Here is a 57671-nt window from a genome sequence, read left to right as displayed (position 1 = left end):
CCTGACGCCGATAGTCGGGATGCACCATCCCGCTTATCTCTACTTCTGAGGCACAGAACTGATAGATGCCGAGAAATCCGACAATTTCACCATCTACAATATACACATAGTCGTTAGCGACATCACCCGTGCGTGCACGAAGTGAATCCCAGTTCAACTTCAAAATGATTTGATCGTGTTCATTGCAAATGTCTTCCAATCTGTGCAGTGCTTCAAGCTGGTCAGCATCCAATTGTGTATAGGTTCGCAAGCCTGTATTATTCATGCTACTCATCTCCTTCGCTTTCAAATGCGAATTCATGAGATTGTATTCTACACCTTCGCTATTATTTCCTTTTCAATCAGTTCAGCAAGTTGTTGAATTGGCTGCGTTCCCAGATCGCCCTCGCCCCGCTTGCGGACGGACACGCTTCCGCTCGCCTGCTCCTGCTCTCCTACAATGAGCATGTAAGGAACTTTGCTCTGCTGCGCTTCGCGTATTTTGAAGCCTAGACGCTCATTGCGCGCATCCACTTGTACCCGAATACCCGCCTGTTCCAGCGATTCCTTCACTTCATACGCGTAGTCGGCGAAGAGATCCGATACAGGCAGTACCGCCACCTGAACGGGCGCAAGCCATGTCGGGAATGCTCCTGCATAGTGCTCTGTCAATATGCCAATGAACCGATCAATCGAACCGTACACCGCACGGTGAATAACAACAGGCCGATGCTTCAGGCTATCTTCTCCGATATAGGACAGGTCGAATTTCTCCGGCATCTGGAAGTCCAGCTGAATCGTGCCGCACTGCCAGCTCCGCTTGAGTGCATCCAGGATGTGGAAGTCGATCTTCGGCCCATAGAAGGCCCCGTCCCCTTCATTAACACGATATTCGACGCCGCGCTTATCCAACACGTGCTGCAATGCCTGCTCCGCCTCATTCCACAGCTCCTCTGAGCCCATCGAATCCTCCGGCCGCGTAGATAACTCGATCTTATACTCGAAGCCGAACACCTTATAGATGTGATCGATTAAGGCCATAACCTTGCCGATCTCCTCTTCGATCTGATCCGGACGGACGAACAGATGAGCATCATCCTGACAGAACGTACGAACCCGAAGCATACCGTTCAAGGCGCCGGACATTTCATGCCGATGTACTTGACCGAACTCGCCAAGTCGAATTGGAAGCTCACGATAGGAGTGCTGCCCATTTTTGTAAATGAGCATATGCCCCGGGCAGTTCATCGGCTTCAGTGCAAACGTCGTATCATCTACTTTCGTAAAATACATATTGTCCTTGTAGTGATCCCAGTGACCCGACTGCTCCCACAATCGGTTGTTCATCATAAGCGGTGTGCGCACCTCGTCATAGCCGCGTCTTCGTTGAAGTCCTCGCGCGAAATCCTCAAGCTCTGTGCGAATCGTCATCCCGTTCGGCAAGTAGAAAGGCATACCAGGCGCTTCCTCGGAGAACATGAACAGTCCAAGCTCTGTTCCAAGCCTGCGATGATCGCGCTTCTTCGCTTCTTCAAGCATATGCAAATATTCTTCCAGTTGATCCTTCTTCGCAAAGGCAGTTCCGTATACGCGCTGCAACATTTTGTTATTCGAATCCCCACGCCAATACGCGCCGGATACCTTCATCAGCTTGAAGGCCTTAATGCGGCCTGTGGACGGAACATGTGGGCCTCGGCATAAATCCACGAATTCACCCTGCTTGTAAATGCTGATAACTGCGTCCTTCGGCAGGTCATGAATCAACTCCAGCTTCAATGGCTCATCCCGCTTGGTAAATAAGCGAATAGCCTCTTCCCGGCTGACAACCTCGCGCTTAATCGGCAGATTTTCTTGGATGACACGCGACATCTCTTGTTCAATCGCTGTCAGATCCTCTGTCGACAATGGCTTCGCGATATCAATGTCGTAATAGAATCCATCTTCAATGACTGGGCCGATTCCCAGCTTGACTGCATCGGCTCCATATATGCGTTGAATGGCTTGCGCCATTACATGTGCTGTACTGTGGCGAATGATGGCCAGACCATCCTTGCTGTCTGCCGTGACGATCTCGACGAGGCTGTCATGCTCGATCGCAGTGTCGACATCCACGAGCGTACCGTCCATTTTTCCGGCCAGTGCTTGCTTCTTCAAGCTTGTGCTAATCGATGCTGCAACTTCTTCGATGGTCGTGCCTTGCAAATACCCCCTGTTCGATTCGTCTGGAAATGTTACCTTGATCTCCATGCTTCAGCCTCCCTTTCCTCATATTCATACCTGAAATGATGAACGCCCCTGGAGAACGCAAAAAAACGCATCTCTCCCGAAAGGGACGAGTGCGTTCTGTCTCGTGGTTCCACCCTAATTCAATCCTGCATTGCATGTTGGAACGGGATAAGCCGCCATTCGCTGCAATTGCAAGATCCTTCATTGGACATCCGGTAACGAGGATGGGTCGGTGATGCTTACTGCTGAGAAGCGGATTGCAATGGTACCAGTACCATTTCCAAATGCTCACCCTCAGGTTCAACATCACGGCTGCAAAGGGGTAATTCCACAACCGTAACTGAAGAAGCTTGCACCAATCGCTTCTCTCTCTGGACAGCTCGTGCTGGAAATCATGTCTTTGGTCATCGCCTGATGAATATGGGAATAATGTTACACACATTCAGGAAGAAAAGTCAAGTTCAATTTTTCCAAAAATAAATTTCCCCTGCTTCGCTACAGGAACCATATTGATCTGCATATAGGGCTGTGCTAGCATGACGTCATAGGTAATTTTTTCATGTTTTTACACTTTAAGAAGAGGAGGCATCCCGCCTTCATGAACTACGTACAGAAGGGAATACACGCCTTATTTTCCATCCTGATTGCAGCTCTTTTTACCCACACGATTACCCCCGCATCTTCCGCTCAAGCCTCTTTTCAATCCCTTGCGGTACTCTATGCAGCCACTACGATATTGTCGTTATCGGCAGCGAAATTCAAGGCGTTCTGCTTGCCAAGGCAGCCCATGATCTTGGCTTGAATGTACTCATCCTGGATCCCCGCAGCAAGCCAGGCGGAGAGCTCATCGAAGGGGAAATGTGGTTCCTCGACGAACCCTTCGACAAGCATGGTCACAGCCTTGTACAAGGCAGCATTAAGCCTCTCTTCGACGGGTACGATAAGGGCACGATTCGCAAGCCCGTGGAGTTCGAGAATTATTACGAACACCTCATTCAAGGCATCCCTCTCCGAAGCAGCATTGCGATTCAATCTGTACAATTTGAGCTAGAAAAAAAGGAAAAATCAATCCACTCCCTCACCTATACTGCTGCAGACGGAAAAATCTATACGGTTCAGTCTAAATATTGGGTGGAGAACACCGACTTCAGTGCCCTCACCAGCAAGCTTGGCGAGAAGCGAATTCCAGGCATGGAGAGCCTGTACGACGGCAAGAACAATAAGCCAGACTACATGGCCGCTACGCTGATGCTCAAGTTCAAGCACGTGAATTGGAGTATGCTTCACCAAGCCGTCCTTGCCAGTTACCCTCTCCAGAACCTCATCAAAAAGTACGGTCCAAACACCTATGTGGATGGGAGCGAAGCTACCGGATTCAGCAATATTATGCGTACCTACAAGCCGCACGACAATGGACTTATGCTCCGTGGGATGAACACGGTCTATCAGCGTAATGGCGAGGCCATTATGAACGCGCTGCTCGTATATAACGTTGATCCTGCCAATCCGGCATCTGTGCAAGCCGCCTTATACAGGGCGAAGACCGAAGCACCGTATATTTTGAATTTTCTGCGTCAACATATCTGGGGTTTCTCGAAGGCAGAGCTGAACGGCTTCCCTGATTATTTATACATTCGGGATTACAACCGATTCGAGACTAAATATGTGCTGAATGAACACGACGTCTTGAATGGCAGCATGTTCTGGGACAATGTGAGCATCGGCGGGTACTCGCTTGACTTGCAAGGTACAACGCGCATTCGGGAAGGAATCGGATTCGGCCAACCTGATCGCTATGGCATCCCGCTTCGTTCCTTTCTGCTCAAGTCCTACGACAACGTCATCGTCGCGGGCAAAAATATTGGAGCCACCATCAAAGCCTATGGCAGCGCCCGCATCATGCCCAACACCGCCCTTGCAGCTGAAACGATTGGCATCATATTGGGCAAGGAACGGAGTAAATCACTGGCTGAGCTAACGCCTGATGATTTCAAGCGAATCCACTATTATTTACAGACAAAATATCACATTGTACTCTTTAAATGAACCGGCTGAATATATGTAGATACTACGTTATGAGTTAACAAGAGTCTATCGCTTCTATGTGAACGGAAGGGCGAGCTACTAAAGGGATCTTACCTACAGGTTCGTCCTTCTTCGATTTGCTTGTTAATACACACTTGACAAATAAACCCTCATACATTAATTTATTGATTAATAAATAACAAAAAAATTCTGACAAGGTGTTGAACCAACATGTCACCAAAAGACCCATCTCTATCTCGCAAGGATCAAATCATTGATGCTGCTGTCGCCTCCTTTGCGGAACATGGCTTTTACAAGACGACAACCGCCAAAATAGCCAAATCAGCTGGTGTAACGCAGCCATACGTGTTTCACTTTTTTAAATCCAAAGAGGAATTGTTCATCGCAGTTCTCGACCGCGCCACAGAGAAGATTGAAGAGGCCTTCTCCAGCGTGGATGCTCCTCCCGAACAGTTTGTAGAGACAATGGGACGCGCCTTCGGGAAGCTCATTGAGACCCATCGCGATGAGATGCTCGTGACGATGCAGGCATTTACAACTTCAGAGCCAGCAATCCGCGATTCGGTGCGCGACCATTTCACTGCGATACACCAGACGGTCATACGGCGCTTTGAACAAGCCGGGATTCCGAATGCCAAATTCGCAGCCAGTATGTTCATCGGCTCAGGTCTAATTATTACGATGTCAGAAGTGCTTGAAGCGCCTAATTTATCTCCGTGGCCATCTAAATAAAACATAGTGAAATCACTTTCTTCTGCTGCCTTTTTGAGGTCGCACTTTTTTTGGCATCGTATTTATTGATTAATAAATAAATATTAATAATGAGGTGTGTTAATTCATGAACAAAATGTCTGTAAAATCCACTTTTCTTCACCTATTCAGTCGCCGTCAGTCATTATCGGCCTTATTACTGCGCTTACTTTTCAAGTACTGTTCAGCCTGATCTGGCTAACCGGGTACGATCATTTGACAGACAATGTGAATCGGTTAGCCATTGCCGTAGTGAATGAGGATCAAGTGGTTGGCAAGCAAGCGGTGCAATCGATTATGGGGAAGCTGCCATTTCACATGAAAGAGGAGGCGAGTCTTGATCAGGCTATGACACAGCTTGAAGAACGCAAGGTGCAAATGGTTATGCATATTTCAGGGAATTTCTCTAAGCAGCTAACGGATCCGACACAGAAAGCTGTCATCACGTATGCTGTGAACGAATCCAATCCAAGCATGGTCAAAAGTGTAATGCAATCTGTCTCCAGCCAAATTACGACTTCAATCAATGAACATGCGGTTCGTACGGGCATGACTCAAGTACTGGAGCAGGTACATGTTCCACAGTCGCAGGCAAGCAGCCTATCCGAATCCATGTCTGCACGCGTCGTAGCCGAAATGAATAACGTTCATCCCATCTCGAACTTCTCGTGGACGATGGTTCCCATGATGCTGCTGCTGGCTTCCTTCGTTGGCTGCATGCAGTTCACCATGGAAATGAATAAGGCTGCCAAAGCTATCAGACAAAAATGTGGCCAATGGACACTCCTGACAGCTCGCTCCCTGCTCAATATTGTAGCCTCCCTGATCATTACAACGGTTGGCACGGGAATGGTGGCGCTGATGGGGGTTCATTCCCAACAAGGCTTCGGTATGATGTGGCTGTTCCAACTCGCTTACGTCATTACGTTTCTATTTGTCGCTCAGCTGTCCTTTTACATCTTTAGCGATGCCGGTGCATGGGTCAATATTGCGTTGCTATCGATCCAGTTGATCACCTCGGGAGCACTGCTGCCGCGCGAGCTGCTGCCATCTTTCTATCAGAAAATCAGTGAATTCTCCCCTGGCACCTATGCCGTAACTGGCATTATGAACTTAGTGAACGGGGGTCCAGCTATATCAGATTCAATCCATGCGCTCTTGCTTATCTTGACTGCGGTCATCCTACTGACGACTGTTATTGTTGGAGGGGTAAAGTTATTGCAGCGCAAACCGAAAGAACATGGACAGCTAGCTTCGTAAGCAAACTTATATATGATGCGTAGACACAACGAGATACCGCGAAACACGCATTACATGACAATAAAGCGCCATCCGCCGCATTTTTACGGACAGATGGCGCTTTATTCCTTCCTCACGATACAATTTGCTCCAGCTTCACGATTGCCTCATATACCTCGTCCGAGGTTACGCCTTCCGGCCTCATCAACTGTATGGATTCCTGTGGGAGAGTCGTTTGCCGCGCAATGCTCTCCAACGTTGGACGGTCTTCCACAGATAATACAAGGTCACCTAATCGATAAGGTAAGCCCAAATCTTCGTAGAACGGCAGCAAATTCTTCACTTCCGCAACATTATCCTCCAGCACCAATTGAACGAGGATGCCGTACGCGACCTTGTCGCCGTGCAGCAAATGATGTGTCGCTGGCGCAGCAGTGAGACCATTATGAACCGAGTGTGCTCCAGCTATTCGACCAAGATGATCGCCGAAGCCGCCAACAAGGCCGCCTGTCATAATGATCGTCTCCGCTACCTCTACGAACGCATCGGATAGCTGCTTCTGCTCTGCGTCGTGAATGCTCTGCCGTCCATGTTCCAGAAGTGCAGTCTGGCATAGACGAGCCGTAAGATGCGCAACCTGCACAGCGGCTGAACGATGCTTCAAACCACGAATGAGTACATCCGCCTCATACCATTTCGCTAATGTATCGGCAATCCCTGCGCGCAGATAATCAACAGGTGCATGCAAGGCTATGCGTGGTTCAAGCAGCACCATAAGTGTGCTTTTCGGAAATACGGTATAGCGTGTGAATTGTCCTTCTTCGTTATAGAACACGCTGAGCGGCGTCCATGCTGCGCAATTCGAGGCGAGCGTCGGCACGAGAATCGTATCCAGCCCCGATGTATTGCCTGCTGCCTTGACCAAGTCCATTACCTTGCCTCCGCCGAGTCCAAGAATGGCATCCGCTCGTTCAGCCTGGGCATAGCATGCAATCCGATGCGCTTCCTGCAATGTGCATTCCCCTTGATAACGGAGATATAACAGTGTTGTGTTCGTCTCCTTCGGCCAATAGGGCTGCGCCGCCTCCAAGGAGCGATCACCATGCACGACGATCACTCGCTTGCATTGATACGGTGCCAATAATGTATCTAGCTTGTCCAAAATGCCCGCTTCACAATGATAGACTGCCGGCGTACCTCTAACGACGATAGCTTGCTCTTCCTTCGTCATCGATGTCACTTCCTTTTCAGCATCCACTCTGGTTTGCCGAAGCCTTTGAACTGTTCATCTATTGTTTTCTCGAATTCGGCGGATTCAACAGCTTCCTTCAAGTCCTTCGCGAATTGCTTGTCCAAATCAGCTGTATTCACAACGACACGATTGCGGTAATCATCCGGCATATTTTCGAGCTTCAGAGCATCGAGCAGGTTCATTTTCGCAGCAAGTGCGAAGTTGCCCGGAACAAGAGACAGGTCAGCGCTGTCTACTGCGCGCGGAAGCTGAGCAGCCTCGATTGGCTGTAGAACAAGATGCTTCGGATTGTCCTTCACGTCCTTCTCCGATACACGCAGTGGATCGATGTCCTTATTCACTGTAATGAGTCCTGCATCTTGCAACAATCCCAATGTACGCGCCAGGTTCGTCGGATCGTTCGCAATCGCTACTGTACTCCCGTCAGCAACTTCATCCAAAGATTTGAACTTGGACGAGTAAATGCCCATTGGAGCCGTCGGTACGGAAATAAGCTCGGACAACTCAATTTTATTTTCTTTCGCGAAGTTCTCCATGTAGATTTTGTGCTGGAACAGGTTCGCATTCAAATCTCCATTCGACAATGCCAAGTTCGGCTGCACATAATCTCCGAATTCAACCAACTCAATGGAATAGCCTTTCTTCTCCAATATCGGCTTAATCGCCTTCGTTATCATATCGCTATAAGGGCCTGCTGTTGCGCCGATCTTGATTGCTTTGCTTTCTTCCTGCTTTGCGTCTCCTGAACCCGTTGATGCGTCTTTGCTGCCGCATCCGGCCAGCAAGCCAATTGCTAGAATAAGAGAAAGAATGAGAGCTGTTTTCTTCATGTTGATGACCTCCGTATATGTTTTTAGTAAAGGTTTGGTACCTTATGTCCCTTTTTCAGCACCAAGAAGGTGGCGTGATCTCGGAGCATATTCTTCTGTCGCTTCCTAAGGGATGACTTCAATGATTAACAGCGAATGCATTATCGCTTGTCTACTTTCTTCGCTATAAAGTCTCCGCCGTACTGAATGAGCTGCACAAGGCAGATCAGGACAATCACGGTTGTGAACATGACCGTATTGTCGTAACGGTAATAACCGAACCGAATCGCCAAATCACCGATTCCGCCTCCACCGACTGTACCGGCCATTGCCGAATAAGCGACGAGGCTGATTGCCGTAATGTTCACGCCTTGCATGATGCCTGGCTTCGCTTCAGGGAGAAGTACATCCCTAATGATCATCCACGGTGTTGCACCAATGGAGATTGCCGCTTCGATGACACCTTTGTCAATCTCGCGCAGCGCCGTCTCTACCAAGCGGGCGAAGAACGGAATTGCCGCAATCGAGAGCGATACAGAAGCAGCCGTCGGTCCTATCGTTGAGCCAACAATGAGCTTCGTCAAAGGCAGCAGTGTCACCAGCAAGATGATGAACGGAATTGAGCGAATCATGTTGACGATGAAGCCTAATACATTTTTCGTAAATGCATTTTCGAGGAATAGCCCCTTATCGGTTACAAATAACAGAATTCCAATGGGAAGACCCAGAATTATGGCAGCAAACAGCGAAATTCCAACCATATAGAGCGTCTGGACAAATGCCTTGCCCAAGTCCGGCAGCAGTTGGATGATCGAATCACTCAGCATGATGGATGACCTCCAATCGATAGGTTCGTTCTTCGATGTAGTCGAGTGCTTGCCGCAGCTCTGATACTTCTCCATTCAGCTCCAAGATCAGAATGCCTAGCGGGTTGTCATGGATGTATTCAATTTTGCCATGCAAAATATTTGCTCTAACCTTGAAGTTCGTCATTACATCAGTAATGATTGCTTCCTCCGCTTGCGGCGCCACGAAGTGAATCTTCACGATCGTTCCTTTGCAATGCTGAATCAATCGTTCTGGAAGATTGAATTGGAACAGACTGCTGATGAACGAGCGCGTCATCGGATGCTGTGGATCAGAGAAAATGTTATATACCGGCCCCTCTTCTACCACATTGCCGTTCTGCATCACCGCCATCCGGTCACAGACGTCCTTCACCACTTCCATTTCGTGCGTAATCAATACAATCGTCAGGTTAAGCTCGCGATTGATTTTCTTCAGCAGCTCCAAGATTGACTGTGTCGTCTCAGGATCCAGCGCAGACGTTGCTTCATCGCACAGCAGCACATGCGGTTCATTCGCCAGCGCTCTGGCAATGCCTACTCTCTGCTTCTGACCACCGCTGAGCTGAGCAGGATATACATCTCGCTTGTCAGCCAAGCCGACCATTTCAAGCAATTCAAGGACACGCGGTTCAATCTCTGCCTTCGACTTGTTGTTGGCCTTCAGAGCAAATGCAATATTCTCAAATACCGTCTTGGAGCGGATAAGATGAAAGTGCTGAAAGATCATGCCGATCTTCAGTCTTGCCTGTCGCAAGCTCTCTCCTTGCAGCTTCGTCAAATCAACGCCATCGACGAGGATACTCCCAGATGTAGGTTCCTCCAACAGGTTGATGCAGCGCAGCAACGAGCTTTTCCCAGCACCGCTTCGTCCGATAATCCCGTAAATTTCTCCCCTATTGATTCGAAGAGAGACGTTATTTACGCCGATGACGGTCGATGTCTTGCTTCGATACTCCTTAACCAAACTCCGAATTTCAATCATTTCACACACCCCGCCATTCTGTTGCTATCACCTGGATGAAAACTAAAAAGCCTCTTTCCCTAAGAGAGAAAGAGGCTGAATTGGCAGTATCGCCACACTTATCTCTCAGAATGGAATCATTCCGTAGGATTTAGCACCGTTTACTCACAGGTAAGGTTGCCGGACGTCATAGGGCCTAGTCCCTCAGTCGCTCTTGATAAGGTAGTATGAAGTTGTCATTTGTTGTTGAAAATATTACATCTGAAAATATGAGTTGTCAACAATATTTTCATTTCACTTTCAGAAACAGTACTTCAACAAACAGAAATAGACCGCCCTAGGTTAAAGGATGCGGTCTATTTTTGCTCCAAAAAGCCTTCCGCCCTTAAAAGCGGCTATTGTGTAGGGTGTAGGAGTCGGTTGCAGCCGACTCTTTATTTATTCTTATTATAGCACTGGGAATATATACATGATCACAAACAGAATACCTTACATCACATCATTTACTTTGGTATCCTAACACATCAACACATTCTCTGAATAATCGTTAATGTCTTCGTGATCATGATGATAGCTGGAGAGATGGATTGAATTCCCCTTTTCAATTAGCACGATCGTCTGCTGGCTGACATGGACGGCGTTGGCTAATTCCTGCTATGTCATGTTTTTATCCACACTTACTATATAGATACATAATTTCCGCCACTAAGAATCACTCTAAAAGAGACAGCATACCCCTGAGCCGAGATACAGCGCTTACAATTTCCACTTTACAGATAGGCAAGAAGACAGTAAGATAAGATCACACTAAGTTGTATACAAGTATACTTGTTGTACTTTACAGCATGATCACAGGAGTGAATACAGCATGAAATTAGGCATGATTGGCCTTGGAAAAATGGGTTTCAACCTCGTAGATAACATATTGCAGCACAAGCATCAGGTAGTCGCTTTTGATGTAAATGCTGAACAACGTCAAAAAGCAGCTGACCTAGGAGCAATTCCTGCAGATACAATTGAAGAACTCGTATCGAAGCTGGATGCTCCCAAGATCATCTGGATGATGGTTCCGGCTGGAGAAATCGTGGATCAAGTGGTAGACACACTGCTTCCTCTTCTCTCTCCAGGTGACATTGTCATTGACGGAGGAAATTCACATTATAAACAATCCATCGCTAGAGGCGAGAAAGTGCATGCACTGGGTGCTCATTACTTCGATATCGGAACATCCGGCGGAGTATCTGGCGCAGCTGAAGGCGGCTGCTTCATGATTGGCGGCAACCAAGAAGTATTCGCTACACTTGAGCCACTGTTCAAGGACATTGCGGTAGATCAAGGATATTTGTATGCAGGCAAGAGCGGAAGTGGACATTTCCTGAAAATGGTTCACAACGGTATTGAATATGGAATGATGCAGGCGATCGCGGAAGGCTTCGAAGTATTGGACAAGAGCGACTTCGATTTCGATTACGAACAAGTTGCACGCGTATGGTCTAACGGATCGGTTATCCGCAGCTGGTTGATGGATCTGACGCAAAATGCTTTCTCCAAAGATCCGAAGCTGGACAGCATTCGCGGCGTTATGCAAAGCTCTGGCGAAGGCAAATGGACAGTGGAAACTGCACTGGAGCTGCAAGCAAGCGCACCAGTTATCGCGATGTCCCTCTTCATGAGATATCGTTCGCTTGAGTCCGATTCCTTCCACGGTAAGGTAGTTGCTGCACTGCGCAATGAGTTCGGCGGACATCAAGTGGTAACGAAGGAATAGTCATTTCCTATTTCGATAGCGAAGATAGAATCACCACAAGCCCGATGCTCGCGCCATGCAGCACTGTGGTACAATCAGAACCAAATCTGTTAAGTGAGATATGGGTTCAGGAAACCAATCATGAGGAGAGTTCACGCATGATACACTATCCGAAACAGTGGCTGCAGGGCGCATCCCTTGGGGAATCCATCGCCTGTGAGCTGCGATTGCAAATTATTAACGGCTCCATCAAGCCGGGCGAAATTATATCAGAGAATCGAGTGGCTGCCGACTTCGGCACCAGCCGCTCTCCCGTTCGCGAAGCATTGAAAACGCTCTCTAACGAAGGGCTTATTCGCTTGGAGCGCATGGGGGCTGTTGTCTTAGGGCTTAGTCTTATCGATGTCGAAGAGCTGTACGATGTTCGCTATCTCATTGAGAGCTTTGTCCAGCAGCGGCTCGCCATCGTGAACACAGATGGTCTGATTCTGACGCTTCTGCAGATTATCGACAAGATGGAACTCGCGGTTAAGTACAATGATGCCGTTGAATTCGCATATCAGGATTTATCGTTCCATGAAGCGATCATTGCTGCAGCGGAGCATAAACGGATCATGCATCTGTGGACGAGCATTCGACTGATCGTAAAGACCGTCATGCTGATGACAACGGAAGAAATATTCTCTGAGGGAGAAGCGAAGCTGTTCACTGTAATTGAGAAGCACCGTACGATCGTAAGAGGACTCCAGTCGAAGGATACTCATACGATCCAGCAGGTTGTCTCAGCCTACTTCGCCGACTCGAACCGTACCTTGCATGTCAGCTTGCCGCATTCGTAACGGCAAGCTGCAAGGATACAAAGTTTTTTTAATTCAAGTTGTCGACAAGTATTCAAGTTTGTTTTGGAAACGCTATATTTGGAATCATTCATAACAATCGGCACTCTTCAAAAGGAGGCTCGTACATCATGAGCACACTATTCGGAATGAGTCACAATGTTACATTACTATTTTGGACACTTCTTACCATCGTATTTCTCATTGTGTTCATTGCCAAGCTGAAATGGAATCCTTTCGTGACGTTGCTTATATCAGCATTAATGCTCGGTCTGTTAACAGGCATGAAACCGCAAGATGTTGTGCAATCGGTTACACAAGGCCTTGGCGGCACACTTGGCACGATAGCCATCGTCATTGCGCTCGGTACCATGCTGGGCAAGATGATGGCGGAATCAGGCGGTGCAGAGCAAATCGCCACTACCCTTATTGATAAATTCGGAGAATCACGCGTTCACTGGGCTATGCTTCTTGTTGGTTTTATTGTAGGTATCCCAGTATTTTTTGAAGTTGGCGTTATTTTATTAATTCCAATTGTGTTCACTGTAGCACGCAAAACAAACAAATCATTGCTGCAGATCGGTATTCCAATCTTGGCGGGGCTATCTACCGTACATGGACTCGTACCGCCGCATCCGGCACCGATGATTGCCATCGACGCTTATCAAGCGGATCTCGGTCGTACGATTCTCTACTCTCTGCTCGTCGGAATACCAACAGCAATTATCGCAGGGCCGCTATTCGGCAAATTCATTGGTAAACGCATTCAATTACAGCCGCCAGCGAAGCTCGCTGAGCAATTCGCGCAGAAGAGTGATCGACCGCTCCCAAGCTTCGGCATTACGCTGTTCACCATTTTGCTGCCTGTCATTCTTATGCTGATTGGCTCCGTCGCAGACATCGTCGATCCTGAAGGCATTAGCAGCTTAGCCGTACTGTGCAAATTCATCGGCCATGAAATTATCGCGCTTCTGATTGCAGTCGTCTTCTCCTTCTTCTCGCTCGGTTATGTGCGCGGCTTCAAGAAGGAAGAGATATCCCGCTTCACCAGCGAATGTCTCGCTCCTACCGCAACGATCATTCTTATCATTGGCGGCGGCGGTGCGTTCAAGCAAGTACTCATTAACAGTGGTGTTGGCGGTGCGATCGCAGAGCTTGCCACACAAGCGAACATTAACGTCATACTATTCGCTTGGTTCGTCGCAGCATTGATTCGTGTCGCAACTGGCTCTGCAACCGTTGCCATGACGACCGCTGCTGGTATTGTTGCTCCAGTACTGGCGATGACTCCAGGTGTTCCTGTAGAATTGGTTGTACTGGCAACCGGCGCAGGCTCGATCGTTCTGTCCCACGTCAATGATGCAGGGTTCTGGATGGTGAAGGAATTTTTCAACATGTCCGTCCCAGAGACACTTAAGTCATGGACAGTGATGGAGACGATTCTATCTGTCGTCGGATTAGCATTGATTCTGCTGTTGAGCACAGTAGTGTAACATATATGGCAATGAAAGAAAGAAGGTTATTCCTATGAATCATCCCAACTACATGATCGGAATCGATATGGGAACGACGAGCACGAAGGCAGTCGTATTCGAAGAGAATGGCAAAGTCGTATCCACCGGCAGCCAAGGCTATCCACTGCATACACCGAACGCAACGATAGCCGAGCAGGATCCGGAACGGATATTCCAAGCCGTTGTCTCTTCTGTCAAGCAAGCGATTAGCGCTGCGCAAGCCCGGCCTGAGGATATACTGTTCCTGTCCTTCAGTTCGGCGATGCATAGCCTCATCGCTGTCGATGCAGAAGGCCATCCGCTCACCCCTTGCATCACGTGGGCAGACAATCGGAGCAGCAAGTATGCAGCCCAGCTCAAGAAGGATCCGCAGGGACATGCCTTATATTTGCGGACAGGCACTCCCATCCATCCGATGTCCCCGCTTACGAAGTTGATGTGGATGCGGCATGAAGCTCCGGAATTGTTAAATAAGGCGGCTAAATTCATTTCCATTAAGGAATACGTACTCTTCAAGCTGTTCCATACGTATGTTGTCGATTACTCGATCGCGTCTGCTACCGGGATGATGAATTTGCAGCAGCTCGCTTGGGATGAAGATGCGCTTGAACTTGCGGGCATATCGACTGACAAGCTATCCGAGCTCGTTCCTACTACGCATCAGCTAACAGGAATGGATGAAGTCTACGCGCGGGAGATGGGACTCTCCCCTGCTACCCCAACGATTGTGGGAGCCAGTGATGGTGTGCTCTCCAATCTTGGTGTAAATGCGATCGAGCCTGGTGTTGTTGCAGCAACGATTGGAACGAGCGGCGCGATCCGTACCGTTGTGGATCAACCGCTTACCGATCCGAAGGGCAGAATCTTCTGCTATGCCCTGACAGACAAGCACTGGGTCATCGGCGGACCTGTGAACAATGGCGGCATGCTGTTCCGCTGGGTACGCGATGAACTGGCCGCTTCTGAGGTTGAAGCAGCGAAGCGGCTTGGTATTGATGTCTATGATCTGCTTACTCGCATTGCCGAGCAGGTTCAGCCGGGGGCAGACGGGCTGCTCTTCCATCCTTATCTAACTGGCGAACGAGCTCCGCTCTGGAATGCGGACGCGCGCGGCTCCTTCTTCGGCCTCACTATGCATCACAAGAAGGAACATATGATTCGTGCCGTGCTGGAAGGCGTCATCTTCAATATGTACACGGTGTTGCTTGCAATGGAAGAGCAGATGGGACGCCCTAGCAAGATTCACGCCACTGGCGGATTCGCTCGTTCACCGCTCTGGCGGCAGATGATGGCCGACATCTTCGATCAAGAAGTTGTCGTCCCTGAGAGCTACGAGAGCTCCTGCCTTGGTGCTGTTGTGCTTGGTCTATACGCAACTGGAAGAGCCGATTCACTCCGTATCGTATCTGATATGGTAGGCGCTACGCACAAGCATGAACCTAATCCGGAGCATGCAGCGATTTATCATGAACTGCTTCCGATCTATATCTCGATATTCCGCAAGCTGGATGAAGAATACGAAGCGATTGCCCGCTTCCAACGTAAGCGTCTTGAATCCTAAGCCTGCTGATAAACGCCAAGCCCCTGAATTTGCGGATATGCCGCAAGTCAGGGGCTATTTTGTACCGAACCGATTATCCGGTTATGCGTCTCAATCACTCATACTTCTTCAACACGATCACGGCATTATGACCGCCAAAGCCGAAAGAATTAGACAGTCCCACCTTCACATTGGCCTTGCGTGCTTCATTCGGCACATAATCCAGATCACAGTGCGGGTCAGGGTTCTCAAGGTTAATCGTCGGCGGAATCATTCCCTCCTGTAAGCTCTTCACGAGCGAAATGGCCTCTACTCCCCCAGCAGCACCCAGCATGTGACCCGTAATGGACTTATTTGCTGTTATCGGAATCCGATAAGCATGCTCGCCGAACATTCTTTTAATCGCTGTTGTCTCTGCCAGGTCGCCAACCTCCGTACTCGTTGCATGCGCGTTAATGACATCTACATCCTCGGCAGACACAGATGCATCCTGCAGAGCCGTTCTCATCGCAAGATAGGCACCTCGCCCTTCAGGATGGGTCGCAACAATATGGTAAGCATCCGAGCTTATCCCATATCCAATAACCTCCGCATAGATTCGTGCCTTTCTACGCAAGGCATGCGACAATGATTCCAGAATGAGTATGCCCGCGCCCTCAGACATGACAAATCCATCCCGCTCCGCATCGAAGGGCCGACTGGCCTTCGTCGGATCATCATTCCTTGTTGATAGTGCCGTTGCATTACCGAAGCTGGCTAGCGATAAGTCGGTAATAGCAGCTTCCGTTCCGCCTGCAAATACAATGTCTGCTCCTCCCGAGCGAATGAGCCGGAACGCCTCGCCAATCGCAGTATTGCCGATCGCACAAGCAGAGACATGGGACATCGTAGGGCCCAGCGCTCCCCATTTGATGCTGATCTGTGCAGACGCTGCATTCGCCATCATGGCTGGCACCAAGGTCGGACTGACCCTCCCTGGACCCCTGCTTCGCAAAATATCGACATTTTCAATCAAGGATTCAATTCCGCCAATGCCTGACCCCACGTAGACACCTAAGCGCTCAGGGTCAATCTGATCCAGCACCAGCCCAGAATCCGCCCATGCCTGCTCTGCGGCAGCAAGTGCAAATTGAGTAAAGCGATCCAGCCGTCTTGCCTCTTTGCGTCCAAGAAGTCCATCTGCATCGAACTCGCGCACAAGACCGGCAATTTTCGTTTTATGACCACTCACGTCAAATGTATCAATAGAGGATATCCCTGATTGTCCAGCAACTAAGTTCCTCCAAAACGTCTCTACATCATTTCCTATCGGGGAGATAACCCCCATTCCTGTAATCACTACGGGTTCCAACTCTAATTCCTCCTCACAGACCGTGATCGCACAAGCCTCTATAACGACACTGTCTTCATTGTGAAATATGAATCTACCTAGCTAATTGGATCATCCATGAGTCGCCTCATGCTTGTTCATTGGTTTACGATATTGTCACACATGATTTATCCTATTACAAGTTGTTGGTTATACTAGTATAATTACTACCTGACTCCAGCAGTAAACAATAAATGCGGAATGCAGACAACCTGCATCGATCTATCCAGTGAATCGGTGAAGAAGTGCATCGAAAGAGGCTTGAATGCGAAAGTAATGGATTTTTATCAGTTGGACTTTGCCGATCATAGCTTTCAAGCTGTCTATGCGCTAAATTGCTTGCTGCACGCGCCGAAGAAGGATCTGGATCAGGTCTTGCAAGAAATGCATCGAGTGCTCGCTCCGAATGGACTGCTTTTTATTGGATTATTTGGTGGATACAACTCAGAAGGAGTATGGGAGGCGGATTGGTGCAAACCGCAGCGATTCTTTTCCTTTCACGCGGACAGTTCCATTCAGAAGACCTTATCCCGCTGGTTCCAAATCGTAGATTTCCACACTGTCCCATTGGATGATGACAACTTGCACTTCCAATCGATTACGCTGCGGAAATGATATACTAGATAAGTCAATGGATCCATGCTTCGGCATGCAAGTTGGGAATCACAAACAACAATGTAACCTTTCACGATTATTCCTGATCCGTTGTTAATCCACTGCTGATCTGGTTATTCACTCTACATAGTCGATATAAACAAAACTAAATGAACAACTGGCTTGCAGTTAGGAGGTATAGCCATGTCCAGCCAAACGAGATTAGAAGCCCTGTCCACCTACCTAAAGTCCAAGCGCTCAAGCATTCAACCGCAGTCCGTAGGGCTGCCTGCTGGTACTAGACGTCGAACACCTGGCTTGCGCCGTGAAGAGGTAGCTCAATTGGCAGGAGTCAGTACGACTTGGTATACTTGGCTGGAGCAAGGGCGAGACATCACCGTGTCTCCATCTGTTCTGGACGCGGTAGCTGCCGCTCTGCAACTGAATCAGGATGAGCGGAAATATGTATACGATCTTGCGCTTGAGAAGCATATCAGTCCACCACAGCAGGAAATGAGCATTGCGAAAATTCCGCCATCGCTTGGGAAAATATTGAATGAGCTAACGCATTGCCCAACCATCATTACGGATAGGCACTTCCACATTGTTGGCTGGAATGCCGCTGCGGCATATGTATTTCTTGATTTCGATCAGGTTCCCTTAGAGCAGCGGAACTTGATTCGGCTCGTTTTTGTCAGAAAAGAGCTGCGCTCACTAGCCGTCAATTGGGAACACTTCGTCAGAGGCTTCCTCGCGATGTTCCGCGCCTACTATGGTCAGTACGTGGGAGATGAATGGTATACAGACTTCGTAGACGAAATGTCAGAGCTTCATCCCGAATTCCATGCACTATGGGAAGCAAGCCAAGTCAGCATTGCCCCCGACGTTACGATCGAATTCCGTCACGCGAAGGCAGGCAAGATGCTGTTCAACCTTACCTCGCTTCTCTTGCAGGGGAACATGGACTTGCGGTGCAGTGTATTCACCCCAATTGAACACTCCTCTACCGAGGAGAAGCTAGTCCGTTTTATGAGAAGAGATGAACTACTGAATGAAACTGAATGAATAGCCCTGCTGTAACTAAATTCCAGCAACGAAAGCAACAATAAACCGAATAAATATCGAACGAAAGACCCCAAGCAGATTTCTGCCGCTGCTCAGGGTCTTGCCTCATCCGAATATCGGAACTTTATTTTTCAGGTAGAGATCTGGCAGTAGTTATTATACATAACGTATAAGGGACAGCAATTAATGCTGTCTTTTTTACGTAGAACTAGTCATTTTACCACTAGAAACAGTAATGATACTCCCCTGTTTATTTGATTTATTTATAGCTACAATAAACTCAACTTCAATAGTTCACTTCAAACTTATTGACTCAAATAACATTAAATTAGGAGGAACAGTTAATGAAAAAGTCATTAATTCTTATGACTGCGGCTGCTACGCTCTTGATGGCTATCCCAGCATATGCACAACCATCTATTTCAAATGTGGCTCAAGCTAAAAGCTCTGTTAACCCAGTAAATTACACGTGGGGTTTTGAAGTCAGAGTACGTAAAACACAGTCTTCTGACTCATTCTATCCAACTGGTGACAGATTAACTTTAAAGGCGACGCAATCCAGTGACGGAAACACAAAAATTGAATATACGCTTTATGAAGAAACAAATCGTAATACTGATACTGAAATAGCCAGTAAGACAGTGCGGGGAGACCATGATGAGAAACTTGTGTTTGATGATGTTCCAGTAAATAAAAATAAGAAACACTATGTAGTGGCTCACAACTTAGGTGATGAAACAACAAAAGGAGTAGCATACATCTCCCGCTAAAATTAATTCTATTGAAGCCCGTTATCCCCTTTTGTGGGAAGTGGGCTTTTTATTTGTTCATTATGCAATAAGGGGTGTTCAATGTAATGACACAGCCAATTGGGAGTAGCGAGTGTGAGATAAAAGCATTTGTTCACGAACCGCGTGTAGTGCAGTAGTTGTACAGAGAAAATAAAGTACTATATTTTCTCTGTATAAAACTTTATTTTTCAGTTGAGTACTTTATTTTCTTTTAACATTAAGAGCCTTACAAATCAATCGATAATCCTACAAAATCCTACACCATGCCGCTCCCCTGTATGATGGTCTCCGCCGGCAGCAGGGTCGCTTCATAAATAGATACATCGTTCCTCTTCAAGAAGGACTGTACAACATGATAGCCAACCGCATACCCTGCCCCCGCAGGCACTCCAACTGCCGGATAACCTTCCCGCGCAGCAGCTTCATCGCCGAACATATAGCTGCTCACCTCAGCGAAGCCCTTCGTATCCAATGCTCCTCGGATTACCTTGAAGCAATGATCCAGCTCCTTGCCCTGTATATTCGCCACCCATGGACCAAGCAGCTCCTCTCCATACATTTCAGTTGCAAAAGAATCTGCCAAGCCCTCAATGATAATATAGTCACCTAGCGTTACATTGCCATGGTTCCAATCGAAATAGGAGAAGCGAACGTTATGGTGGAACTCATGAGCGATCAGCGCCGGCAGTCGCGGAATATTGTAGCTGTTCGGATCCAGGATAATGAGGATATATCCTGGAATACCGCCAAATCCGGTATACCCCTGATAACTGCTTAACTTGTCAGGATCAGCAAGATACGCGCCAAATATCAATTCCTCTGCCTTGACTGCCAGCCCCGCTGAGTCTATTCGGTGGATACATCCCAACAATGTCTCCTTCGCGAGTTCCAGAATGCGAATATCCTGCAGACGCTTCCTTGCCTTCTCGATTCCTTCCTGATGCTGAAGCGGAAGGAAGCCCATCATTTGAGTAGCCATTACCACATCATAGCCGTTCGGCTGCTGCGCTGTTATAGGTACATGAATGGTCTCCCACATCGATCGAAACGGCTTCATCATTGTATGCCTGAAATAGCCATTTCTCTGCTCATTTGGCATAGTCAACAATGCTTCATACTGACGTAACGTGTCTTCCATGTGAATGTTCATTAGGTTCACCTGCATCTCTTCATGGTATGTTCCTCTCCGACAAGGCGGAATACCATTAGGCTACACGATCACGTTACGTGAGAGTCAATCATTCAGCGCATGTAACTCACAAAAAATTCCGATTACTCAATCGTACCTGTTCGAACAATGTTTACCTCGACTTGAGATTGAATGCTTGCCTCAGGGAACATCTTCTTCCACTTGTCAGCTGTCAGTTTGGAGTGCCTTACCGAGCTGCGGTAGACCTCGCCGAAGCCAATCGGATCCGAACCGAGGCGCTGGAGCTTTTTAATAAGCGCTTCGGTTTCCTTCGTCAATGCTTCTCCTATTTTTTGTTGAAGCAGTTTGTTTGCCTGGGGTTTGCTAAAATCGTACTCATCTGTAATTTCATGCAGCTCCACATTGATGCGTAAATTGGCTTGAAATTTCAGGGGAGAAGCTGAGAGGAGACGAATATGTTTTTTACTGCCCAGGTTCGCGAAGACCACCCGTACATGCCCGTCCTCTTTCCGATTCTCATGCAAATAAGGACGCAGCTCATCGCGATCAATTTTGACCTCTTTCAATGTCGCTAATTTTCCAAGCAGCAGCTTGAGCAAATATCCTTCCCCTGGGCCGATCGTTCCGACTACTCGATCATTCTGAAGCAGGGCCAGTCCAAAAACCTCAACTCCGTTCGGCAGCTTGCGCAGCATTGGGAGTACCGGATCTTGTCCAGCACTGTAGAAGGCGCTCCGATAATCGTGAACCGTGCAGGAAGGAACCCAATCATCTTGAATATGCTGCTGCAGCATTTCATACAAGTAGGTTCCAATATTCGGAATCTGCTCATAACTGCCGGCCAGCAATTCATGAGACGGCCCTTCACTGACTGCGAGAAAAATCATATCACCGAAAAACGGATCCCTCGTCAAATTCTCAACAATATACGTAATCCCTTGCTTGGCCAGCTTATCATCGAAGACTACGACACGAACCTGACCGTTCACAAGTGTGTGGGACAATTGCTGGTTGTTGTTAATTCGAGCTCCCTTGGTGCTGCTTGCAATACCAGTGACGATCTTCGTCTTCTTCTTCGCTCCTGGCTCCGGATTGGTCAGAACTGAAGTGACATTAAACTTCTCTTCCGACAGAACGTCAAACCCGATCGCTACACTTATTCCCAACTTCTCCAGCACACTAGACTGTACACAGCCTACAAGAAGTGCCAGCACGGATAACACACCAACTACCCTGAACATCGGTTTGAGCAACGATCTCAATGCGCATCACTCCCCTTTTCACGTTTGCGCCACTTGTATACATACGTCAGAGCGAACAAGAGGAGCGGATAACAATAAGAGACAATCACAGAGTATATCCCGATAAAATCATTGAGTTGATTCACTTGTCCCCGATTATGGAGGGTGCTGGATGCCACGATCACAATAACAGCCAAGCCATACAGTGTCAGCTTCTCATTCCATCCAAACAGCTGCACAGTGCCCCGCAGCACGTTCCAAGCCAACTGCATGATACCGGGAAGCACAACTAGCATCCAGAAGGGAATTGCAATGAACTCGATCCGCTCCAAGAAGGGATACTTAATAATTTTCAATAAATTAATGGAGCCCCAAATCGTACGAAGTATCTGATTTTCACTGAAATAGATGATCGACACGATCATAATGAACAAGTACAGGATATTGGTGAAGAGCACGCTCGCTTGTGCATAGCGCATCACCTTATTTTTGTCCTGCACATGGCGATAGAGCATAAATATCACTTCAAACCCCGTAATCGTAAACCCCATCTTAATTGCCCCTACCCAAATATGTTGTACAGTCGTATCATAAATCGGCAATAAGCGGCTCCATTCCACATAGCGGATCGGATAATTGAAGAAAAGGGAGGTCGCGATAATCAGGAAAAAACTGATAAAGCTCGTTTGTAAAATGACTCGAATTCCGCCCAAGCTGCCATACACCATAAGCACAAGCAATATAAGTGAAAGGAGCCATGTCGGAAAATCGGGGAAAATCCAAGATTGGATCGCTTCAATATACGTTCTGACAATGGTCGTCATATTCGTCAGGAAATAGAGCATCATGCAGATGCTCAATACACCGCCAATCCATTTGCCGAACAGAACGTGTTGAATGCCGTACAAATCAAGTGACTTATGCATTTCCAAGGTCTTAACCATAATCCAGACGATCAAATGGGTAGCTATTCCTGAAAGCAGGACCGACATCCATGCATCATGCCCCGCCTCCTTATAGATGTACCGCTGAAATCCGAATATTCCTACACCGACCTGCACGTTGCATACGAGGAAAAGCAGCATGTAGGCTTTGAATTGATATTTGTGTGATGTTCCGCTATTCATCTTTTTCACCTACAAATGACTATTCATCAATCTTCCCGGTCCATAGCGAACGAAGAGAAATGGATCGGACGTATTTACGAACCCTGTGCCCTGTTGCAGTCAAGCCCTTCGGTTCTGGAAGCAGCACCTCATCATAAGCCAAGTCAGATTCCTTAATCGGGTGAACTGGTGAAAAATACGGCCTGCCTAAGCTCGTCTGACGAATGAGGTGCATCGTTACCAAGGAGGTTACAAACACAATACCGATGCTGCCCCAAATACCCGCAAAGATCACCATCGGATATCGGACGAGCCGCAAGCTGCTGCTCATTAAATAGTCTGGTGTTGCGAAAGAACCAAGTGCCGCAAGTGCCACTAGCATGATGAGAATATTGCTCGTAAATCCGGCTTGAACCGCTGCCTGCCCAATGACAATACCGCCTACAATGCCCATTGTCTGTCCAACCTTCGTCGGCAGCCTCGCCCCCGCTTCCCGAAGCAGTTCCATGGTCACTTCCAGAATTATCGTCTCAAATAAAGGCGGAAAAGGGACTTTGGAGCGTGACTCAATTAAGGATACGAGCAAAGAGGAAGGAATAATTTCATAATGGAAAGTAAGGGCCGCCACATAGGCAGGAGTCAAGAATACAGAAAGAATTAACGCAACCATTCGCAGTGCGCGAATAAATGTCCCGATCCCCCATCCTAAATAGCGATCTTCCATGGATAAGAAGAAGTCAATGAATTCGCTTGGTCCTACGATCACAAGCGGACTCCCATCCAACAGAATAATGATCTTGCCTTCTATCAGCGAATGGCTAGCCAAATCAATCCGTTCGGTTAGCATCAATTGCGGGAAGACACTCAAATCATTATCCTGAATCATGTGCATGAGCTCTGAGCTGCCTGTCACATCATTGAGACGAAGCTGCTTAATTCGTTGACGTACCAGCTCAACCCGATCTGGATTCGCCCTATCTGCCATAAACATGAGATGGATCGTCGTATTGCGTTTGTTCCCCATCTTATATTCTTCACTGCATAGCTCCGTATCTGGAATGGAGGTTCTAAGCAATGTCGTGTTCATGCCAATTGACTCCGTAAAAGCAACCATTGGGCCTAATATGGTCGTCTCATTCTCTGGCGAGGTAAGAGACCTCTTAGGCAAGTCCGCCACATTTGCCGCAATGCCTGCCTGAGGGGTCGCAATATAGACCCATCCCTTCACAATCAGCGGTGCGCATTCCGGGATAGCCGCAATATCCATGATTTCTCCGATAGGAAGCGAACTGCGAAGATCCTCGATCGTCGGTGTCTGCCCCAACTGCAGCAACGGAGATAGAATAGAGGTGTGAAGCTGCTTCGTATCGACATGCTGGGGCATATAGCATATGGCAACTGACGGCGAAATGCTTCTTACCACAAGATGGACGCGATGATGAAACAATGCCGATATTTGTTCTTGCAGGGAAGCTGCGAAATCAAAGTCCGCCATAAGGTCAATCCCCTCCTGTAATCACTTTGAAGATGACAAACATGTTGGATGATCAGACAAATTATTCCCTGCTGCACGCAAATTCATTCGAAAATCACCATGACATAAAAAAACCGATACCTAAGTCAGGTATCGGTTCAAGTACGGTATAATCTAGTTGTCAAAATAAATATTAAAATTTAAATTTCGTCAATGAATCCTGCAATCCCATTGCCATGCGCTTAAATTCCTCGGCTGAGCTTGCCAGCTCTTCCATAACCGCATTCTGCTCTTCAGTAGCAGCGGCAATCGATTGCACACTTGATGCGGATTCCTCCGAAATGGCCACAACCCCCTGAACACGCTCGAGCATGTCTTGAGAGCTAATATTGACCTCCTGGACGATCGCCTCGACCATGCTGGCTAGATTGGATATTTCCTGCATCATCGCCACAATGGCATGGAAGACGTCACCCGTATCATTAACACTTTGAATGCCGGATTGGACGAAATGATGGCTCTTCTCCATTGTCTCGACTGCATTTCCCGTCTCGGATTGAACTTCTGCAATAATCTGCTGAATTTCGAGAGCGGCCTGATTTGATTGATCAGCCAGCTTGCGAACTTCATTCGCTACAACCGCGAAGCCTCTGCCATGTTCCCCTGCCCGAGCAGCTTCAATTGCGGCATTCAATGCAAGCAGATTTGTTTGCCCCGCAATATCCGTAATAATCGCTAGAATTTCGCCGACCTTATCGGATTTTTGCTGCAGGCTGCTCATCATGCCAGCACTTGCTTCCACATTATCAGACAGCTGTCTCATATGGGTGATCGTTTTATTGACGATTTCATTGCCATGCACAACCTTATCATTGGCCTTCGTGAATTCGCCTGTAATCGTCTTCACAGTTTGATCCACTTCGCCAATTGCCATCGTCACATCCTCGATCATTTGACCGACCTCAGCAAGCTTCTTGGCCTGCTCGTCCACGCCCATTGATATATCCTGCAGCGAGATTGTAATCTGTTCCGATGATTTGCTCGTTTCCTGCGAGCTGATTGCAAAGTCATTCGAAGTTGTATTAATGTTCTCACTTGTATCGACAACATGATCGACCAAGCCCTTCAGATTGACTCTCATTCTCGTAAAGCTGCGAGCTACATTGCCCCAAATATCTTTGCGTTGTTCCGTCATTCCCACTTGATGCGAGAAGTCACCCGAGCCAATATGTTCAACAGCACGCGATACCTTATGGATTGGCTTAATAAACAGGCGATCCACCAGTATCCAAGTTACGCCACAAATGACTAGCAAGGAGCTAATAATAACCGTCAACATGAGCCAATTATAAGAGACAAGACTATTGTCAAAATCATCATATTTCGAAACAGCGACTACCGTATAGTCCTCTGCTTTTGCAGCATATGCATATCCGCCAAGACCATCACTTAGCTTGACTTCATTCTGCTCACCTGTGAAGAGCGGCTGTAGGCTGCCCTCTATTTCCTTAGTCAAACTCTTTCCAGAGCGGGCAATTACCTTGCCATCCTTAACGAGCAAGGAGGAGCTGTTCTCCTTATAAGCGATCAAATTCAATACTGCCTTCGGATCATCCTTGCCTTGCTGAATGACCAGCTTTCCAATTTGCCGAACGGCTGTATGGGTATCTTCGATCATGATGTCAGTAACGACACTTCGAATAAAGCTGGCATTCACCATGCTGGTCGTTATAATGACAAGCAGAGTAATAAGACTGATAGGCAATAATATCCGCGCTAACAGTGATTGAAAGCAGCGATTCCATAACGCACGTATTCGTTCGTTCATAGATTGAGATTTCATTCCTGTCACACCTTTTATGTAATAGGGTATCTTCCGATACCACGCGTAGTCGTTCATTGCACTTGCTCAAGCTTGCTCGTCACCAAAAAAAAGACCTGCCCGTCCGGGAACGGGCAGGTCATATCATTCAGTATCCTTCAATAAGACGAAAAGATAAGAACTATAAGACTACAAGCTGTCCAAGTAGCGATCTGCTTCTTCGTAGCTTTGAGCTACGCCGTATGCACCGCCGAGATCTTTAACCAAGCGAGACAATTGCAGCTTCGTCAGAGCGGAGCTTACGATCATAGAAGATCCCTTTGTTTTTTTGTTTGCCATGTAGTCGCGCAATCCTGCCAAATAATCGTTCACATCAGCTGGTGCTGGTTGTGCCTTCGCCATATCGATGCAGAATGTGTAGCCTTCCTTCGCTTTATCAACTTCACGACGAACAGCTTGATCGTATTCTTTGGCCTCTTCAATTGTCATCATACCTTCAAGCTTAACATACACACGGTTTTTAGATGCTTCGTATTTCGTTTCGAACATGGAAAATCTCCTCCTAGATGTAATAAATTCATAAGTATGGTGTTACTGATTGTCTACTGCACATACTGAATATTACCCAATATGTCGTTTCATGCCAATGCTTTTTGCTTTTTGGCTGATTTCCGTATGCCTATCAAGTTATGATAGGGCGCTCTTCGAGCTGCATATGAACCGCAATCAACCTCTCTTCTGCCATTCTCGATGCCATCCCCCCTGCACATAATATCGCTCCGAATTGCTGGCCTACTTGTTCGTAAGAGATAGGAAGCCAACTTCGAACCCGTGTCGCAGCATATTCGTGACTTGAGCTTCACCAGGTACAGTCCAGGAAAAGCCTAATGCAGCAAGCGTAGATGCAGTCCGTTCTGCAGTTAGCTCGAACGCTGTCAGCGCAGCGCCTTCATCCATCCACCCGTTATGCAGCATCACATTCTCGACTGCCTCAAGCTTCGCCCCCTGTTCATATTGCTCGAACAGATAGGATAGGAACTTCTCCATTGGCAGCTTCGCAACCTGAACATCATTCCGCCCAGCCAGCATTTCGGACATGCTGATCAGATGCGGGTTATAGATATGGTAGATCTCATCATGCAGGGCAGGCTTGTCATGCAGTGTAATAATCGCACGGCTCACCTGATCTACGAAGGATAAGTCTGTATCCTGACCGGAATCAGGAACGGCCCCCAATTGGATGAAGGACTTCATCGTCTTGTAGAACGCATTGTCCTGAATATTCTCCTGGAACTGACCGCTCTCTGAGTGACATACAATGTTACCAACTCGGTAAATGTTCGTATGCAGCCCCTGCAGACGCGCCTGTTCTACCAATTGCTCCGCTTGGAATTTCGTCTTTACATAATAGTTGTCATGCACTTGTCCGATGTCCAAGTCATCCTCCGTGAAGAGAACGGCTTCCTTGCCTTCAATCGTTCCCATCCCGACCGACATTGTAGAGACGTGGTGGAATCCCTTCTTCGTGCCGGTCGCTGCCAATTCCAACAAGCGCTCCGTCGCCGTAACATTGTTCAGTACGAATTCAGAATAGTGGCCATAATGCTTCACATTGGCCGCAGCATGGATGATGCATTCCATTTCATCTGCCAGCTTAGCATATTCGTGTTCAGCGAGTCCGAGATGTTCGTCACTCAAGTTCGCGTTAACGACTTCGATTCGATGTCCGTGCGTGTCTGTCAGTGCTGCACCAAAATAATAGGCCAGCTTCTCGTACAATCTGTGTCGAGCCTGCTCCGGAGATGTCCCGCGAACAATAGCAACCACCTTGCTGTCAGTACAATGCAGAAGATCGCGAAGCAGGTAAGCACCCAAGTATCCTGTTGCACCTGTAAGGAGAACCTTAGCATAGTTCAACTGCGATACCTCTCGGTTGTGATAAGCTTCGTTGCGGCTGCGGTACTGCTTCCAAGCCTCCGTTACGGCCTTATCTTCCACGACCGTCGCTTCCTCTGCATACATAGCACGAATTCGCTCCAGCTTATCCTTCATATGGTTCGGACGATACTTCATCCGCAATGCCAATTCTCGAATTGTCGGATATGCGAATACATCGCTGACGTCGACCTCGTATTCCTGCTTTAACTGCGCAACAAGCGTGATCGCCTTCAAGGAATGCCCACCTAGCTCAAAGAAGTTGTCGCACACGCCGACCGTTGTCAGGCCAAGCAGCTCCTGCCATAGCTCGGCAAGCTTCATCTCCGTCTCACTGTCAGGCGCTACATAACCGGCTCCTGTCCACTCTTGCTTCGATGGCGCAGGGAGCTTCGCGCGATCGATCTTGCCGTTCGTTGTCAGCGGCATCTGATCGAGGAACGCATAGTAAGTCGGGATCATATAATCCGGCAAATGATCAAGCAGATGCTGACGAATATCTGCAGCTGTCACCGTGCCCTCCGTAACAATGTACGCACAGAGCGCCTTTTGTCCAGGCGACTCCTCAATATCGGTAACGAGTGTTTCCTTCACGAGCTCATGAGTTCGGATTTGCGCTTCAATTTCACCAAGCTCCATACGATATCCGCGAATTTTCACTTGATGGTCTTTGCGTCCTAAGAACTCGACTGTTCCGTCCGGCAGCCAGCGAACAAGGTCGCCTGTCTTATACAGCTTCTCTCCAGCCTTGAACGGACTGTCGATGAACTTCTCGTTCGTCAAGTCCTCGCGATTCAAGTAACCACGCGCAACGCCATCGCCGCCGACCCACAACTCGCCCGCTACGCCAATCGGCTGCAGCTTGCCATAGTTGTTCACGACATAGGCCGTCGAGTTCGCAATCGGCGCTCCGATTGGAATCGATCCGTCCTGCTCCGCTGCAATATGGTGGCAGCAGGAGAAGGTCGTATTCTCTGTCGGTCCATATCCGTTCACGATTTGAATTGGCGCACAGGCATGAAGCACCCGGTAGATATGCTTCGGAGACAATACATCTCCGCCAACGAGCAATGTTCGCACAGGTTCGAATAAGCGCTCATTTTTCTCAACCAACTGCGTGAATAACGGTGAAGTCAGCCACATCATAGTGATGCCATGCCGCATAATCGCTTGTTCCAACTGCTCAGCATCCAAAATCGTCGGCTTGTCAACGAGTACAAGTTGAAGTCCGTTCAGAAGGGCTCCCCATATTTCAAATGTCGAAGCATCGAATACGAGAGAACCGGTCTGCAAAATGCGATCATCCTCTTGGAATGATACGAAATTCGTATTCTTCACAAGGCGAATCACGTTGCGATGGGTGACCATAACTCCCTTTGGCTTCCCTGTCGATCCCGATGTGTACATTAAGTACGCGATATGCTCAGGATTATTGAGGTCATCTATGTTTTCCGTTGACTGTACAGCTAGTTTCGAATCCGTGAAACTGATGCTGCTCAGTCCTTCAGGCAATCGTTCAGCCAAATGGTCGCTTGCGAGTACGATATTAACACGGCTGTCCTCCAGCATATATTGAATCCGTTCCTGCGGATAATCTGGATCGATCGGCACGTAAGCACCGCCAGCCTTCAAGATTGCGAGTACACCGATAATCATTTCTGGTGTGCGCTCTGTGAACAGACCAACCAGCTGTTCAGCCTTCGTCCCATGCTTCTGCAAATAATGCGCCAAACGATTGGCCTCCGCATTCAGCTCCGCATAGGTAATTTCGCGTTCACCAGACACAAGCGCAACGCGATCAGGCGTTACACGCACCTGTTCCTCGAACAGACTGTGTACAGTCGCATGGCGAGGATATTCGGCAACCGTATTATTGAAGTGGTGCACGATTTCTTCCCGTTCCTGATCCGTAACCAGTTCAAGTTCTCCAATGCTGCATGACGGCTGCTGTGCCGCCTGCATAGCAAGCTGCTCGAAGTGCCCTGCCAATCGTTCTACAGTTGCTCGTTTGAACAGCTTCGAACAGAATTCAAAGTTGCATTCGAGTTCCTCTTCACGCTCGATCGCCTCCAGCGTCAGGTCGAACTTCGATGTGCCGTTATGATAAGGCAGCTGTGTGAAGACGGCATCTCCTGCTTGAAGCGAAAGATCCCCCATGTTCTGCATGACGAATACGGTATCGAACAATGGATTGCGGCTTACGTCCCGCTTCAGCTGCAGGCGTTCAACCAGGCTGTCGAGCGGGTAATCCTGATGCTCATAGGCAAGCAGAAGCGTATCCTTCATCTCATTCAAATAATCAGCAAAGGCCTTGCCGCCCTCTGGGAAGCTGCGAATCGGCAAGGTGTTGACGAACATGCCCATCATTCGATCTACATCAGTATGTGTTCGAGCAGCAATCGCACAGCCGACAATCAAATCCTCCTTGTCCACATATTTGGACAAGAGCACATTATATACCGACAACAGCACCATATAGAGTGTAGTTCCTTGACGGATAGCCAGCTGCTTCAAGCCTTCCACCGTCTTGGCAGACAATGCTATACGCACCATATCGCCTTCAAATGACTGCACATTCGGACGAATATAATCGTACGGAAGATCCAGCAGCGGGATGTCCCCTTCAAGCACACTCAGCCAATACTGTTCATGTGCTTGTTCATCTTGTACACGCGTGGACTGCCATTCCGCATAGTCCTTATATTGCAGCTTGATTGGGGCCAGCTCCTCGCCCTTATAGATTGCTGCCAGTTCTTCTGCAAACACACTGAGCGAGGTTCCGTCGAAGACGATATGATGAATATCCAGCATCAGTACGTAGCGGTCTGCTTCCATTTTCGCAATCGCAGCACGTAGAAGCGATTGCTCCTCCAACTGGAATGGACGGACGAATTCATTCGCCATTTCAGCAGCAGTACGGCCCTCGGCCTCTATAATCGGCACATCGAAAGCAACTGTCTCATGCACCTTCTGTACGATCTGTTCCTCTTCCCAATGGAATGAAGTACGGAATGCTTCATGGCGCTCTACGATTTGGTGTAGAGCCTTCTTCAGGCGGCCGGTATCCAATTGGCCATTCACTTCGTACACAAGTGGAATGTTGTAGGCCATGCCAACTCCGCCCCGCTGTTGCAGCGCGAACATACGCGTCTGTGCTGGCGCGAGACGATAATGCGCCTTCTTCTCGGCTGGCGTTATCGATTCGTATTGTTCTTGTGCTCCTCCGTCGATAATTGCAGCAAGCTTGCCGACATATGGATTCGAGAACAATTCCTTGAAGGACAACGAGATATGGAAATCAGCTGCGATGCGTGCTTGCAGCTGTGCCAGCTTCAACGAATGCCCGCCAATCTCGAAGAAGTGATCCGCTGTGCCAATTGGAGAGATGCCAAGCAGTTCCTCCCAAATCGCAGCAAGCTTCTTCTCCGTATCCGTTACTGGAGCTTGATATTCGGTTGACATGCGCTCCTGCTTCTCAGGCTGAGGCAGCTTGGCCCGATCAATCTTGCCGTTGATCGTAAGCGGCATGCGCTCCAAGAACATGAAGTATGCCGGCACCATGAACTCAGGCAAATGCGAAGACAAGTACTCGCGCATTGCACTCGCTGTCATGCCTTCTTCCGCTACAATGTAAGCACAAAGAGCCTTCTGGCCAGGCGACTCTTCAAAAGCTACAACCAGTGCTTCCGTTACTTGCTCGTGCGTATGAATCTGCGCTTCAATCTCACCGAGCTCCATGCGATAGCCGCGAATCTTCACTTGATGATCTTTGCGTCCGACGAATTCCAAGTTGCCATCTGGCAGCATGCGCACAAGGTCACCTGTTCTATAGATTCGTTCGCCAGCTATGAATGGACTATCCGCGAACTTCTCACGCGTCATCTCATCCTTATTCAAGTAGCCACGTGCTACGCCTTCACCGCCGACCCACAGCTCTCCTACAGCGCCAATCGGCTGCAGCATGCCGTAATCATTTACAACATAAGCGGTTGAGTTCGTAATTGGCGTACCGATAGGAATTGTCCCGTCTCCCTCTTCCTTCATCAGATAAGAAGTAGAGAAGGTTGTATTTTCAGTAGGACCATATATATTCGAAATCTCAATCGGTGCACAGTCCTTAGCCGCTCGATAGAAGTGCTTCGGCGACATCAGCTCTCCACCGACGAGCAATTGGCGAAGCGGCGCAAATATGCGCGGATTGCGATCAACCAATTGAATGAACAGCGCTGTCGTCAAGAACATAATCGTAACCCGATGGCGGACGAGCGCTTGCTCCAGCTGCTCAGCGTCCAGTATCGTCGTCTTGTCGATAAGCACGAGCCCTAAGCCATTCAACAAGGAGCCCCAGATTTCAAAGGTTGAGGCATCGAACACAAGCGATCCTGTCTGCAAAATACGGTCGCCTTCGCCAAACTTTACGTAATTCGTGCGCTTCACTAGGCGAATGACATTGCGATGAGTCACCATGACACCCTTCGGTCTTCCTGTCGAACCGGACGTGTAAATGATATATATAAGATCTTCTGGCTGATTCACAGATACCAGATTATCGCTAGATTCATCAGCAAGGCTCGGGTTATCCATATGAACCTGCTCGATGGTATTCGGCAAATCTATATCTGACGATCTGCTAGTCAGTACCAGCTTCGTACGACTGTCTTCCAGGACATATTGAATGCGATCCTGAGGGTGATCGGGATCAAGTGGAACATAAGCTCCTCCCGCCTTAAGAATCGCTAAGATACCGACAACCATCTCTGCACTGCGCTCTGCCATAATACCAACAGACTGTTCCCGATCGATGCCAAGCTTCCGCAGCCTGCGCGCCAATTGATTCGCACGAGCATTCAACTCGCAATAGGTCAACTCGCGATCATCTTCGATAACAGCTACTCGATCCGGATGCATCTGAGCCTGTTCCTCGAACAGCGCCTGAACCGTGAATGTATGAGGATATTCAGCTCGCGTCTGATTCATCCCCTCAATTAACTGGCGCTTGTCCTGCTCTGTCAGCATTTCCAGCTCGCCAATACGCTTCTGAGGATGCTTCACAGCTTCTTCCAGCAGCTGCAAGAAGTACTCACCCAGCTTCTCTACCGTCGATAACTGGAACTGATTTTCCTTGTAATACATTGTGAACATCGGTAATGCGCCCGTTCCAGCAGCATGCTGAATGCAGCCGTGCAGGTCACATACCTGCTCTCCCTCTGGAAGCACGGGCCGAACATCTTCTCCGTACCAGCAATACGTTGCCACATCACTGTCAGAAGCTATTTCAGAGCAAGTCAGGTTACGTCCTTCTGCGCAAGCCGACAAGCTGTTATGAATGCTCATAATTCCTTGCAAGGTTACGTCATCCTGACTGACTACGGTATGGTTTGCATTGCCGTGTCCCGCTTGAACGGCATGAAGAGTTACTTGCTGCGAGTTGTAGAACCGGGACAACAGCGTTGCCCACGCACTGAACATGACGGATTCCAACTTGACCGAATGCTCGGTCGAATGCTTCTTCAGAAGACGCATTGTCTCCTCAGGCAGCTCGATAGAATGTACGTCATAGCCTGCCAATCGTTCTACTGTCAATTCCATGAAAGCCAATTCTCGTCCTCTCCTTTGTACGATCCAACCCATTTCGTAAACCTATGAGTCAACTGCTCCCATGTGATGTACTCTATTTGCTTGGCAAATTCCATATGCTGTGCACACACAGTCATACTATAGCCTGTTACAGGAACGACATATTGCTTTACATAATTATGATCAACATTCCATAATTGATTATGCTGTATAGGTACAGCTGTCTCCTGCACAATCTCGAATGTGCTGGGAGGCAGGCTAAGACCCGTTCCTAATGCCTTCAGAACACTTTCCTTAGCCGTCCATATGTAAAAAAACATTTCCTGACGCGCACGACTGTCGTTCGTATTTGCAAGCAATTCCAACTCACGCGGCGAGCATATCAGCCTAGCCACGTCCATTTTCCATTCTCCTGCTTGCTCAATATCAATCCCGATTGGCGCTTCATCCAATGCCACTGCTATGAACGCACCGGCGTGAGAGATGTTGAAAAATACCGGATCACCCTCCACATATGGCTTGCCGAAGGGATGAGTGTGAATAACAAGTTCGTTATTCGGACACTTCAAGGTTCGGCATAGCAGCATGCGGGCCAATATGTCAGCCGCAACCGTGCAATAAAGATCTTCACGGTTCCGAAGTCTATCTAACCTTTTGTATTTTTCAGGTGTAACGAACGGGATAAATCGATCCATCAATGAATCTATGTCTTCGTAGGAAGTACACTCGTCCCATTTTAGCAACACAATTTCCATCATTTACCCCAGCTTCTGTGCGCAAAAAAAAGGCCATTCTGCATAGCCTTGTCACCGAATAACCGTTGTGTAGTTACCGCAACATTAATGGCAACCCGGCCGCCGTAATCCGTGAAGATGTTAGGCCCGCGGCTTTGCGTCCTCATCTTTCGAAGAGTTTGCCTTTCAATCCTGATGTTGTTCTTCTTGATGTATCCATTGCGTGTTGCAGATCGATTATCAGGCAAGAATGTCATAGCAATGTTACGCACTAGTTCTTGTGACATGTATCGCGTGAATAGGTCTAAAGTACATATTACATATCAGCATGTTGGACGGTCGCATCCCCTATCCAACTCAAGACCCATATTTTATATCGGTTGCTCGAATGAAAAGATTAATACTTTTTCATAACACTTTTCAATTTTTCGACACGAAAAATCATTTTTTGTCATTTTGTAGTCACTTTCAAGGTTGTTTCACCCTATTTCCGACAAAAACATCCCTATCCATTCCTACCTCACTCCCATAGATTCGTGCAATTATCTCCAACTGCCTCGACACATTTGTCGATTCTCCTATACAACCGCTACTGTTTACCCCCTCTACGCTACCAATTACCTAATAGACAGCACTGAAGTCATTTCTTACTCATTACACAACTCTCTTGTACTCTTGGTGATACATAAAAAGCCTCGGAAATCATTCCGAGGCTCTTATTGAATGCCATCTATCTATCTTCTCTATTTCACATCATGGGGATTAATATCCGTCACCAACTGTCATTTCGTTGGATGCAGTGGACAGTGCATTCACTGTTGCATTGCGCCCATCCGCTACGGACATAACGAATACTTTATAGGCAACGCCGCTGCGAATTGGATTTCCATATGCATCATTATCTGACAGCGAGAACATTCTAGATTCTTCGCCAATTACGCTTACTCCTCTTAAACGATTCGCCTGATCCAGGTTGAAGGAGTTCGCTGAGCTAGAAGGAACGACCATCAATGCATAATAGGCAATCCCGCTGTCGTTGCTTGGCTTCGAGAAGGAGGCCTTGAAGTTATTCCCCCCTTCTCTTGTCAAAAACACATTCGTAGGTGCCTGCACGGATTGATCTACCAAGGCAAATTCACCAGAAGGCGAAGACAAGGCATTCGAGGAGCCGCTTCTATTGTCAGCTACCGTAAGCACGAATACTCGGTAAGCAACACCTTTTTGAATAACATTACCTTGAACATCCCGCAAACTGCTAGTCAGCGATTGTCTCACATAGCCGCTTTGGTTCCCAACCCGAATATAACTTGATGAATTCACAAGTCCCGCACTATATGCGTCGAATGCATAGGACTGATCTGCGCGAACGGCCATAATACGGTATTCATTTACGTATGAATTACTGGATGGTGCATTAAAGCCTACTTCAATGTCGCTGGCATTGCCGTTTTTGCCAATAATCTTCGCTTCTACATTCGTCACGACATCAACCGAGGCATTGCCTTTAAGCGTCACCTCTGGAGATGGAGCAGACAACGCATTGTTCGCTTGACTATTGGAGCTTACAGACAGAACAAATACCCGGTAGCTGTTGCCGTTGCGAATCGGTGCTCCATCTACATCTCTTGCATCCTGATCGAATACATGTGACAAGCTGCTGCCACTCCGATACACGACAGCTGAGTTCCAATTGTTAACTCGATTGGCCTCTGTTAGATTAAAACGGCTTGCATTGGAAGACTTCACGACCATAACGCGATAATGGTTCACATCCGATTCATCTGCAGCACGGTTGAATGTTACACTCAGGTTCCGTCCATCATTGTAGTTTCCACCCATACTGCTTGCCGATACGTTCGTTGCAGGGTACACCGTCGAATTGTTAGACAACGTAATCGTATCTGAGGCGCTGGACAGGGAATTCACATAACTACCGCGTCCAACAGAAAGCACATATACTTGGTAGCTGGTTCCGTTACGGATCAGGTCCCCATCTACGTCTCTCGCAGTAGAGCTCAGCTTGAGGCTAACGTCTCTGCCATTCGGGTTCATCGACGTATAATTGTAGCTGGATACGTTGTTCGCTTCGGATACATCAAAGCGGTACGATCTGCTCGTCTTCACAACCATAATTCGATACTGGCTAATATTCGATTCATCCGAGGCCCGGTTGAAGGTAACCATCATATCGCGGCCGTCATTATAATCTCCGACATCACTTACTCTTACATTGGAAGCACTGTACACCGTTGAGTTATTCGAAATATTGATGGAATCAGATGCGCCCGACAATGCATTGTAATCAGAGTTGCTATTCGAAACTGACATGACGAACAGACGGTACGTTTCCCCTCTGCGGATTAGTGAGCCATTCACATCACGCATATTAGATGGCAATGTTGAAGTAATGCTATAGCCATTCTTCGAGACATCATAATAATTGCTAGATGAAACCCGGTTAGCTTCATTCAAATCAAAGCGATAAGCATCCGAATATTTCACTGCAAAAATCCGGTAGTAGCTTACGCGCGATTCATCGGAAGAGCGATTAAAGCTGATCTGAATATCGCGTCCATCTCCATAATTACCCACTTGGCTGACCTTCGTAATCACTGGAACACCAGCTGATTGTCCAAGCGTGATCGAAGATGAGCTGGAGGATAGCTTATTAACATACGAGCTCGTATTGCTGACAGCTACGACAAATACGGTATAAGGTACGCCATTGCGAATTAAGTCACCCGCTGTATCTCTAGTTGTCGAACTCAAGGTTGTCGTCAACGTCGAGTTGCTGGACTTCGGAACGGTCGTATAATTATTGCTGGATACGCGGTCTGCTTCATAAGCATCGAAACGAGATGCATCCTTCGTTTTGACGACCATAATCCGATAATTTTGAATTGGGCTGTCGTTAGAAGGACGGGAGAAGCTGACCTGCATATCACGGCCGTCGTTATAATTCGCCACATTGCGCACTTGCACATTCGTTGCCGCTGCAACCGCGTTGTCGCCTAACGTAAAGGTTGAAGATGGGTTCGAGAGCACCTGTTGGTTGCTCGTTCTGCCCACTGACAATACATAAGCTTCATACTTCACATTCGTACGGATGTAGTCTCCATCTACGTCACGTGCTCGGGAATCCAATCTGACTACAGGATCGTCACCGCTCTTGTTTACTACGGTATAATTGTTGGAAGATACCGAACGAGCCTTGTTCAAATTAAAGGAGTTCGACGCTTTAACAATCATGACGCGATATTGATCAAGGTTATTTTCATACTGTTCCTTGGAGAAGCTGACACGAATATCGCTTGCATCTCCGGATTGGCCTGAGATCTGTGTTGTCACATAATTGACGCCTCTAAGATCGCCGGAGTAGTCGGGCTCATCTGGGTATGTCGGACGATCCGGGTATGTCGGCGTACTGCCAGAAGTCACACGCACGACTTTTTGATAATTGTCATAGTTGATTGTTGCGCCCAACGATTCACTAACGAAGCGTACCGGAACCATCGTTCTGCCCTGCATTGTATTGGCTGGAACATCCATATAGACAGTTTTGCCATTGACCGTTGCCGCTGAGGAGCCTAGTTTCAGAATTACTGAGGTGCTCCCTTTGTAAGCTGATACCTTCTTCGTTTTGTAATCGTAGCTTACACTGGCGCCAAGCGACTGGAAAATAACCGCCATCGGCAATAGCACACGGCCCTGCGTGTATACTGGCGGCTGATCGGTATTAATTTTGCTTCCGTTCACATATACGGTGTAAGTTGCAGGCGCTGCTTGCACAGCTGTGGGCGTTACCACCGTAAAGCCGAGTGCCGCAGCAACAAAACCTGACACAAGTTTCTTCACTTTTTCATCCTCCTAAGTTGCAATCATATCCAAGTCTAAAATTACCACCTGCAACTTAGATGCATCAAACAAGGAAAATGTTTCATACTCCTTTATAATTTTTTTAAATTGTGACAAAACTGTGTCAGACCATCATTCACCGACTCCACATCAATGAAAAAAGCCGTTGGAACAACGGCTAATTATGGCCTTGTTCCAACGGCTTCATTACTTTGCTCAATCATGTGTATTAATTCGGATCATCTAGCCACTCCTTGCTATGATCAGCGAATCGCTGCAGCTCGCCAACAAATAAGCCTGCATGATACCCGTCGCATACCGCATGATGCAGCTGCAAGGATACGGGCAGCAGGACTCGACCCGTTTGCTCGAAATACTTTCCGAATGTGATGATCGGCAACAAATACGTCCCCTCATTGAACACATTCAAATTGAATCCCGTAAAGCTTACCCATGGAATGCAAGAGATAGGGAATGTATTTGCAGGCTGATCCTTTTTACCAAGTAGTCCTTTCACCTTGCCATACTGCCGTACATCCGCTAGGTAGCCTTCGTGGAAAGCATGGAATTTTTCTGTATATGAGGCCCATAGACTAGAGAACGTATTGTCCTCAGGATGGAAAATCGTGAAACTCGGGTTCATGCTCTCCCAATATCCGAGTCCTCCATCCTCATCATAGGAGATTCGGAAATCGGGATATGCATTCACAATCTTAGCAGTCATATGAATAAGCGCCGGGTAAAGCTTCTTGTTCTTTTCTCTCAGATTATCAAGCAGAATCGTAATATCGATATTGGCAGTCAAACTGAATGTACATCTTGTTTCGTTCAAAAAATGAATATAGTAAGGTTTTCTATTCCACGTATCGATATCAATCAAATGAAACTTCATGGTTTTAGCCTCCTAAAATGATATTGTCATATTAGGAGGCACATCATCCGCCTTGACCATAGCTTACCCTTCTTCCCTAAGATATGGATCAGTCCAACTGCTGCGAGCTGCGTGTCATCGCCACACTCGATTCTCTAACAATGAGGCGAGGCTCAAACTGCACTCGTTCATATACACCGCGCTTCTGTTCGATGATCCGGTTAAGCAGCAGCTCAGTCGCTACTCTGGCAACCTCTGCTCCCATGATCGACACAGAGCTAAGCCGCGGCGTCGTAATCGTTCCCCACAAAATATTATCAATGCCAACAATCGCAATGTCTTCGGGCACGCGGATCCCCAATTCCTTGAATCGGTTCAGCAGTCCCATCGCAATCATGTCATTGCCCGCATAGATCGCATCCGGCATTTTCGTTAGACCTGCGAAATAATCGGCTGCCTTCAATCCCGTTTGCATCGAGAAATCATCTCCGAGATAGACCAGAGAGCTATCTACTTGCGGGAGGGCATCCTCGTAGGCAAAGAAACGCTCCTCAATGATATGCTTCGGCGCACCTGCATACGCAATCCGCGTCCGGCCTATGTTCATGAAATGCTCCATGACAAGTTTACCCTCTTGCGTAGATAGACTAACGATGTCCGCCTTCACATCGTCACCGAGCTTCTTCCCATAGTTAATAACGGAGACTGGAATGCTCGATTTATTAATCAAGTCAGGCAGCGTTGCAGGGTAAGCTAGCGGCAGGACAATCAGGCCGTCCACATGAAGCTTCTTCACTTCCCTGAGTATTTCGAGCTCTGCTCGTGCATTCCCTAATGTATTGATCTGAACGACACGGTAGTCGTAATTTTTGGCCGCCTGCTCGACGGAATAGGCAATCTCCGGAACGAAGGCATTGCGAATATCGGGAACAGCTAGCGCAATTTGCTTCGTCTGCCGTACCTTAAGACTGCGCGCGAATGAGTTCGGCACGAAGCCTAGCTCTTCAATCGCCTGCATTACCTTGGCCTTCGTCTTCGGACTAATGCCATCTGCGTCATTGATTGCACGCGATACGGTTGCCAATCCGACCCCTGCTCGCTGTGCAACGTCCTCAATCGTGACTTTTCTCTGAACCACTGCTACATCTTCCTCCCGTTACAAATGGAATTGCTTCCACCAATCCAATCAATCCATATTCTGTATCATACCATCTGCATTCACATTATTCACCTGATCTTCCTGCAACAAAAGACTGTGATTGACATCACGCTGAGAGTGTGACATATTTAATATCGGAAACGTTTCCGAAAATATTTTCCCGTTTCCATTCCGTACAGTATTTCATTTCTATACTTCTGGGGAGATGAGCACATGAAAGCATTAAGATGGCATGGCGTCAAAGATTTGCGCGTGGAGAACATTGCAGAACCAGCAGCCGGCAAAGGCAAAGTGAAAATTAAAGTCGAATGCTGCGGCATCTGCGGCAGCGACTTGCATGAATATACGGCAGGACCGATCTTCATTTCAGACAGCACTCCCCATCCTCTAACTGGAGAGAAAGCTCCAATCGTTATGGGACATGAATTCTCTGGACAGATCGTCGAGGTTGGAGAAGGTGTAACCAAATTCCAGAAGGGCGATCGCGTTGTTGTAGAGCCGATCTTCGCATGCGGTGAATGTGAAGCCTGCAAACAAGGCTTGTATAACCTGTGCGACAAGATGGGATTCCTTGGTCTCGCTGGCGGCGGTGGAGGCTTCTCCGAATATGTAGCAGCAGACGAACCCATGGTGCATAAGATTCCAGATAGCGTTTCTTACGAGCAAGGAGCGCTTGTTGAACCTTCCGCAGTAGCTCTCTATGCAGTTCGTCAAAGCAAGCTTCAAGTTGGGGATCGTGCAGCCGTATTCGGTACAGGCCCAATTGGACTGCTTGTGATCGAAGCATTGAAGGCTGCCGGTGCATCGGAGATCTATGCAATTGAACTGTCCGAGCAGCGTAAGCAAAAAGCAGCAGAACTCGGAGCCATTGTACTTGATCCTTCGCAAGTCGATGTCGTGAAGGAGCTTCGCGAACGGACAGGCGGCGGCGTGGATGTCGCTTATGAAGTAACGGGAGTTCCTGCTGTACTGAACAATGCAATTGATGCAGCCAAGCTCGGCGGTGAAGTGATGATCGTCAGCATTTTCGAGCGAGAAGCTACTATTAAACCGAATGCAATTGTAACGAAGGAACGCACAATGAAAGGCATCATCGGTTACCGCAACGTATTTCCTGCGGTTATCAAATTGATGGAGCAAGGCTACTTCCCAGCAGAGAAGCTGGTAACGAAGCGCATCCAATTGGATGAAGTCGTTGATCATGGCTTCGAGGCGCTCTTGAAAGAGAAAAACCAAGTGAAAATTATGGTGAAGCCGCAATAATCCGTAAACAAAAGCACGAAGGCTTAGGGCGCTTCCAATCCAGAAATAAACAAAAAGATCGAGCTAAAGGGAAAATGTGGGGATCCTGGCTCGATCTTTTTATATCATATTACCGATCTTAGTATCATGGCGGTAAATAAAACGATCATTGCTACTACTGCGAGGTGCCACCATTTGTACATCATGATGATCCCGATATACTCACGTATGAACGCACTTGGCATGTAGTATCTTGCTGTCTTCGCGCCAACACCCTCACACTTCTTCAATCCCGCGAGCCGCGCATAAATGCTTGCCCGAAATACATGATAGTTGTTCGTGACGAAGATGCTTTTATGATCGGGTTTCATCTCGTCCATAATGGCCTTCGAGAACAGCATATTTTGCATCGTGTTGCGAGATTTGTCCTCCATAAGCACGTCCTGCTCTGGAACTCCCTTCGCCACGATATATTTCTTCATTGCCTCTGCTTCACTAAGCAATTCGTCCGGCCCTTGGCCGCCCGACACGATAATTTTAGGCACTTGATGATACTTCATATATTGTTCAATGCTTTTATCCAAACGTGACGCTAGAAGCGGCGGGACTCGTTCCCCTCCGATTAGACCAGAGCCAAGCGCGATGATGAAATCGGGCTTGTACCATATTTTCCAGTAATGATAGAAGATCGCATACGCCAGAAAGCTGACGAATACAAAGGAAAAGTACATGAAGATGAGCAGCGTCCCGAGATAAAAAACAGCAAATTTATCATTATACGAAATAAAGAAAATGTAGAAAAACATGCCGATCATCGCAAAGATCAGGAGACTCAATAATAATGACAGCATATTCGCGAGCTTCTTGCTTTCCTTCTTCAGCATGATTCTGCCGTTAAGCAGCAAATATATGCTCACAAACAGTACGCTCAAAGGAACAGAGGCAAGGATAGCCGCGGCCACAATTAAGTTCACCCATGGGATCTGGTTGGAGAACGCCACTAGACTCAGCGCTAAATTCGCTAAAGCTGCTATGAATAGGAATGAAAGACTAATACGCCTTTTTTCCCTTATAAATAAAAAAACAAACAGGACAAATAATATCAAGCTAAAAAAACTCATCATACACTCCTTTCCCAACCTTACTATTGTAAGCAATTCATTCCTTCTTGCATACCTTTTTCACCATTCAATATCGAAATGAATCACTCTAAAACATACCCAGCATCATCAGCCCTTAACAGTATGTTGGAAGTCCCAGCTATCTTCTGCCGCAAAAATAAAAAAAGGCCGATTACTTCACTAAAGGAATCGGCTTATATATACTCATTTTGTATAGAATTCGTTTATTTCTTTACACTGCTTGGCGTTACGCCCCAGTATTTACGGAATATTTTAGTAAAATAGCTGACGTCCCGATATCCGATCATGGCGGCAGCATCATACACTCTCGCCCCATTCATCAACGCCGTCCTCGCCCGTTCCATCTTGCGTTCCAGAACATATGAGGTAAATGACATTCCTATTTCTTGCTTGAATAAGCGACTTAAATAGGAGGCGTTCACATAAAAACGATCAGCGATCGTATGCAAGGTAAATTCCTGATCCTGTTCCGCCTCAAGCAGCTCGATAATCGCTTGAACAGTGGTATGGGTAACCTTCCTGTCATGGCTCTCTGCATAAGAGATTATGCTTCTTACAGCACGATGCAATACATCGTACATATGCTCGGGCGTCGTAAGTGATTGTACATTCGAGAGAAAATCGAAATCCGCTCCTGTCACATCCTGTACAGACCATCCGCGTTTGCGGATAAAGAGCGTCAACACGCCAACGATGTACATTAACTGCTCCATCATAATTTCATACGAAGCAGAGTTGTTCTTCGCCGCCTCGCACATGTCCGAAATCATTCGCATGGCAAGTTCTTGATCTAACGACTCCAAAGCCATCTCTAGTTGCTTGTCCTCGTGTTCATAATTTGGACGGTTCGTGACTTCGGCTTGAAGCGGCTCATCATATGGAATTGCGATCCCCGTTCCATAAACGACCCGATTTTGCAGCGCCTTTTTGGCTTGAATATATAATGGCAGCAGTTCGTCTATCTTTCCGGTTCCTCCACTAATTCCCGCGCTTACGTCAATGCCAAGACATTGCTTGATGTTGCGAATGAGCTTCTCCATCGCCACGTGAATCCCGAGCATCTGCTGCGGAGTATGTTCCAGCGCTCCCGTATTCCCTATCACAATAATGGTTTTATCCTCTTCCGTGCATACATAAAAATCAGGAGTCGGAAGTATATCTCGAATAACATGCACGAGATTATCCAGGGTCATGCCATCTTCATTGCTGGAACAGACATATTCGTCCACGTCCAGAACGATTACCGCATAACGAGATTCCATGTCTATATGAAGCCCTAATGAAACACAGGAAGCTTCCAGCTCTTCTATCTGATACCGTCCATATGCTAGATTGCGAATCGTATGCTGATGCAGCACGGGGAGGTACTGCGTCCATTGCTCCTGCATCATTAGCTGACGCGTTCGCTCCATCAACTCTGCCTGAATGCATCGGGCTGCATCCGTCACAGCCTGGAGAATGTCCATTTCAGCAGCAGGCTTGAGCAAATACTTGTATACGCCAAGCTCCACCGCCGTCTGCGCATAGGAAAAATTGTCATGACCGCTTAAAATGATGATTTTCGTGTTCGAATAAGCCCGAGCCACTTGACTCGCCAAGGAAAGACCGTCCATTTCGGGCATTTGAATATCCATTAAAATAATATCGGGCTGCTTCATTTGTATCTGAGCGAGAGCTTCAGCGCCGTTATTCGCCGACCCTACTACTTCGATATCGTGTTCTTCCCAGGGCATGTGAAGCAGATTTTGCAAAAATCTAATTTCATCTTCTACAATAAGAAGATTCAAGCGATCCTCTCCCTATTTCATTATTCATCTGTCGTACTTGATAAAGGCAGCTCAAGAGTTACTGTTGTACCTACTCCTAACTGGCTTTCGAATCGGATGCACGCTTCAGGGCCGTAGAACATCCTCATTCTGGAACATAAGTTGCGCAAGCCGTAAAGCTCCTTTTTCGGAGATTCCAAAAAAGAAAAGGGCGCCGTCAATCCGTTGATTTCCTGAATAACTTGATGAATGGATTGCAGGCGCTGCTCACTTATTCCGCTTCCGTTATCTTGCACCGTTATCATCAATTTCCCCTGCTTCAAGAAGCTCGAAATGATCAACACCCCATCGCCCTTCATCTGCTCCAGTCCATGAATAACTGCATTTTCAACCAAGGGCTGCAATAGCAGCTTTAATATAGGGATCGTTTTCGTTTCTTGGTGTATCTCATACACGACATGAAAGCAATGTAAAAAGCGAATTTGCTGGATGCGTAAGTAGTAGTTTAGATGGGTAATCGTTTCCTCTACCGTGAATGTATCTTGCCCTTTATGAAGGCTTAATCGGAAAAAGTGTGACAGGTTCAGCACCATCTCGCTTATTTCCTCTGCCTCGTAGTTTTGAGCCGTCCAGTATATAGAGTTCAGCGTATTATATAAGAAATGGGGATTAATTTGAGATTGCAAAAACGTGAGCTCCGTGCGGGCAATGCGAAGCTGCTGCTCATAATGATCCTGAATCAGATGCTTTTGATGCTCGGCCATTTGATTATACGAGTCCATCAAATAGCCAAATTCATCCTTCCGTCTTGTAAGCAGTCGGATGTCATAATCTCCTCCGATCAATCCCTTCATCGCGTGCTTTAATCTACCTAGAGGAGAAGCGATGCGGTTGTAAACACCCCAAGATATAAGCATGGAAAGCACAAAACTGCACGCTATGATTAAATAGGTAAATTGCCTCATCGTTTTCGTTTCTTGATAAATTTCTTCGATCGGCCGAAAAACTTCCAACCGGATTGGGTAACTAGACGACTCCGCGCTCACTTGGAGCATATCCCTATCTCGGTTTCCTCCTGAATCGGTAGTAGGAAGGGACAGAATCGTTTCTCCTTCTCTATTCTTGATCTGCAAGCTGGTTAGTTCGGAATTCAACAGCGGGCTTATGAGGGTTCGGAGCGTATTTTTATGTAAAGTCATAAATAGTAAACTTGCTTTGTTCTGATCAGGAAAGGCAGTCAGCCTTCTGACAAGGGATATGGAATTGGCCTCCACTATATCTGCGATTACAGAGCCTTCCCCCTCTTGAGGTTGGGGCATAAGGAATGTACCCGCCTGATCCGCAAGCCGACTTAAAGAGGCGAAACTTTCTCGCTCGGCTGAAGATTCGATTCTCTTTCCTCCATATTTCGTAGATATCATCGTATGGGTCTCCATCTGATAAATCGTGATCTGGGAAGCCACCAGGCTCACCGCCGAAATATTCCACAGCTCTTGCAGCAGCTCAGAGTACTGGACAATTGTGCGTGGCGACATCCCCGTTCCTTGCACCTTCAGCTTCTCATTAATGTTGTGGTTCGCCGCAATTAGATTGGTTAATGTCTCAAAATGATGCAACGATAATTCAAGGTTATTCATGACAGACTCCACCTTATCTTGAGTCTGTTCTGTCGTCTTTTGCATAATAATTTGGTTTGCTCTGTTATTTACGTATAAACTAATGATCACTAGCGGCAGAAGCACGATGAAGAAATAGATGCTGAGCCGTAATTGCGAGGTTTGCAGAAACTTATGATATGCATGTTGGAATAGTTTCATGGCTACATCCTTATTTTTTATGCGATTCATGCCAATCATTTACTTCCTTCGTAACTTGTGCGCCTCCACTCTCATACCATCGTTTCACGTAGTCGTCGAATGAGTTCGTGGATTCTAGGCCGAGAATGATTTTTACGAAAACTTCCTGCAATGAATAAAGTTCATTCCATTTTCTTACCAAGGTAGGTGGGGGCGGGCCGCCATATGCATCTTGTACGATATGCTTTTCCAATTTTTCAATGTTCTCGTTGAGACGAAATTTTTTGTCGTAGGAATCCATGCGTGCACGCAACAACCACCGTTCGTCCACATTCACCAATGCAGAATATATGCCTCTGTACAGGTGCTTATCATGTTCATTAAATTCACTGACAATTTTTCCATCTTTCCAATCCCACACTTGATTTTGAAATCCTAGAACTAATGAGGTTCTGCCTCCACCTGCAATGAAATTTAAAAATTGAATGACTTCGCGAGCATGACTGCTCCCTTTTGGAACCACTTGATGCCCGAAAACTGGATTCAATGCACCTACTCCCTGCTTCCCTTTCTTGCCAATCGGATAGTCAATGGCTATCCAATTCGCTTTCGGATCTTTCTTCAGGCTTTGAGCAATTACCCCGCGCGTATCATACCAAGCTCCAGAAAACATTCCGATCTTTCCTTCTATTATTTTTTCGTTCATAACATTACTGCGGTAAATAGGGAAATCCGGATCAATCCATCCCTGTCGATATAGCTCGGCAAAGAATGATAGCGCTTCCTTCATTTCTGGCAAAACGTTGGCATAGACAAGCTTCCCTTCACGTTCCGTCCATTGATTCAATTGAACTCCGAACGCCCCAAAAAGTGGTGAAGAATGATACAGATCCTTCATCATCGTAAAGCCGTATGTATCTCTCTTTCCGTTTCCGTCGGGATCGCCTTCCGAAAATGCTTTTATTGCTGCCTTATAATCTTCAAGCGTTACTGGTATCGGTAGGTTCAGTTTATCCAGCCAGTCTCTCCGGATGTAGATGATTTCTTTCCCCTTCACCAACTGGCCACTCGGAATTGCATAAATCGAGCCGTTATACCGAACTCGGTTCCATAATTCCTCCGGTATGACACGCTTTAAATCTGCTCCGTATGTGTCTATCCAATGATCGAGAGGTTGAAGCTTGTTTTGCGTTACGAATTTGGCAAATTGGATCGGGGAATTGACGGTGATCATATCAGGGAGATCCTGTTCCGTCGAAATGATGGTGTCGATCGTTTTTTCATAACTGGGTACGGGCGGCATTTCGACACGGACATTTAATCCGACATTTCTTTTAATATAATCCAAATAAGGATTATGATTTTCATCCAAGCCCTCCGGAAACGGAAAACCCAAACTATTGATCACAATGGCTATGCTGTTTCCATCCCGCAATTTTTTATTCTCAGAACTGATTGAAATTGGGTTGAACTTGGGTATAAAAAATTGGCCTAACACAAGAAGGGTTAGCATGTAAATTATCAGCATGAATCTATTTACAAATTTACCGCTGCTCAACACTACAAAAATCATCCTTTCGATTTTTTTATTTCCCCATGTAATTGAGAAGCTTCTACGATCCCTCCTACAGAACCATTGCGATTGCGACACAAGTCCTAATCCAAATTATAGTATAAAATTTGAACTTCAAACAATATTTCTCAGCAACATTTATATTATGTATGATACAAATACAAAAAAAACTCTTCCCGGCCTAATTGAAAATAGATACCGAAAAGAGGTTTCGCGGACGTACAATATGCTATTCCCCTGAGTACAGCCACCATCGAGTCCTACAACTTCCAATCCAGATACTCTGCCCAGGTTGAACGTAAAAGAGTTTTTATTTTAGCAGTTGGGATATGAATAATAACTACATTAGAAATGCTATTCGTATACATATTGGTTAATAGATACTTTCCATCAGAAGATGGTTTATATGGCAGCACACCTTGTGTATCAACCCGTATCGTAGAACGATCATTATCTGTTATGGAATCAATATGGACAACGTTCGTCTCGGTACTCTGCTGGTATGCAATATATTTTTTGTTGTAGGAAAGTGAGGGATTAGAAGCATTCGATTTATACTCATCTAGTTGATGATTGGTAAGATTGAACGACATAATGTGTGGAGACTTTTGTTCATCTTGTGCGGTAAAAAGAACCCGATTGGAATCAAGCCAATCATAGTATAGATATCCACTATCAAGCGAGGCTATAGAAGTTAATGCCCCCGTGTCTCTATCATATACCTTCAACTCGCCTTCTTCTATAAAGCTAATGGCATGACGGTCAGGAATTGACTTTGGAAATTGAATGTTCTTTCCAGCTATTATTTTCTCTCTTTTCGAGTAACTAGCATTATCATCTTCAATTTCATAAATATCTTGCTCATCCCCGTTTTGAATTGACAGCAAGAAGCTTATTCCCATTATTAACACTATAATGCGGTTCGAAAAAATTATTATGAAATGGTAAAAGAGCATCTGTCTGCAGATTAAACTTGTACATAGGTGTTTCAGTCGGATTCATTTGCTGCATGATCATGATCTCCCCCTCCATTGATGAGAAATCATTTGATTCTGAATAACTCTGCCATATCAGAAAAGTAACGAAAAACACACATATTGTTGCTACAAGCAGGATCAGCATTTTTTTCAATACGTGCACCTTCCTCCTTATTGTAGTATGGGGTTACAAACCCAATGATATCAGAGGAGTTACTTCCCCCTTCACTGGGTCTATTACTATGATCTAATATTGAAGGGTTTAAAAAATGAACGCATCGATTCTGCAACAAGCCCCGGCTGCTCCAGCGCAACAAAATGCCCCCCTGCATTCAGTTCTTGCCATTGCAGAATGTTCGGGAACAAGCGCTCCACATATTCTCTCGGCGGACGCTCATGAGGCTGCGTCTTCGTTAGCGATACGCCATGCGGTACAGGGCATGTCTCTCCTTCGCCCGGCCACTTGATATGCCTGCCTTCATAATAATAGCGGTTCGCCGCGTTAATCGTCTGGGTAAACCAGTAGATTGAGACATTTGCCAGCAAATCGTCCTTGTTGAACTGCTCTAACCGCTCACCCTTTTCGGTTACCGTCCAGTAATACCATTTTTCCAAAATAAAGGCTGCCAGACCTACAGGAGAATCATGCAGTCCATACGCTGCAGTCTGTGGCTTCGTCCCCAATAGATGCGCATATCCGCCCTCTTCGCGATACCACTGATCTCCACAAGTTAGAAAAGCACGCTCCGCCTCGGACATCTCCATGCCCTTCCCTATAAAAGGACTCGGATTCCCCGGTGATGTCGTATGATACCCAATGACCTTCTCCGGATGATCCAAGCATAGCAAGCCAAGCACGCTCGCCCCCAAATCATAGCCATGTGCCCCGAACTGCTCATAGCCCAGCCCCTCCATCAACTTGACCAGCACATTCGCGACCTGTCTATCCTCATAACCCGACTCCAAAGGTATACTCGAGAACCCATGCCCCGGGATCGAAGGAATAATGACATCGAAGGAGATGGAATCATTGCCTCCATCGTTATCCGGCTGTGTCAAAAACGGAATCAGATCCAGCATCTCATAAAATGTACTTGGCCAGCCATGGGGAATTAGAATTGGTAATGAGCGACTTCCCTTCCCTTTTTCGTAAACAAAGTGAATGTCATTCCCGTCAATTGTCGCTTTGTAATTAGAGAAGGAATTGATACGCTGTTCCACCATGCGCCAATCGAAATCATGCAGCCAATAATGAACAATATCCTTCATATACGATATTGGAATCCCGTAATCCCATTCTGCTCCTGGGATTTCATCCGGCCATCTCGCCATTCGCAGTCTTTGCTTCAATTGTTCAATCTCTTCGTCTGAAATACTCACAGTGAAAGGATTCATGTTCATCGTTATCTTCGCTCCTTAGCAGAATAAATACGAGAATAGATAGAAAAGACTTGGGAAGGCTGGACCGCGAGTTCATCAAATCTATAATTTAGAACGACCTAGTGATACACTGTAATTGAAGTCATAAAGCACGTAATAAGAACTAAAGCACGGACGAAACCATTAAAACAGTTTAAATAGTTAGCTAGCTGGTAAATAAATCTTAATGGTTAGCATGCGATGTGTCAATAGGAGCGGTTGAGCAGATGACGAGTGGATATGATCAGCTTGAAATGATTGCTGATTTCTTCAATACACAGGATAGACGAACGCGGTACGAGGGAGATCCCGGGATCGAGCATTTAACAGAGCCTAGCCGTTTAGTCGAGTGGCTCGTGCAGCACCAGCTTATCACAGAATCAGATAATGCTGCTTCAGAGGAAGAATTGCAATTGGCGCGCGAGCTTCGCAATGAACTTCGCAAAACAATAGTGAACAACGAGCACGATGGAAATGTAGAACAGGTTAAGCTGGAGCAGCTTACGAAGAATTTCCAGTTCGGGCTCGTGTTCCAGGAGAATGGAGAGCGGCTTGTGCCTCTGCAAGTAAATGCAGCTAAAGGATTAGCTCAACTACTCATTATTGTGTACGAACTGAGACGAACGAAGATGTGGCATCGCATACGTGTATGTACAGCGGAGGATTGCCAGTGGGTATTTGTGGATCGATCCAGACCCGGAACGGGGAGATGGTGTTCGATGAAGGCATGCGGAAATCGAGCGAAGAATAAGACATTCCGCCATAAACATAAAAACGAATCGTCGCTGTAATGGAGTAGAGCAAAGGGCTGGCTTCCCAGCCCCTCCTCATTCAGACCGGACACCCTTCATATAAAGGAAACTGAGACGTCATTTCACGTACACTTTCTATTATTTGTTCTTTAACCTTCGGACTCTTGGGATTTTTAAAGGCCAGTCCAATAAGCCAGGCAATTTCTTTCATCTCCTGGGGTCCTAATCCTCTTGAAGTCATTGCAGGAGTTCCGAAGCGAATGCCACTCGTTACTAACGGGCCAGCCGTATCATGAGGAATTGCGTTTTTATTCGCCGTAATCCCCACCTCATCGAGTATGGATTCTGCTTCTTTGCCCGTAAGTCCAATTGTGCGCAAATCAACCAAAACAATATGATTGTCTGTCCCCCCAGATACAACGGTTAACCCTTCATTCATTAGTGCTTCCGCCAATACGTCAGCATTTTCAAGCGTTTTTGCTATATACGTTTTGAAGTCCGGTTGCAATGCCTCGCCTAACGCAACCGCTTTTGCCGCGATAACATGCATAAGCGGGCCACCTTGCGATCCAGGGAATATCGCTTTATCAATGGCTTGCGCCCATGGTTTACGGCACATGATGACACCGCCTCTTGGCCCTCTTAACGTTTTATGCGTGGTCGTCGTAACAAAGTGTGCGTGTGGCAGCGGGTTTGGGTGCAATCCTGCTGCAACGATTCCTGCAATATGTGCCATATCTACAAAGAAAAGAGCCCCAACTTCGGCCGCGATTTTGGCGAACAACTCAAATTCGATCGTTCGTGGATAGGCGCTGGCACCAGCCACGATGATGCGTGGAAGGTGCTTATGGGCGAGTTTTCGCACCTGGTCAAAGTCAATGCGCCCTGTTTGTTCATCGACACCATAAGAAACAAAATTATAGAATCTTCCAGAAAAATTCACCGGACTCCCGTGTGTAAGATGGCCGCCATGGGATAAACCCATACCCAATATCGTGTCTCCAGGCTTTACTGATGCAAAATATACCGCCATATTCGCCTGTGCACCGGAGTGAGGCTGCACATTGGCATGCTCGGCACCGAAAAGCTCTTTGACTCGGTGAATGGCAAGTTCCTCGATCCTATCGACATGCTCACATCCGCCATAATATCTTCTTCCCGGATACCCTTCAGCATATTTGTTGGTCAGTACTGTGCCCGTCGCTTCCATGACAGCTCGGCTTACAAAATTCTCCGATGCAATCAGTTCTATTTTATCCCGCTGCCGTGTAAGCTCTTGCCGAATTGCATTAGCCACCGCTTTATCTTGCTGCTCCAAATAATTCATGATCATCTTCCTCTCTGCCTGTCTATTTCACTTTTGAAATCTGATATTTCCGCCATAAGAAGAGAATTCAGTTGTGTTGCACAATCAACAATTGTCGTGCTAGTATACCAATCAATGGAGTGTTGATTAATATCCATAGTTGAGTAATTATAGCAATCCATAATCATGCCAAAAACGCGGGAGTTGTCTGAATGTTACAAGTCAATCGAAATGATAAACGTCCCATCTGGCAGCAGCTTCTGGATCAAGCGATACAAAATATTACATCCGGAAAATGGCCTCCAGGGGAATTACTGCTCCCAACCCGTGAACTCGCTCCATTGATTGGTGTTTCACGCTCAACCATCCAGATTGTTTACGAGGAATTATTCAGCCGCGGGTATACCGTAACCTCTCGTCGCGGCGGAACAAGAGTTAGCGATTGGACATATGCAACTCGTCCTTCTGAAGATGCTGCCACACAAGGGCCGATCCCTCCTGAATTGCCATCATTAAACACGGGAATCGGCCATTTACACGATTGGTTTGGAAACAAAGATCATCGTCAAGTAGAGATCGATTTCACTCCTCATGAGCCATACCTAGACGAGCATTTCCGAAAAAATTGGAGACACTCCTTTTTGCACGCCTCCACAGAAACAGACCTGGACAATTGGGCTTACGGAAATGCATATGGATTTCTACCGCTGCGAGAGCAGATTCAACGTTATTTGTCGCTTGAACGGGGAGTTCATGTGGATGTCGATCAAATCATCTTGACCTCAGGCGCACAGCATAGCATTGATTTGATTGCCCAAGCTCTGTTACAGCAAGGAGAAACGGTTTCGGTTGAGGATCCCGGCTTCCCTGCTGCCTGGATGGTGATGAAGTATCGGCGCATGCAAGTTGAATCCGTTCCGGTTGACGAACACGGACTATGCGTTGACCGCATTCATCCTGGGTCCAAACTTGTATATGTTACGCCATCGCATCAGTGTGCGGTTGGAGCAATTATGTCGGAGCCGCGCAGGCAGCAATTGTTACATATGGCTGCTGAGCAGAGGTTCTGGATTGTTGAGGATGATTACGATAGTGAATTTCGATATCGCGGTGACCCGCTCCCAACGCTGTTCAGTCAGCGACCTCAGAACACGCTATATATGATGAGTTATTCCAAAATGGTCGCTCCTGGCATTCGGTTATCGGCAATTGTCGGACCCAAAGAGGCCATTCGTCAAATTGCCCAAGTCCATGAATTAACCTATCGGCATCTGCCGATTATGGAGCAATTAACACTTACTCATTTTATCGAGCATGGTCATTTTATGCGTCATATGAGACGAGTTCGGAATGTATATCGTCGTAGACATGAAGCCATGACGAAGGCAATTATCGCAACAGGTCTGAGCGACCACTTCACACTAAGCGGCGTAGAAACGGGATTGCATATGCTTCTTGAGGCTGATAAATCGATTGACGAGGAAGCCGTGACAAAGTTAGCGTTCGAAAATGGAATCCGCGTGTATCCGCTGAGCACGTATTGCTTGGAAAGTGATCGAAAAGGTTGGGTACTCGGTTTTGCTAAAGTAGATGAAGCAGCTATTGAAGAAGGAATTTATCGTCTTTCGGGGATGCTTTTATAAGCCAAGCATCCCCGTCACGACCTTCGCTTGCTCACAACAACCATGTAGAAAATGTTGTGTTCGTAATCGCTCTCCTGTCTCTCTCCTAATCGTCCTGGCGCGCATTTTCGTTCCAGTAATAGCTGTCCGGCAAGTAACGTTGCCCGAATACGCTTGTCCCTACGCGGATGATAGTAGCCCCCTCTTCGATAGCCACCTTGAAATCACCAGACATGCCCATCGAGAGGATATCCATTTCTACACGCGGGAACTTTTTCTCCCTAACTTGGGTTTGAATCGATTTTAATAATCGGAAGCAGTGCCGGGTCTCGTCGTTTGTCGCATTTAGTTTTCCAATCGTCATTAAGCCCTTCACGTTCAACGTGTCGAACTGGGACAATTGTTCCACCAACTCCAGTGCCGTTTCCGGAGAAGCACCAAATTTACTTTCTTCGTAGGAAGTGTTGATTTGCACCAGAATATCCATAGTCTTGTTCTCTTTGGCGAGTTGATGGTCCAGGGCCTGCCCCAATTTCAAACGGTCTACAGAATGAATGAGCGTAACATATTTGACAACGTCCTTCACTTTATTCGTTTGCAAATGTCCGATAAAATGCCATTCTACCTGATTAGATTGCTGCATAAGCGGAAATTTGTCCCGAAGTTCCTGCGCTTTGTTTTCCCCAAATAGAGTCTCCCCCGCCTGTATGGCTATTTGCAATTTTTCAAGCGGTACCGTTTTGGTTGCCAACAACAATTTCACATCCTCTGTCTTGCGCCCGGATGCTTGGCAAGCCAATTCCATCTGCTGCCTCACGGTATTGAGATTCTCTTCAACTAGATGCCCCATGTCTTCTCCCCTCTTTACACCGTTTTTCCAGGCTCAAACATTTTCCCCTCTTCAATCGGATTTTCTTTGGCGGTGATATGATGTGGATCTATTCGGTATACCTGAACTGGACCTCCGAATACAGCTGACCGGTATTTGTCCACGTGCTGCTTGGGTAACGGACGATTATAGTAATCTGGCACATACTTATCAATCATTTCCTGCAGCATGTGTGTAGCTTCATCCAGATCGGCGATAGGCTCTGCCTTTCCAAAAATCATTACGCTCATATATGCTGTGTCCGTTTTGGCTGGCACCAGATCTGTAATCGTTCCATACTCTTCACAAACCGTAAAGCAGACCTCCGGGTTCTCACTTATAACCTGATTTCTTCTCCCGCCAGTGGCTCCATGGAAATAAAGCTTGCCATCTGTCCAAACGAAATTGAGAGGAACTACATACGGCAGACGACCATCGACCATGCCAAGATGACCAATGCGAGCTTGGCGTAGAAATGAATCAATTTTGCTCTGATCCAATACTTCTCTTATTTTGTAACGTACTCCATTCATGGCTTCACCTCTATCGAATTGAATGATTATGATGTGAGTTTATCAGCCATTGGAATGAGGTTAAATGTCCATAAACATGTAATTAATGCAATCCATATTAGACAGTAAGCGATCCCCTCTTAGTCAAACCTAATAAGGGATCCATCCGTGTTTAGTCTGTTCCGCTTAAGATGAGCTTGGCGTACTCCATAAAAAAACCGGAATGAAAGTCGTTCATTCCGGTTCTCTCTGGCTCTACATGAACTGCGAGCTTATTCTATTCGATCCCGCCCTAAGCTGATCTGTGCATTCTTCATCATTCCGAGTGCCAAGCCAAGCATCAGGCCAATACCTGTGACAATAAAGAACAGTACGCCAATGCCCTCTTTCAGAACGACCATTTGCAGGATGACGCCAACAAGCGCACCAAGTGCCAAGCCAATGAACATGAACGCGCCGTAGTAGAGACCTATCGCCTCCGCAACAGCAGGCTCCCCATAATGCAGCCATTTCGCTTCGCTGTGCAGCAGCGGATTATCTGGATTCTCCACAGAGAACGCGGCCTTCGCGCGCTCGAATGCATCCTCTTCCGATATTCCCTCTTCCGTTACGAGATCTTGAATGTAATCGGACATATAGCTCATCAGATCTTCTTGCGCTTCCCGATTTTTCTGCGAAGTCCATTTGAATCTGGCTGCCTGCTTCTTCGCTTCTCCTAACGTTGCGTTTGCTTTTTGAACCAATTTCTCAAAGTATGTTAGTTCATCGCTGCCTGCCATATTTAATTGTGTATTTTGCTTAATGAACTGCTTCATTCTATGTTCCGTATCTTTATTTAACGTCATGGTCATTCCACTCCTTCTAAAAATTGATCCATTAATTTCCTCATGAACAGCCATTCTTCCTTCTTATGACTCAAATAGGCGCTGCCTGATTCCGTGAGGTGATAGTACTTTCTCCGAGCTGCCGCACTTCCCTCTTGCCAATAGCTTGTCACGTATCCATTGTTCTCAAGACGCTTAAAGGAGAGATACAGCGTGCCTTCCTTCAGCTCGAAGGAACCCTGGCTCTGCTTCTTCACTTCCTTACTTAAATCATATCCGTACAAATCCTGATGATACAGCAGACTCAGGATGATCGTATCAATGTAACCACGCAATATTTCCTTATCGACGTTCAACAAAGTCACTCCTCGCTGTATACCTTTCTTTATTAGGTACAGGGACAGTATATACGATCTATACCTTATAAAGCAATGTATATTTCAAAGTAAGGTATCATTCATCATTCTCCCAACAAAGAAAACCTCCACGCATGCCGCACCTTATAAGGGTCAACATCCAGTGAAGGTTTATTGGGTTTATTGTGGATTATCCATAAATTTATCGGGTTATTTTATAAAACAATAGCCGATGCATCTGCTGAAAACCTGCCTTCTGATAGAGGGAAATTGCCTTCCCATTCTCTTCCTCCACACATAAGGAGATTTCGTCAATCTTCCTGTCTAGGAGCAGGAAGCGCAGTGCCTCTTGTATCAGTGAAGTACCGAGACCTTGTCCTTGCGCATGCGGTGATACAGCGATGAATTCGATATTTCCTTCCTGCGCGTCGCAGTCTGCTTCCACATATACGTAGCCAAGCAAGCTCTGCTGGTGATCGACAGCAATAAATATCCGATGATCGTCCTGAAGGCGGCTCATAATTTCTTGTCCGCTGTAATATGTGTTCGGGAACGAAGCATCATGCAGTGCAATGAAGGCATTAACATAGTCTGGTGTGATCTCCTGTAGGGTATGGGCCGGCGCATAGGCAAATGCAGAGCGGGTACATACCAATACCAAATGGGCATGCAAATATGTTGACGACGATATGCCATCCATAAATTGCAGAGCCTGCTTGTTCTCCTCATTATAAAAGCTGTGCAGTGTCGTTACCTTGTCACCGAGCTGGTTAATTCCCGCTCTCCACAGCTCATGTGCAAGGTCGTTCCATCTCGCTCCCTCATCGATGAACGGCCCCCATACCTCTGCCACACCGCGTTCCAGGTCGACATCAAAGCCGAGGGCTCCTATGATTCGTTCATGTTCATAGGCAACCACGAAGGATGTATCTAACTCAAGATCAGAGAACTCCTCGGAAAGCGTGCCCGCAATTTCGTCTTCCTGATCCCCACAAAATCCAACATGATGCTGCTTCTCTTGATTCA

General features: G+C 47.0%; 45 protein-coding genes and 2 riboswitches (2 of these 47 cut by a window edge). Of the genes, 14 read left to right on the top strand and 31 right to left on the bottom strand.

The annotated features are described in order from the left end of the window. Nucleotides 1-265 carry the start of a GNAT family N-acetyltransferase gene (locus BBG47_RS00760; RefSeq protein WP_065290115.1) on the bottom strand. Its footprint begins 674 nt before the window's first position, so only the first 265 of its 939 coding nucleotides appear in the window; it begins with the start codon at nt 263-265; its stop codon lies beyond the left edge, outside the window. A gap of 47 nt (nt 266-312) precedes the next feature. After that, on the bottom strand, nt 313-2226 hold the full coding sequence (gene thrS / locus BBG47_RS00755; protein ID WP_065290114.1) for a threonine--tRNA ligase: 1914 nt from the start codon (nt 2224-2226) through the stop codon (nt 313-315). 577 nt (nt 2227-2803) lie between these two features. On the opposite strand from thrS, the gene BBG47_RS30565 reads away from it, so the two are divergent. From BBG47_RS30565 to BBG47_RS00740, 4 genes are all read left to right on the top strand, one after another. Continuing rightward, nucleotides 2804-3007, top strand: coding sequence for a hypothetical protein (locus tag BBG47_RS30565; protein ID WP_254659713.1), 204 nt, complete (start codon nt 2804-2806; stop codon nt 3005-3007). Further along, nucleotides 2941-4251: an FAD-dependent oxidoreductase gene (locus BBG47_RS00750; protein ID WP_368072420.1), complete on the top strand. Its 1311-nt coding sequence runs from the start codon at nt 2941-2943 to the stop codon at nt 4249-4251. Before BBG47_RS30565 ends, BBG47_RS00750 begins: the two co-directional genes overlap by 67 nt. A 210-nt stretch (nt 4252-4461) precedes the next feature. Continuing rightward, nucleotides 4462-4983, top strand: coding sequence for a TetR/AcrR family transcriptional regulator (locus tag BBG47_RS00745; protein ID WP_021254806.1), 522 nt, complete (start codon nt 4462-4464; stop codon nt 4981-4983). 96 nt (nt 4984-5079) lie between these two features. Beyond that, on the top strand, nt 5080-6261 hold the full coding sequence (locus tag BBG47_RS00740) for a YhgE/Pip domain-containing protein (RefSeq protein ID WP_254659712.1): 1182 nt from the start codon (nt 5080-5082) through the stop codon (nt 6259-6261). Nucleotides 6262-6373: 112 nt separating this feature from the next. Here the strand turns inward: BBG47_RS00740 and BBG47_RS00735 are convergent, their stop codons facing one another. The 4 genes from BBG47_RS00735 to BBG47_RS00720 all read right to left on the bottom strand — a co-directional run bounded on the left by BBG47_RS00735 (nt 6374) and on the right by BBG47_RS00720 (nt 10131). Then, nucleotides 6374-7471 carry an iron-containing alcohol dehydrogenase family protein gene (locus tag BBG47_RS00735; protein WP_065290113.1) on the bottom strand — a complete coding sequence of 366 codons (1098 nt, stop codon included), beginning with the start codon at nt 7469-7471 and terminating at the stop codon, nt 6374-6376. Between the two features lie 5 nt (nt 7472-7476). Beyond that, nucleotides 7477-8322 carry a MetQ/NlpA family ABC transporter substrate-binding protein gene (locus BBG47_RS00730; RefSeq protein ID WP_021254809.1) on the bottom strand — a complete coding sequence of 282 codons (846 nt, stop codon included), beginning with the start codon at nt 8320-8322 and terminating at the stop codon, nt 7477-7479. A gap of 140 nt (nt 8323-8462) precedes the next feature. After that, on the bottom strand, nt 8463-9128 hold the full coding sequence (locus BBG47_RS00725; RefSeq protein WP_065290112.1) for a methionine ABC transporter permease: 666 nt from the start codon (nt 9126-9128) through the stop codon (nt 8463-8465). Beyond that, a complete protein-coding gene (locus BBG47_RS00720; protein ID WP_065290111.1) occupies nt 9118-10131 on the bottom strand; it encodes a methionine ABC transporter ATP-binding protein in 1014 nt (337 codons plus the stop codon). Before BBG47_RS00720 ends, BBG47_RS00725 begins: the two co-directional genes overlap by 11 nt. 95 nt (nt 10132-10226) lie before the next feature. Beyond that, a riboswitch (SAM riboswitch) is annotated at nt 10227-10334 on the bottom strand. 644 nt (nt 10335-10978) lie between these two features. Here BBG47_RS00720 and gnd point away from each other — a divergent pair. From gnd to gntK, 4 genes are all read left to right on the top strand, one after another. Then, complete coding sequence (gnd, locus tag BBG47_RS00715) at nt 10979-11878, top strand: phosphogluconate dehydrogenase (NAD(+)-dependent, decarboxylating) (protein WP_021259604.1); 900 nt, start codon at nt 10979-10981, stop codon at nt 11876-11878. A gap of 140 nt (nt 11879-12018) precedes the next feature. Then, nucleotides 12019-12696, top strand: a complete 678-nt coding sequence (locus BBG47_RS00710) for a GntR family transcriptional regulator (RefSeq protein ID WP_028532157.1) — start codon at nt 12019-12021, stop codon at nt 12694-12696. Between the two features lie 128 nt (nt 12697-12824). After that, nucleotides 12825-14186, top strand: coding sequence for a GntP family permease (locus tag BBG47_RS00705; RefSeq protein ID WP_065290110.1), 1362 nt, complete (start codon nt 12825-12827; stop codon nt 14184-14186). A gap of 34 nt (nt 14187-14220) precedes the next feature. Then, the gene (gene gntK, locus BBG47_RS00700) at nt 14221-15768 is read left to right on the top strand and encodes a gluconokinase (protein ID WP_065290109.1); all 1548 of its coding nucleotides are present in this window, start codon (nt 14221-14223) and stop codon (nt 15766-15768) included. Between the two features lie 94 nt (nt 15769-15862). Here gntK and fabF read toward each other — a convergent pair whose 3' ends face one another. After that, entirely contained in the window at nt 15863-17098 is a 1236-nt protein-coding gene (gene fabF, locus BBG47_RS00695) for a beta-ketoacyl-ACP synthase II (protein WP_065290108.1), read from the bottom strand. 219 nt (nt 17099-17317) lie between these two features. On the opposite strand from fabF, the gene BBG47_RS00690 reads away from it, so the two are divergent. The 3 genes from BBG47_RS00690 to BBG47_RS00680 all read left to right on the top strand — a co-directional run bounded on the left by BBG47_RS00690 (nt 17318) and on the right by BBG47_RS00680 (nt 19545). Continuing rightward, entirely contained in the window at nt 17318-17731 is a 414-nt protein-coding gene (locus tag BBG47_RS00690; protein ID WP_065290107.1) for a class I SAM-dependent methyltransferase, read from the top strand. Between the two features lie 183 nt (nt 17732-17914). Beyond that, nucleotides 17915-18775 (top strand): helix-turn-helix transcriptional regulator, encoded by an 861-nt coding sequence (locus BBG47_RS00685; protein WP_065290106.1) that lies wholly within the window; start codon nt 17915-17917, stop codon nt 18773-18775. A 344-nt stretch (nt 18776-19119) separates the two neighbouring features. Continuing rightward, nucleotides 19120-19545 (top strand): hypothetical protein, encoded by a 426-nt coding sequence (locus BBG47_RS00680; RefSeq protein ID WP_065290105.1) that lies wholly within the window; start codon nt 19120-19122, stop codon nt 19543-19545. 277 nt (nt 19546-19822) lie between these two features. Here the strand turns inward: BBG47_RS00680 and BBG47_RS00675 are convergent, their stop codons facing one another. The 11 genes from BBG47_RS00675 to BBG47_RS00625 all read right to left on the bottom strand — a co-directional run bounded on the left by BBG47_RS00675 (nt 19823) and on the right by BBG47_RS00625 (nt 40469). Continuing rightward, nucleotides 19823-20716, bottom strand: coding sequence for a DUF2268 domain-containing putative Zn-dependent protease (locus tag BBG47_RS00675; RefSeq protein ID WP_065290104.1), 894 nt, complete (start codon nt 20714-20716; stop codon nt 19823-19825). Between the two features lie 122 nt (nt 20717-20838). Further along, nucleotides 20839-21978, bottom strand: coding sequence for a Ger(x)C family spore germination protein (locus BBG47_RS00670; RefSeq protein ID WP_065290103.1), 1140 nt, complete (start codon nt 21976-21978; stop codon nt 20839-20841). Further along, nucleotides 21975-23084 (bottom strand): GerAB/ArcD/ProY family transporter, encoded by a 1110-nt coding sequence (locus tag BBG47_RS00665; RefSeq protein WP_065290102.1) that lies wholly within the window; start codon nt 23082-23084, stop codon nt 21975-21977. Before BBG47_RS00665 ends, BBG47_RS00670 begins: the two co-directional genes overlap by 4 nt. A 19-nt stretch (nt 23085-23103) precedes the next feature. Continuing rightward, a complete protein-coding gene (locus BBG47_RS00660) occupies nt 23104-24558 on the bottom strand; it encodes a spore germination protein (RefSeq protein ID WP_065290101.1) in 1455 nt (484 codons plus the stop codon). Between the two features lie 172 nt (nt 24559-24730). After that, a complete protein-coding gene (locus BBG47_RS00655; RefSeq protein ID WP_065290100.1) occupies nt 24731-26380 on the bottom strand; it encodes a methyl-accepting chemotaxis protein in 1650 nt (549 codons plus the stop codon). A 168-nt stretch (nt 26381-26548) separates the two neighbouring features. Further along, nucleotides 26549-26908, bottom strand: coding sequence for a hypothetical protein (locus BBG47_RS00650; protein ID WP_021254824.1), 360 nt, complete (start codon nt 26906-26908; stop codon nt 26549-26551). A gap of 243 nt (nt 26909-27151) precedes the next feature. Next, nucleotides 27152-33883: a non-ribosomal peptide synthetase gene (locus BBG47_RS00645; RefSeq protein ID WP_254659715.1), complete on the bottom strand. Its 6732-nt coding sequence runs from the start codon at nt 33881-33883 to the stop codon at nt 27152-27154. Then, entirely contained in the window at nt 33874-34629 is a 756-nt protein-coding gene (locus tag BBG47_RS00640; protein ID WP_065290098.1) for a 4'-phosphopantetheinyl transferase family protein, read from the bottom strand. The genes BBG47_RS00645 and BBG47_RS00640 overlap by 10 nt, the downstream gene beginning before the upstream one ends. Nucleotides 34630-34712: 83 nt before the next feature. Continuing rightward, nucleotides 34713-34799: riboswitch (cyclic di-GMP riboswitch) on the bottom strand. A 568-nt stretch (nt 34800-35367) separates the two neighbouring features. After that, entirely contained in the window at nt 35368-38460 is a 3093-nt protein-coding gene (locus BBG47_RS00635; protein WP_065290097.1) for a stalk domain-containing protein, read from the bottom strand. A 229-nt stretch (nt 38461-38689) separates the two neighbouring features. Beyond that, a complete protein-coding gene (catA, locus tag BBG47_RS00630; RefSeq protein ID WP_065290096.1) occupies nt 38690-39352 on the bottom strand; it encodes a type A chloramphenicol O-acetyltransferase in 663 nt (220 codons plus the stop codon). Nucleotides 39353-39440: 88 nt separating this feature from the next. Next, nucleotides 39441-40469, bottom strand: a complete 1029-nt coding sequence (locus BBG47_RS00625; RefSeq protein ID WP_065290095.1) for a LacI family DNA-binding transcriptional regulator — start codon at nt 40467-40469, stop codon at nt 39441-39443. A 234-nt stretch (nt 40470-40703) separates the two neighbouring features. Here BBG47_RS00625 and BBG47_RS00620 point away from each other — a divergent pair, with 234 nt between their 5' ends. Then, a complete protein-coding gene (locus BBG47_RS00620) occupies nt 40704-41753 on the top strand; it encodes a 2,3-butanediol dehydrogenase (RefSeq protein ID WP_065290094.1) in 1050 nt (349 codons plus the stop codon). 104 nt (nt 41754-41857) lie between these two features. Here the strand turns inward: BBG47_RS00620 and BBG47_RS00615 are convergent, their stop codons facing one another. From BBG47_RS00615 to BBG47_RS00585, 7 genes are all read right to left on the bottom strand, one after another. Then, nucleotides 41858-42694 (bottom strand): YdcF family protein, encoded by an 837-nt coding sequence (locus tag BBG47_RS00615; protein ID WP_254659711.1) that lies wholly within the window; start codon nt 42692-42694, stop codon nt 41858-41860. Nucleotides 42695-43077: 383 nt separating this feature from the next. Continuing rightward, a complete protein-coding gene (locus BBG47_RS00610) occupies nt 43078-44661 on the bottom strand; it encodes a response regulator (RefSeq protein WP_065290093.1) in 1584 nt (527 codons plus the stop codon). A gap of 20 nt (nt 44662-44681) precedes the next feature. Further along, nucleotides 44682-46487 carry a sensor histidine kinase gene (locus BBG47_RS00605; protein WP_254659710.1) on the bottom strand — a complete coding sequence of 602 codons (1806 nt, stop codon included), beginning with the start codon at nt 46485-46487 and terminating at the stop codon, nt 44682-44684. After that, nucleotides 46468-47808: an extracellular solute-binding protein gene (locus tag BBG47_RS00600; protein WP_254659709.1), complete on the bottom strand. Its 1341-nt coding sequence runs from the start codon at nt 47806-47808 to the stop codon at nt 46468-46470. Before BBG47_RS00600 ends, BBG47_RS00605 begins: the two co-directional genes overlap by 20 nt. 461 nt (nt 47809-48269) lie before the next feature. Then, nucleotides 48270-48896 (bottom strand): hypothetical protein, encoded by a 627-nt coding sequence (locus tag BBG47_RS00595; RefSeq protein ID WP_065290092.1) that lies wholly within the window; start codon nt 48894-48896, stop codon nt 48270-48272. After that, nucleotides 48871-49140, bottom strand: coding sequence for a hypothetical protein (locus BBG47_RS00590; protein WP_065290091.1), 270 nt, complete (start codon nt 49138-49140; stop codon nt 48871-48873). The genes BBG47_RS00595 and BBG47_RS00590 overlap by 26 nt, the downstream gene beginning before the upstream one ends. An 86-nt stretch (nt 49141-49226) precedes the next feature. Then, a complete protein-coding gene (locus tag BBG47_RS00585) occupies nt 49227-50387 on the bottom strand; it encodes an epoxide hydrolase family protein (protein WP_065290090.1) in 1161 nt (386 codons plus the stop codon). Between the two features lie 245 nt (nt 50388-50632). Between BBG47_RS00585 and BBG47_RS00580 the strand changes: the two genes are divergently transcribed. Continuing rightward, complete coding sequence (locus BBG47_RS00580) at nt 50633-51196, top strand: CGNR zinc finger domain-containing protein (RefSeq protein WP_065290089.1); 564 nt, start codon at nt 50633-50635, stop codon at nt 51194-51196. Nucleotides 51197-51236: 40 nt separating this feature from the next. On the opposite strand, the gene BBG47_RS00575 is transcribed toward BBG47_RS00580, so the two are convergent. Beyond that, a complete protein-coding gene (locus tag BBG47_RS00575; protein WP_065290088.1) occupies nt 51237-52484 on the bottom strand; it encodes a serine hydroxymethyltransferase in 1248 nt (415 codons plus the stop codon). A gap of 191 nt (nt 52485-52675) precedes the next feature. Here BBG47_RS00575 and pdxR point away from each other — a divergent pair, with 191 nt between their 5' ends. Next, on the top strand, nt 52676-54106 hold the full coding sequence (pdxR, locus tag BBG47_RS00570; protein WP_065290087.1) for a MocR-like pyridoxine biosynthesis transcription factor PdxR: 1431 nt from the start codon (nt 52676-52678) through the stop codon (nt 54104-54106). An 85-nt stretch (nt 54107-54191) separates the two neighbouring features. On the opposite strand, the gene BBG47_RS00565 is transcribed toward pdxR, so the two are convergent. The 5 genes from BBG47_RS00565 to BBG47_RS00545 all read right to left on the bottom strand — a co-directional run. After that, nucleotides 54192-54935 carry a YggS family pyridoxal phosphate-dependent enzyme gene (locus BBG47_RS00565; protein ID WP_065290086.1) on the bottom strand — a complete coding sequence of 248 codons (744 nt, stop codon included), beginning with the start codon at nt 54933-54935 and terminating at the stop codon, nt 54192-54194. Between the two features lie 14 nt (nt 54936-54949). Further along, nucleotides 54950-55486 carry a pyridoxamine 5'-phosphate oxidase family protein gene (locus tag BBG47_RS00560; RefSeq protein ID WP_065290085.1) on the bottom strand — a complete coding sequence of 179 codons (537 nt, stop codon included), beginning with the start codon at nt 55484-55486 and terminating at the stop codon, nt 54950-54952. Between the two features lie 251 nt (nt 55487-55737). Further along, complete coding sequence (locus tag BBG47_RS00555; protein WP_065290084.1) at nt 55738-56310, bottom strand: hypothetical protein; 573 nt, start codon at nt 56308-56310, stop codon at nt 55738-55740. Nucleotides 56311-56312: 2 nt separating this feature from the next. After that, a complete protein-coding gene (locus BBG47_RS00550) occupies nt 56313-56645 on the bottom strand; it encodes a PadR family transcriptional regulator (protein ID WP_065290083.1) in 333 nt (110 codons plus the stop codon). Between the two features lie 202 nt (nt 56646-56847). Next, nucleotides 56848-57671, bottom strand: partial view of a GNAT family N-acetyltransferase gene (locus tag BBG47_RS00545; protein WP_065290082.1) — the 3' portion only. 67 nt of this gene lie beyond the right edge of the window; 824 of the gene's 891 nt are visible here — the last part of the coding sequence; its start codon lies off the right edge, out of view — the gene reads right to left on this strand; it ends in the stop codon at nt 56848-56850.

Source organism: Paenibacillus sp. KS1, from assembly GCF_001680695.1.
In the GTDB taxonomy this organism is placed as follows: domain Bacteria; phylum Bacillota; class Bacilli; order Paenibacillales; family Paenibacillaceae; genus Paenibacillus_B; species Paenibacillus_B suaedae.
Note: the sequence above shows the minus strand (reverse complement) of the source record. Positions and strands in the feature narration are given on the sequence as shown.

Excerpts from the sequence above, each read along its gene's own strand:
- thrS (WP_065290114.1), bottom strand. The coding sequence starts at position 2,226 with ATGGAGATCAAGGTAACATTTCCAGACGAATCGAACAGGGGGTATTTG.
- BBG47_RS30565 (WP_254659713.1), top strand. The coding sequence starts at position 2,804 with ATGAACTACGTACAGAAGGGAATACACGCCTTATTTTCCATCCTGATT.
- BBG47_RS00745 (WP_021254806.1), top strand. The coding sequence starts at position 4,462 with ATGTCACCAAAAGACCCATCTCTATCTCGCAAGGATCAAATCATTGAT.
- BBG47_RS00735 (WP_065290113.1), bottom strand. The coding sequence starts at position 7,471 with ATGACGAAGGAAGAGCAAGCTATCGTCGTTAGAGGTACGCCGGCAGTC.
- BBG47_RS00730 (WP_021254809.1), bottom strand. The coding sequence starts at position 8,322 with ATGAAGAAAACAGCTCTCATTCTTTCTCTTATTCTAGCAATTGGCTTG.
- BBG47_RS00725 (WP_065290112.1), bottom strand. The coding sequence starts at position 9,128 with ATGCTGAGTGATTCGATCATCCAACTGCTGCCGGACTTGGGCAAGGCA.
- BBG47_RS00720 (WP_065290111.1), bottom strand. The coding sequence starts at position 10,131 with ATGATTGAAATTCGGAGTTTGGTTAAGGAGTATCGAAGCAAGACATCG.
- gnd (WP_021259604.1), top strand. The coding sequence starts at position 10,979 with ATGAAATTAGGCATGATTGGCCTTGGAAAAATGGGTTTCAACCTCGTA.
- BBG47_RS00705 (WP_065290110.1), top strand. The coding sequence starts at position 12,825 with ATGAGCACACTATTCGGAATGAGTCACAATGTTACATTACTATTTTGG.
- gntK (WP_065290109.1), top strand. The coding sequence starts at position 14,221 with ATGAATCATCCCAACTACATGATCGGAATCGATATGGGAACGACGAGC.
- BBG47_RS00690 (WP_065290107.1), top strand. The coding sequence starts at position 17,318 with ATGCAGACAACCTGCATCGATCTATCCAGTGAATCGGTGAAGAAGTGC.
- BBG47_RS00685 (WP_065290106.1), top strand. The coding sequence starts at position 17,915 with ATGTCCAGCCAAACGAGATTAGAAGCCCTGTCCACCTACCTAAAGTCC.
- BBG47_RS00680 (WP_065290105.1), top strand. The coding sequence starts at position 19,120 with ATGAAAAAGTCATTAATTCTTATGACTGCGGCTGCTACGCTCTTGATG.
- BBG47_RS00675 (WP_065290104.1), bottom strand. The coding sequence starts at position 20,716 with ATGAACATTCACATGGAAGACACGTTACGTCAGTATGAAGCATTGTTG.
- BBG47_RS00665 (WP_065290102.1), bottom strand. The coding sequence starts at position 23,084 with ATGAATAGCGGAACATCACACAAATATCAATTCAAAGCCTACATGCTG.
- BBG47_RS00660 (WP_065290101.1), bottom strand. The coding sequence starts at position 24,558 with ATGGCGGACTTTGATTTCGCAGCTTCCCTGCAAGAACAAATATCGGCA.
- BBG47_RS00655 (WP_065290100.1), bottom strand. The coding sequence starts at position 26,380 with ATGAAATCTCAATCTATGAACGAACGAATACGTGCGTTATGGAATCGC.
- BBG47_RS00650 (WP_021254824.1), bottom strand. The coding sequence starts at position 26,908 with ATGTTCGAAACGAAATACGAAGCATCTAAAAACCGTGTGTATGTTAAG.
- BBG47_RS00645 (WP_254659715.1), bottom strand. The coding sequence starts at position 33,883 with ATGGAATTGACAGTAGAACGATTGGCAGGCTATGACGTACATTCTATC.
- BBG47_RS00640 (WP_065290098.1), bottom strand. The coding sequence starts at position 34,629 with ATGATGGAAATTGTGTTGCTAAAATGGGACGAGTGTACTTCCTACGAA.
- catA (WP_065290096.1), bottom strand. The coding sequence starts at position 39,352 with ATGAAGTTTCATTTGATTGATATCGATACGTGGAATAGAAAACCTTAC.
- BBG47_RS00620 (WP_065290094.1), top strand. The coding sequence starts at position 40,704 with ATGAAAGCATTAAGATGGCATGGCGTCAAAGATTTGCGCGTGGAGAAC.
- BBG47_RS00605 (WP_254659710.1), bottom strand. The coding sequence starts at position 46,487 with ATGAATCGCATAAAAAATAAGGATGTAGCCATGAAACTATTCCAACAT.
- BBG47_RS00585 (WP_065290090.1), bottom strand. The coding sequence starts at position 50,387 with ATGAACATGAATCCTTTCACTGTGAGTATTTCAGACGAAGAGATTGAA.
- BBG47_RS00580 (WP_065290089.1), top strand. The coding sequence starts at position 50,633 with ATGACGAGTGGATATGATCAGCTTGAAATGATTGCTGATTTCTTCAAT.
- BBG47_RS00575 (WP_065290088.1), bottom strand. The coding sequence starts at position 52,484 with ATGAATTATTTGGAGCAGCAAGATAAAGCGGTGGCTAATGCAATTCGG.
- pdxR (WP_065290087.1), top strand. The coding sequence starts at position 52,676 with ATGTTACAAGTCAATCGAAATGATAAACGTCCCATCTGGCAGCAGCTT.
- BBG47_RS00565 (WP_065290086.1), bottom strand. The coding sequence starts at position 54,935 with ATGGGGCATCTAGTTGAAGAGAATCTCAATACCGTGAGGCAGCAGATG.
- BBG47_RS00560 (WP_065290085.1), bottom strand. The coding sequence starts at position 55,486 with ATGAATGGAGTACGTTACAAAATAAGAGAAGTATTGGATCAGAGCAAA.
- BBG47_RS00555 (WP_065290084.1), bottom strand. The coding sequence starts at position 56,310 with ATGACGTTAAATAAAGATACGGAACATAGAATGAAGCAGTTCATTAAG.